Raw genomic sequence first — 57,671 nt, forward strand, 5'->3', positions numbered from 1 at the left:
TTCGACACCCCCGAGCACCTGGCCAACGAGCTCATCGAATATATCATCTACTACAACGAGTTCAGGCCCCACCAGGCAATCGGAAACATCCCGCCAAAGACCTTCGCCGAACAAAAGAAAACCGAACAGCCATCACCGAATTCGTGAACTTGCACAATTGCGACCACGTACGGGCAAGAAACCATTATTCCGTCATTGCGTCCAACAGCGGCCTGGCTCGCTTCCCTTGATCAACGTTTTTTGGAAGACATCATCAACCGGGAGCCATTGGTACTCATCCAACACGGAGACCCCGGATCAATCCCGATCCCGTACCGGCAAACCCTTTTGCACACCTATGCCGCAATGCACGCCGACAACAAGATCAACGACGACGGCCTCGCCGGTGAACGTCTTTGGATGTTCGCTGACGCCGGGCTCGAGGAAACAATAAAGGAAATTTGGCCGGACCACTACGAATACGATTTACGTGGAGACTTGATCCGCCTGATTACACTTGGCAAATTGAGAGGATGCTTGGAGCTTGTGCGGGGCCTCCTCCAATCGCCATGCGACCATCATCATCACGGACAATGGGCGCTGGAATGCCTCATCGAACTTGATGACAAAGAGGCTCTTGCTGAGTTTGCGGGACGTTTCTCTCACTCGTTTCGAGACATGCCACTTGCCTTTCAGGTGAGCTTCGCCACCAACCTCTTTCCGGATTACCTGACCTTAGACCAGCTATGCGACGTGATTGAATTTTCGAACGATCCGCGGCGCGGGACGGTCGAGGGTTTTGGCCACGCTCTCAAACGGTTGTGGCGAAAATGTCCGGAGGCCGACAAGGATGCCTTTGCAGAACGGCTTGCGGCACTAGCTCTGCGGAAGCCGCACTGCGCGGACTACCATCGAGTTTCCGCAAAATACCGATTCATTGCACGAAATATTAGACCGATCTGCCGTGACCTCCTCCAAAAGGCGGAGCAAGATGCCCCGTCGCAGGCACTCGTTCGTTGTTTGATGACCCTAAGGCGTGCCGATCGACAAGAGGGCATGAACCGAAACGAAAAGCCGTCAATTAAGCAACTTATTGACGAAAAACCCGCAGTAAAAAGAGCTCTTCTTTGGCATGACGTCGCGGAAGCCCGCGCAAATGCGAGATATGCAGAGAAAATAAGGTCGTTTCGGCAAATATTTTTTTTACAGGACGAGGTATCGCCATCTTATACGGCTGACGACATTAGCTGGCTATTGGACGACCTTTCGCAACGCTCATGTCCCATTGACCGAATGATCGTGCTCAGCATCTTGGTTGATCTGGTCCGCAGCGGCATTGCACCTGAGCGGATCAATCGACCAATACTTACCGACCTTGTTTCGGACGATGCGGACGTTTCCGACTGGCTGTGCGCGCTTTTTAATCCTCCGCCGGTCGATAAAGAGTCTGCAAAATGGGAAAAACAAGCTGAAAAATACCGCCTCAAGAGACGGCGAAAAGAACTAATCGCCCAGGCAAGCTGGGTACAGTTTCGGAAAGAGATGGTCTCCAACCCTGAGCTGATCCTGCAGCCTTCGACCCGTTTCCGCAACATCCACCAGATTTCAAATTTGCTCCGGCTTGACGCCAACAAGGCAAGTGAGGAGTTTGTCGAACATGTTGATCGCATCGAAGAATGGTTTTCTGCTGAAGTCAAGCAAGCTTTTACTCAAGCACTTTCTGATCATTGGCGTTCAATAGACGTTACATACGAGGGAGCAAAGACTTGGAATCAAGAGTATGGGCGGGCTGGCGTATATCTCGAATTTCGCGAGAACCTGGCGGCTTTCGACGAGCTATCGGTTGAGTTGGCCAATAAGGCAATAAGACTCGGCGTGACTGACCACCATAGTGATTGGGTTCAGCGGCTCATAGAGCGCCGCCCCGACATCGGTCTCCCAATTGTAGCAGAGCATACCGCCGGGGAGTTATCCAGCTCAGATGGCTTCGGCACCAGTTTTCTCTATTATTTCGCCCATCAAGCGCCAAGCGTCCCGTCAGAGATAGTGGATTGTTTGCGTGACGCTGCTACGCCCCTTCCTAGCGACGAAAACTTGCTGGGCCTGCTCATTGCTATTTTTGTAAAGGCAGAACTGCCTGACGCCATGGCTGGCGTATTTTCTGACCTTTTTGAACAAGCGTTTTCTGATGCTTTTTTGTCTACGAACTATACCCGCGCAGCGCAGTGCATTGGCGGGCTTCTGGCAATCAACACGTCGGCTGGCATATCTCGCATGCAGCCTGTTTGGAGCGATGCATCAGCCGACCAAAAAATCGCATTTGCCACTGCTGTTTTCGGAGTCCTCTTTGACAATCGGCACGGCGGTTTGGCGTTAAACTGCCTCAACAAATTGAGTCCATCGGAATTGGCCAGTCTATATCGAATCGGGCGGACATTTGTTCCAAACCGAGAGCCGGAATTTGGAGTGGCACGCAGCGTCGACGAAATCGATCGCGCCCAATGCGGTCACAATGCCGTGCTCGCTGCGCTTATAGAAAAAACTGGTGCAGATGCGTATGCAGAAGTGTGCGGACTGGCGACCAATTCAGAAGAAAGCTGGTGCCTCAGACGCGCTAAATCGATGTTGGAGCGCGACAGTGAGCGTGCTGCATGGAATGAAGCCGAGGTGCTTTCATTCGAGCAAGCCTTTACGGCACCAATAAAAAACGGAATCCAACTGCACGCAGCAGTGATGCATGCGCTTCAAAGTTTCTATGATGGCCTGACCAATAATGACGCCTCTATCTGCGGCTTGCTGCAAACATTTTCTCAATGCGAAGAAAGGGACGAAGCCGCTCTGCGCGACGCCATTTTAAGCAACCTCATAGATAACAATGCGCAGGTCTTTCACTCGGCACGTGAAAACCAGGTTGGGAGAAAAAAGCGGCCAGATATATTTATTGCCGGCGCTACTTGCCCATTTCAGGTGGCGATCGAGGTTAAGCAGGCGGATCAATGGTCGGGAACCGATCTATTTGCCGCGCTCGAGGACCAATTGGTCGGCCAATATCTATATCCTGAGAACCGACGCAATGGTGTTTTGTTGTTGATCAACACTGATCCAAAAAAAAGCTGGGAACTTCCCGGGAGAAAGCGTCGATCAACGTTCGCCGAACTCATGGAAGCACTTCAGGTACGTGCTGATGAACTCAGCAACACTGAAGGACGAGAAAGAGTATCCGTTTTTTCGATCGACGTTCCTATTTAGCCATGCCACAGACTTTTCGTCACGGCACATTACCGGCTACTACCTTAAACTGAATGACGAATAAGCTGCTTCTTGCCGCTCTTCCAACATGATCCACCCGCCGACCGGCCTCAAGGCTGACGGGGTCACCGCCTTTGGCGGCTATGGCCTTGACCCCGGCCTGCAGGCGTATCGGGGGCTGGGGAACGGACAATGGGTCAGTGACGGATGAGATCCGCACTGGCTACCACTGGAGGGCATAGTAGCGGTCCCAGGCATTGGCGATGTCTTCGAAGGTCCATTCCTGGAGGCGGCCGTGTTCGGCGCTTGGGCGAGAGATGCAGGCGGCCAGGCCGGATTCATGCTTGAACCGTTGGAACCAGGTCATCGACTTGGGTTTACCTTTGCTGCTCAGTTCGATGCGGCGGATGTGGTGGCCGTGGGCCCACAGCTCGCGGGGGTTTTGGAGGGTGCTGCGGTCCATGAGATAGCCGCGGAGTTGGCGCAGGTGGCGTTCGCGCGGGTCCTGGATCAGTTGGCTTTGCAGTTTGGCGACGGTTTTTTCGGCAGCACGGCAGCCTGCTTCTTCAAGCAGGCGGTCGAGCGCCTCGTGCGTCAGCACGATGGCGGGTGTTCCTTCCATGGGTTTGGCTTTCGTTGATAGGCATAAAAAAACGCCCCAGGCGGGACGTGTCCGTTGGCGGAGCTTACCTTCCGCCGAATGATATATGTATACTACATGTATGTGCGGAAGTCAAGCTTAAACGCCGAGGAGTTGGCCCAGCTTGTCGGTGACCGGGCGCATCGGGTCCACGAACCCCAGGTCATAGATCATGGTGGTCTCGAGGTTGCCCTTATGGTCGACGTAGTGGCTGACGTCCTCGCGACGGACCCCCTGCCCCACCAGCATCAGTGAGATCGCGATCCGTTTCAGATCATACAGCTGGAAATGTTCCGGCACGCCGTCGAGCTGTTTGAACCGGGCGAGCGGCTTGCGGAAGTTGTCGCGGGGTTGGGTCGGGTCAGCATGTGATGGGAACACCAGGTCCGCGTCCGGCCAGCGGCTGCGCTGCCGGCGGACCAGCTCCGCGACCTTCGGATGGATCGGCACCGAGCGGTACGTGTACTCATAGGCCGCCCGGGACAGTTTGATCCCTTTGGTATGATGTTTGTGCCAGATGAGTTGGTCGAGGTCGAAGTGTGCGAACTCCGCATGGCGCAGCTCATTCGGGCGTGCCATCGTCAGGAACAATATCCCCATGAAGTGACATAGCTCCTCCATTTGGGCGTTCTGTTGCGTCAGGCGGCCGTTGGCGAGCGCCTGCTCGCGTTTGGCGTCACCGGTGAGGCCGGTGAGCGGTGGCTGCGCATCGAACACCGGCGCGAAGATATGGCGGGCAATCGCCTTGATCTGGGCCGGAGTGTACTCGCGGTGGCGGCGGATGATTTTGTGGGGACGCATGGGGCTGCAGGGATTACGCATGTCGACCAGCTGCATCCGGATCGCCCAATTGAACATGGCCTTCACCTGGCGCAGGGCGCCGTTGGCCGTGCTCGGGCTCTGAAACTGCTTCAGATAGGCGGAGACGTCGGTCGGCTTGATATCCGCGACCTTGCGCGTGCCGTACAGCCCCTCAAAGTCCCGATAGGCGCGGCGCATGTTGCGGCCCCGGCGGGTGCGGACCGCTGGGGGCGGGCGCAGCGAGGTGGCCACATAGCTCCAGTACTTGGTCTGGTGGCTGGCGGAGAGCGCGCTGACGTGCTCCTCCCAGAACTGGCGGGCCAGATCGCTCACCAGGAAGGTGTGTTTGGCCTGATAGTCCTCTTTGGCGGCATCCGGGTCCTCGCCTGCCCTGATCTGGCTCTCGCGTTGCTGGACCAGCAGGCGGGCAGAGCCCACGTTCAGGGTGCCGGGCACGCCGAGCACGACGCGGCGGCGTTTGCCGTCGAACCGGTAGGTATGGACGAAGGCTTTAGCCCCTTCGGCAGTGACCCGCAGGCCGAGGCCGCCAACGGCGCCCTGGCGGACCTGGCCGTCGAGGCCTTTGGGGTGATCCCAGAACAACTCCTGAAATTTGCCATCAGGACATTTAGCGGATCGAACAAAGGTATCAGTTAAGTATAATTTCGGCATAAATATGTAACCCCCATGTAACCAAATACTAACTCATAGTTGTGATGTATGCAAGAACAAATAGAAAGCACTGCGGATATTCCGCAGCAAATACAATTAGTTAATGGAAACGCGATTTTGGAAAATAGTGTACAATTGGCCGCTGTTAATCACTGGGTCGCAGGTTCGAGCCCTGCCGTCGGAGCCATATTTATCAAAGACTTATCCGGCCCCCTTGGGCCGGATGTTTTCATGTAACAGCCGTGTAACGGCATCACGTAGTTGACCAAAGTGAATTTCTGAACTGCATTAGATAGGGGCACTAGAAGAAAAATCCACCCAAATACAGCAAAATAATCTTGCCATATGAAACAACATATCCGAATATTCGCTCTATTTTCTTGAGCTTATATTATTCAACATCGCACGGTTAATTCGAATAATTTGCTCATTTTTCTTATCCGAGTATGGTATTCTTGATGCCGCAAGGATTGCCAATGGAAATTTTTCCTCCTCAATCGCCCTATCAATTATGCTGATCAGGGCCTCACCCCTGCTGTTCGAATAAGGCATTCGATCGACGTTCTTCACTATGTTGTATTCGTAGTTCGATAGCCCCTTGATATTTTCAGCAAATTCTTCGCCATGTTTTAGACCCATAAGTTCAGGAAGGTTAGAAATACCAACCATATAAAGAAAATAGATAAACAATAGACCTATGATAACAAAAATAAATTTCATCGAATCAATAAATGAAACCATTGAATCGCGCGCCTTGGAATCAACTCCAGAAGAGCCAGACAGTATTGGCGGTATAAGCCCAAAAAGAGCCGCTACCAGAACAATTACCGCAGCAGCCAATCCTAAATAATCTACCATGAATTGCCCCTCTTAATTAATCGAATTAACTTACAAGCAATTATGCCCCAATCGAACTGATACAGAAATGTAAAAGCTCCACCGTTGGCACCACAAACTCCTCAGAATCCGCACATCGAACTCTCATTCGGCGGAAGGAGTGATCATAGAGAAGAATCAGCGGGCCTGGTCGAAATTCACGACACGCAGACCGCACAGCCAACAAGCAAAAAATAGGGATAGATAGTTGTCTTTGGCCTCTCTCGTCGCTCATACTCCCTCATCAGAAATGACGCCTACAGGCACACTTTGCAGGCACACAATGTAGGCACACTCAGTTTTTATCGGGGTTTTTATATAACAATAACAATTAGTTATAGATTTATATCTCGGACTCTGACTCCGTCGGTCCTGGTTCGAATCCAGGTTCCCCAGCCAACAAGATCAGCCGGCTACGATCGTTCCTTCCACTCGCAGTTTCCGCAATTCGACCGCGCGCACCGCAGGCGCGTTTTTCCCGTGCGTGCGTGTTGCCGGGAAGCCGGTACGCCGATCGCTGACAGATCCGGGCACATGGGCGCGACAGCGTCTGGCACCGCGCAGGCCATGTCGCTGGCATCCGGAATCGCGCGCCGAAATCCGACGCGGCGAGATCGATTGGCGAAAACTCTCGCCGATGCGGCCGCAGCGATCGCCAAGGGAAACGCCGCCGTCCCGGGAACTCTCACCATCGGCCGCCGAAAAAAGGCCGCAGATCGCGTCCCGACTGGTCCGCGAAATGAAAGCAGGCGGGCCGTGGCCCGCCTGCTGCGGTCTGATTTCAGGTGTCGGAGGAAGGAAGAAATCAGATCCTGGGAGGAGTCATGAGAGCCTTGATGGCCGGATCGCCCTTCTTGAGGATCTTCACGCCGGTATCCAGATCGGCGGTCGGAACCTGGCCCATTCCGGGGTTGGTCAGGCTGTCGAACTGGGTCGGATGCGCCGCCGACCAGAGCTGCAGGAAGGACTGCACGCCCATCATGTAGGGGTTCTGGGCGACGGTCGAACCGTACTCGTCGTCTTCGATGCCCTGCAGGATCGGCACGTCGATCGACCATGCCAGGACGTGGACCTTGTTCGGGCCGTCGAAGCGACCGACATTGCGGGTCGCCGCCAGGGCGCCGGTCGCCGGATTGCCGTGGGCGCAGAAGATGACGTTGATCTGGGGATTGGCCTGAAGCATCGCCGTATTGACCGTCTCGGCTTTCTGCAGGTCGCCCTCGTCGTTCACCTGTGCGACGACCTCGGCGCCAGGCGCGACGGAGGCAAGGCCTTCCTTGAACCCCTGCAGGCGGTGATTGATGGAATCCAGGCCCGGGATCAGCGAAACGCCGACACGCGCATCGCCACCGATCTGCTCGCCAACGGCCTTGCCGGCGGCAAAACCGGCATTGTAGTTGTTCGTGCCGACGAACAGCAGGCGATTGGATTTCGGCGAGTCACTGTCGAAGGTCAGGGTCGGCACGCCGGCTTCCATGGCGGCATTGATGGACCCGACCAACGTATCGGCGTCGCCCGCGGTGACGGCGATGCCCTTCACGCCCTTGGCGACCAGCTGATCGACGGCACGCGCTTCGGCCGAGGCATCCCAGTCGGCGGGCCCCTGAAGTTCGGTCGTCGCGCCGACGGTCGCCGCGGCGTCCTGGAAGCCGGCATAGGCCCAGTTGAAGAATTCGGATCCTTTGAGGAACACCACCATTGCGTAGTGTTCTTCCGTTTGCTGCGCCTTTACGGGCGCGGCCAACAGCGAACCGGCGGTCAAGGCGGCGGCGGCTAGGCTCAGGCAAATCTTATTCATTGTCGTCCTCCCGGTGGAGTTTGGAACCAAGTCAGGGACTTTGGGGTTGCAGAGATCGATCAATCTTCTGCTGGCGAACGGACTTCATTTTCCGCTCATTCTGTTTGGCGATGACCCGGCTCACCAGGACGGCGATCAAGAGCATCACGCCGTTGACCACGTCGTACCAGAAGGGGTTCACCGCCGAAGTGACGAATGCGTTGTGGACCACGGCAAGGAAGATCGCGCCGAGGACGGTGCCGAAGATCGTGCCGCTGCCGCCCATCATGTCGGCGCCACCGATCGCCACGGATCCGATGGCCTTGAGTTCCGCCATGTTGCCGTGGCCCCAATGGGCGGCGCCGTATTTGGCGGCGGCCATGATGCCTGCGCACCCCGCCAGGAACCCGCTCAGCGCATAGATCGCGATCTTCACCCGCGCGACGTCGACGCCGGAATACTTGGCCGCCCGCTCCGATCCGCCGATGAAGTAGATCTGCCGGAAGAAGCGGTGATGCCCCAGCAGCATTCCGAGCACCACGGCCGCGACCGCGAAGAAGACGATCGGGAAATCCACGCCGAGGATCCGCCCCTGGCCGAGCCAGAGAAAGCTGTCCGAGAAACCGGAGATGGATCTGCCGTCGGTGATCGCCAGATTGACGCCGCGAAGCGTCAGCAAGGTGCCGAGCGTGACGACCATCGGATGGACCCGGAACGAGACGATCATGGCGCCGTTGAGCGCACCGATCAGCGCGCAGACCGCAACCGTGATCGCCGCCGCCAGCGGCACCGACAGGCCGACCTCGACCATCAGCTTTGCGACCAGGATTTCGCCGAACGCAAAGACCGACGCCACCGAAAGGTCGATCCCTCCCAGAATGATGACGAACGTCATTCCCAGCGCCATGATCGCTTCGAAGATCATGTTCATCGCCAGCACCCGCAGGTTCGCTAACGTCACGACGTTTCCGAAAACGGAATGCGTGAACGCCACGATCAGCACCGTGACGACGATGAGGCCAATATACTGAAGCCAGCTGCCGCTCACTTTGATTTTGGCGAAGTTAATCGACATCAGACCGCCAGCCCCTCCAGTTCGACCGCCGCGTTCATGACGTCCTCTTGCGTCAGAACACCGGCCTTGTTGTCCAGGTCGGCAACCACCGTGCCGGAGCGGAAGACCAGCACGCGGTCGCTCATGCCGAGCACTTCGGGCAGTTCCGAGGAAATGAGAATGATGCTGCAGCCGGCATTCGCCAGTTCGCGCAGCTTCTTGTGAATCTGCGCCTTGGCGCCGACATCGACGCCGCGCGTCGGCTCATCGACGATCAGGACCTTCGGATCGGCGTTGAGCGATTTCGCCAAAAGAATCTTCTGCTGGTTGCCGCCCGACAGGCTGAGGATCGTCGCCGACGGCCGCTTGGGACGGATGTCCATTTCCGTGACGTAGCGCCAGGTCGCCTCTCGCATGGCCTTGCGGTTTTCCATTCCGAACCGCGCCTCGCGATCGAGCACGCAGGAGCTCACGTTGAGCACCATGTCGTAGTCGAGGAACAGGCCGCTTCCCTTGCGATCCTCGGACAGATAGACGATGCCGTGCCCCAGAGCCTCGTGCGGCGAGTTCAGCTCGATCGGCTTTCCGTTCAGCTCGAACCGGCCCGAGGCCCGCTTGCGCGCATTGATCAGCGCCAGCATCGCCTCCGTTCGGCCGGCGCCGATCAGTCCGGCCATGCCGAGGATCTCACCCCGTCGAAGATCGAAATTGACGTCCTTGACCGCACCGAACAGGGCCAGGTCCCTGCAGGAGAAGACGACGTCCCCGACGCTCGCGCTGCGCTCCGGATAGAGCTTGCTCAGCGACCGGCCGACCATCAGCGATATGATCTCGTCCGAACTCGCTTCCGCAGTCAGCCGCGTGCCGACGTTGCGGCCATCGCGCAGGACCGTGACGTGATCCGAAATCTCAAAGAGCTCATTGAGCTTGTGCGAGATGAAGACGATCGCCAGTCCTGAATCCCGGAGATCGCGCACGACCTGGAACAGCTCGTCGATTTCCTTCTCCGACAGGGAGGATGTCGGCTCATCCATGAAGATGAGCTTGGCATTCAGCACGACGGATTTGGCCACCTCGACCAGCTGCTGCATGCCTATGCTGAGGCTGCCGGCGAGCGCGCGCGGATTGATGTCGACCTGCATCCGGTCGAAGACCGCCTGGCACCTGGCATACATCGCGTTCCAGTCGTTGAAACCGAAACGGTTGGTGATCTCGCGCCGGAGGAAGATGTTCTCCGCAACGGTGGCCTGGGGCACGATGCTCAGTTCCTGGTGAACCACGCTGATGCCTGCGCTCATTGCCTCCAGCGGATTGTCGAAGGACACGGTGTCGCCGTCGAAGACCACCTTGCCGGTATCCCGCTGGAGATTTCCCGACAGGATATTGACCAGGGTCGACTTGCCGGCGCCGTTCTCCCCGATCAGGGCGTGGACCTGTCCGGCTTTGACGTCGAAATTGACGTCTTCCAGAACCCTGTTGCCGAAGAATGATTTGTTGATCCCGGTCGCCTGCAGCATGGCCCTACCCCCGCTGCCGGATGGTGCGCAGGGCATCGATGCCGACGGCCACGATCAGGACCACGCCGACCGTGGCCTGCTGCCAGTTCGGATCGCCGTTCAGAAGAATGAAGCCGTTGCCGATGAGCGCGAGCAGCAGAACGCCAAGGAAGGTGCCGAAAATGCTGCCCGATCCGCCGAAGAAGCTGGCGCCGCCGATGACCGCCGCCGCGATGGCCCGCATTTCGGCGGTAATGCCGTAATTGGCGTAGCCGATCTTGTTCGCCGACGTCATCAGCAGCGCGGCGATCCAGACGAAGAACGCCGAGATCATATAGGCGGCGATGGTCAGGCGTTCGACCTGGATACCGGACAGCTTGGCGGCCTCGGCGTTTTGCCCGATGAAGAACAGCCGTCTGAGCGGCACCCAGTTCGACAGCAGGATGCCGAAGACGAGGGTCGCCGTCAGCGTGATGATCAAAAGGACCGGCACGCCATAGCTGGCATCCCCGATCTGAAGGACGAATTCATGGCGGGCGAACCTGGAAAACCAGCGCGGTGCCGTCGGGAAGGAAATGTACTGCCCGGTCGTGAGCACGGTCGCGACGCCGCGCGCCGCCGTCATCATCGCCAGGGTCACCAGGAACGGCAGGATGCCGATCCGGACGATGAAAAAGCCGTTGGTGAAGCCGCAAAGCAGAGCGACCAACAGACCGCCCGTGACCGACGGCAGCACGGGCATGCCGGCCCGCAACAGCAGCGCCATCACCACCGAGCTCAAGGCCATCACCGCGCCGACGGAAAGGTCCAGCCCGCGCACGATCAGAACCGTCGTCATGGCGATCGCCAGAAGCAGGTCGTAGGACATCAAGGACAGCACGGCCTTGAAATTGATCCAGGACAGGAAGGTGTCCGGTCGCATGATGCCGAGACCGATGACGACCACGGCATTGATGGTCAGCAGCCAGAACTGACGACTTGAAAGCACGGATCGGAAGGGAATTTTCATCCCCTTGTCCTTGTCGACAAGTGCTTGCGCACTGCTCATCGCTTCCTCTCCCGTCCCCGCACACGTGCCGGACTTCAGTCGTTTTCGCGGTTTTTAACGAACCGCTTTTACAGAACGATCATCGCTTTCATCGTCTTGTCCGGGTTCTGGTCTATGTATTCATACGCCTGCATGTAGTCGTCGAACGGAAACCGGACCGAAACGAGCGGAGACAGGCGTACTTTTTCTTGCCGGATAAGCTCTATGGCACCCAGATAATCTTCGTGTTTGTACATCAGGGTGCCTTTTAGAACGATTTCCCGGTCGCCCAGAACGGCCATGTCGATCTTCGGCCTGTCGCCGTAGACCGCGACGGCAACGATCGTCCCGCCCTTGGCCACCAGTTGAACGGTGGTGTCGAGCGCCGATTCCACGCCCGCCACTTCGAAGGCCACGTCAAATCGGGACGGACCGAAAACCTGCTCGACAACGTCGGCAATGTCGCTGGTCTTGGGATTGACGACCTTGGCGATACCGCACTCCCGGACCTTTTCCAGCCGGTAGTCGCTCACGTCGCTGATCAGGACGTTGCCGCCCCTGGCCTGGGCCACCTGGGCGATCAGGTTGCCGATCGTGCCGGCGCCGGTAACCAGAACGTTCTTTCCCGACAGCGGGCCGGCCCGCGATACCGAATGGACCGCCACGGCCAGCGGCTCGATCAAGGCGCCGATTTCGGCGCTCATCGTCTGCGGCAGCGGGATGACCATGTCCTGCGGGAAGGTGACGTAGTCCTGCGCCACGCCGGGCACCTGGAAGCCGCGCACCTTCAACGCGTCGCAGATATTGAAATCGCCGCGGCGGCACGGATCGCATTCGCCGCAGAACACCTGCGGCAATGCCGTTGCAAACGTACCGATCGGGAATTTCTCCGCATCCACCTTCGCGCCGACGGCGACGATTTCGGCGGAAAACTCGTGCCCCTGAATGACCGGATAGGACGTGAACGGATGCTTGCCATGATTGACATGGATGTCGGACCCGCAAACCCCGATATGGGAGACGCGCAGCAGGATCTCGTCGTCGCCCGGCGCCGGGACCTCAATGTCGTCCCGGAACTGGATCCTGCCCGGCTGAACCATCGTTGCTTGGCGCATTTTCCTCGATGCCCTTCTTTTTCTTGCGGTCTTGCCGAATGACGGCTCCCGGCCCCGCAAGTGTTGCAGGAGGCGCTAGTAGACGCCCTTTTTGAGCAGCAAGTTTCCGTACTTGACGACAGATCCGGTCACGACGACGCAGAAAGCCAGACGCGCTCGCGCGTAGAAATCGTGGCGATCTTGCAGGAACGTCGTTTCCGGAAGGCCGGAATCGTATTTGTCGATCACCGACCGGTATTTGCTTTCCAGTTCCGGATCCTCGACATCGTCTTGCGGCGGCGCGACCATGACGATGGAATCCTCGACATAGGTGTCGATCGGAAAGAGCGGCAGGACGGCCTCGAGCAGGCGCGGGATCTCCACCCCGTCGAGCCTGATGACGCGCTGGCCGATGCTGTGCGCGGGAAACAGCGCGTCGGAGAAGACGATTTCATCGCCATGTCCCATCTGCGCCAGGACGTGGAGCAGGTCGGGGGGGATCAGCGGAGAGATGCCGCGCAGCATTGCCGTCGCTCCTCAATAGACCGCTTCGACGATGGCGCGCATGTCCTCGGCGCTGGTGACGCGGGGATTGGCCTGGTAGTCCGGCAGCACCATGCACTGCGCCGCCAGCGCGTCGAGGTCCGAGGCCTTGGCGCCGAAATCGCGCAGGCGTTTCCTGAGGCCGATCCGCTCGAGGAACGTTTCGATCGCGTCCTGGGGCGAGGCTGCCGCCGGCGCCAGCGATTGCCTCAGCAGTTCGAAGGCGTCCGGCGCCGCGGCCAGGGTGTATTTGACGAACTCGGGATAGACGATCGCCAGCGCCTGGCCATGGGCGATGTTCGGATAGAAGCCGCCGACGGCCATGCCGATGCCATGCGGCAGCGTCACCCCGGCATTGGCGATGCACATGCCGGCCAGCGTATCGGCCAGGGCCATCTGGGTTCTGGCCTCGAGATTTCCGGGGTCTTCGAGCACGACCGGCAGACACTGACCGACCAGCCCGACCGCCTCCCTCGCCAACGTCCTGACAATCGGGCTGGTGTTGGCGTGGATGTAGCTTTCGAACGCATGGGTGAAGACGTCGAAACCGGTGGGTGCGCTCACCGCGGCCGGCGCCGTGACCATCAGGCTCGGATCGACGATGGCGAGATCCGGGAAGATCCGCTCGTTGAAGATCGCGGATTTGTAGCGCTCGTCCTCGTTCGTGAAGACACTCACCTGCGTCACATGCGAGCCCGTGCCCGACGTGGTCGGGATGGCGACGATCGGCAGGGTCTTGTCGGTGGGCTGGGTGTCGCTGCTCCAGATGTAGCTCCACAAGGAGCTGCCATGGGTCGCGCCGACGGCAATGGCCTTGGCCGTGTCCATCACGGATCCGCCGCCGAACCCCACCACGACATCGACACCCGTTTCCCTGGCGAACCGGCTCCCGGCTTCGACGGAAGAAAGCGTCGGGTTTGGCACGACGCCATCGAAGACGGACACGGTCATGTCCGCGTCCTCAAGGCTCTTCTTCAGGATGGCGAAGGACGGCTGCAGATAGGGCTTCACCGTCATGCTGACCACCAGGGCCCGCTTGCCGAACGGACGCGTGAGCGTTCCGGCATCGCCGAGGGCATTTACTCCGAAGTGGAGCTTGGTGGGAACGTGGTAGGAAAACGTTCCGAGCATGCCGGCCTCCTTGCTAGTTTGTTTTTTTATGAACTTACTCCAAAAGATTCGCTTTGTCACTAGCCGCAATCAGCCCATCTCGCGATCGGGAGACAATGTCGCAGAAACTCTTTTTTCTCCAATTTTTTCAATATTTTGTACCGGATCACAACCGGCGGTCGGTCGCCGCCCGAGCCACGCCTCGCCGACCGGAGCCAACGCGCACCCCAGCGCGATTCTGGTTTGCATATTTCATGAATATTCCGCTCGCCAAGACGCCGCGGGCGTCGCCAAGGACGACGACGATGCTCCGGGAACGGCCAAGCATGCCGTCCGACAACGCGCTTCGGCCAAAGGCGGCGGCGGCCGACCACGCCCGTGCCCTTCATTGCCGCGTGTTGTCGCAAAGCCCCCGCCAAAGCCCGCTTCGGGATGCTCCGGCATGCGCCGTCCCGTCAGCCGGAGAGATCCAGCCATTCGCGTGAGCAGACTCCGACCGCCCCAGAATGCGCGCTTGACGGCAAATGGACGACGCGCCCGGCACCGCTCCGGGCCGCAGCCAGGTCTCTCGGAACAGCGGCAGAATCGCCCGCCCCCTCAGCCGGTTCAGCCGTCCGAAAGCGTTTATTCACAAAGTAAAATTTCTTTGACACCGTACGGAGAACGCTCTATTTCAAGCGGTCGGCAGTGACCCAGGCCAACCTGCCCGTCGAATTGAATTGAAAGCCATCCGGATGCCGCCCGAAGCAAAAAAGCCAAGTCATCGGCTTACGGCTCTGAACATAATTCGCGACAAGGGCGTTATCAGTCGAACCGAGCTCGCACGGCTGATGAAACTGAGCAAGCCCAAGATCACCCTGATTTCCCAGGAGCTGATCGACGCCGGCCTCATCGAGGTGACCGGGCAAGGGGAATCGACGTCGAATGGCGGACGCAAGCCGACCCTGCTGTCGTTGCGCAAGGCCTATCCCAAGGTGGTCATCGGGGTCGATATCGGCACCTATAATCTGAGAATCGCTTGTGGATACCTGAGCGGGGAGCACCAGCTCTACCGGACGGAAAAGACCAATCGCAGCCAGTTCCCGAATTCCATCCTGCGCCAGGCGTCCAATGCCATCCTGGAATTGATGCGCGATCACGGCCTTGCGCGCGACGACGTCGTCTGTGTCGGCGTCTCCATCGGCGGCCTCGTCGACAGCGACTCCGGCCGGGTTGTCTATTCCCCCAATTTCAAATGGGAGAATGTCGAACTCGCAAAGCTCCTCAGCGAGCAGGTGGAGCTGCCCGTTTACGTCGAGAATTGCACCAAGACGATGGCCCTCGGCGATCTGTTCTATGACAAGCTGACGAATTCCGACGTCGCGTTGTTCGTCAATCACGGCTTCGGCGTCGGCTCGGCCGTCGTCCGCAACAGGCAACTCGTGCCCGGCTATTGCGAGCTCGGACACATCACGATGCATAGCGGCAAAGAGGTCATCTGCTATTGCGGCAAGAACAACTGCCTGGAAACCCAGGCATCCGGCTGGGCGATCGAATGGATGGCGATGGATCGCCTGGACAAGGAGCTTTCGGCGCAGGAAGTCGCCGAACTCGCGGCAACCGGAAATGAGGTCGCCCGGGACATCTATCAGCACGTCGGCCACTATCTCGGCGAAGCCATCGCCGCCAGCGCCAATCTGCTGAGCCCCGATTACATCATTGTCGCAGGCGGCATCAGCCAGGCCAGCGATTGGTACCAGGACGCCCTGGAAGAAGCCTTCCAGGCGAACACGATGCGCTTCATCTACGACAAGGCCAGAATTGTCTTCTCCGATTGCAAGAACGAAAGCGCGATCCGGGGCATAATCAAGCTGGCGCTGACAAAGGGCATCTTCATGTCCGAAGCGACCGTCAGCCGGTAAGGAAATCCATCCCCGAAAAGTCCGCCGAATTTCCGGCGCTGCACGAGCGACGCGGCCGCAAGGAACGCCGCGTTACCCCCGCCGGCATGTATTGACCGGCGCCACTCAACGCACCGGCGTCGCCGGCCATCGCGCAAGGACCGACCCTGCACTAAGACCTCCACGGGCGCATTGAGCCCGGCACGCGCACGCCTTTTTCGAAGGGGGCTGTCGCGCCGTGCCCGAACGCACTTCGTCACCGGTTTGCGAGGATAACGGGCGGTATCTTGATCAGGATGCCGGGATCGACCTCGTCCTTGTCGATGATCTCGAACAGCGCCGTGATCATTGTCGGGACGTCCTGGCGCGCCATTGCAATGTTGGGAGAGATCAGGGCTGCGAACGGATCCCAGTCGAAGCATCCGAATGCCAGGTCCCGCAGGCGCTCCAGGCCGTTCTTGCCGAACCAGTTCATGACGCCTTCCAGCGCGATCGTGGAGTTCACGAAGATGCCCGGCGGCATGTCGTGCGTTTCCAGATAGCCCTCGACGGCCGCCGCCGCCTTTGCCGCGGCATAGCCGCATGCCAGCACGTTGCCGGGCTCCGCGGGACTTCCCGCCGCTTCGATGGCGTCGGAAAACCCCCGGATGCGCTCCATCGTGTTGTGGTCGCTCGGCCGGCCGCCGACGAACAGCAGCCGGCGCGGGTCGCCATCGCGCGACCGCACCTCGGCAACCAGCCTGTTCGTCAGTTCCAGCGCTCCCTGGTAGTTGTCGGAAATCACCGAAGGCGCCAGGGATCCGGGCAGGTCGAAATTGTAGGTCGGCACCCCGCGCGCCCGGCAGATCTCGGCAATGCTGTCCGGATCGGTGGCGCCGGTACACACGATCCGCTCGACCCGGTAGCTGAGCAGCGTCTTCACGGCCTCGACCTCGATAGCCGGATCGCGCAACGTCGAGGAGACGACCGGGAACAGGCCCCGCGCCCGCGCCTCGCGCTCGAAGGTCTGCGAGATGGAGCTGAAATAGCGGTTGTCGTGCATGGGCACGATCATGCCGATGATCCGCGAGCGCTCCTTGCGCAGGGCGCTGGCCTGCAGGTTGATGGCATAGCCCATGTCGCGGGCCAGCCGCTGGATCTCCTCCGCCCGCGCCTCGCTGATCCGCCGCGCCTTCCACGATCCGTTCATGACGGCGCCAACCGTGCTCGGCGACGTGCCGGCCCGCTTGGCGATATCGTAGATCGTGACGTGCTTTCGCTGCATTGCGTCGGATGTCCTTACCGTCCGGACAGGTGCCCTACCCGACAAATAGCCGCAACAGGAAAATTGCACAATCGATAGCGCAGCCCCTTGCACAATCGATGGTTCGGAGGTATTGCACCATCGATAGCGCAACATCGACGCGCTATGGCAAAGAAAAATGATCGGGGCCGCCAACGGTCCCAGGGAGGTAGAGATGATTTCCAGGAAAATGCTTGTCGGCACGATTGCGGCTGCGGTGATGACCGCGGGCATGGCGAGCGGTGCCATGGCCGAGACGACGATCGGCGTCGTCGCCAAGATCGGCGGAATTCCGTGGTTCAACGCCATGGAGGCCGGCATCGAGCAGGAAGGCAAGGCGCGCGGCGTCGACGCCTTCATGGTCGGCCCGACCAGCGCCGATCCGGCGCTGCAGGTCCGCGCCATCGAGGATCTGATCGCCCGCAAGGTCGACGTCATCGGCGTCGTGCCGAACGACGCCAAGGTCCTTGAGCCGGTGCTGCAGAAGGCCCGCGACGCCGGCATCATCGTGCTCACCCACGAATCGACGGCGTCGGTCAACAAGAATTACGATTTCGAGCTCGTCTCGGCCAAGGACCTGGGCGAAGCCCACGCCAAACTCCTGGCCAAGACGACGGAGTGCAAGGGCGGCTATGCCGTCTATGTCGGCGGCCTGACCGTTCCGGCGCACAACGCCTGGGCCGATGCCGCCGTTGCCTGGCTCGACGAGAACTGCCCGGACATGAAGCAGGTCGCCGACCGGTTCGGCGTCGCCGAGAGCGTCGACGACAGCCGCAACACCACCCTCGACCTGATCCGCGCCCATGACGACCTCACCGGCATCCTGGCCTTCGGCAGCCAGGGCCCCGTCGGCGCCGCCCGTGCCGTGGAAGAACGCGGCCTGATCGGCAAGGTCGCCGTGGTCGGCCTGTTCTCGGCCGGCCAGGGCCGCAAGCTCGTCCATTCCGGTGCCATCACCGGCGGCTATGTGTGGAGCCCGCTGGAGGCCGGCCGGGTCTTCGTGGCGCTCGGCAAGATGCTCGCCGAAGGCGGCACGGTGTCCGACGGCGACGAACTGCCCCTGCTCGGCAAGATCCGGCTCGAAGGCTCCAACATCTTCGCCAACATGCCGCTCGCACTGAGCAAGGACACGGTCGACGGCCTCGCTGAAATGGGTCTTTGAGGCTGCGCGCTCCTCCCAAGCGAATGCTGCGCGGGTATCGTCGATATCCGCGCAGCATCACCGGCCCTTCCCGCTCCGATCGCCTTGAGATGTGAGCAGGCAGGACCGCCGGGTGGACGGCATGTCAGTTGGTGCATTCCCGATGACACAGATGGCGTTGCGGGCACGCGCCGTTTCCAAGCGGTTCGGCAATGTGCTGGCCCTCGATGATGTCGCGTTCGACCTTGAACGCGGCGAGGTGCACTGCCTGGTCGGCGAGAACGGCTGCGGCAAGAGTACGCTGATCAAGGCGATTTCCGGCGTCTATGTGCCGACGCCGGGCGCGAGCTTCCAGTTCGGCGACGATCCACCGGTCTCCAAGATATCGCCGGCCGAGGCCAAGGCCCGCGGCATTCACGTGATCTGGCAGGACCTGTCGCTGTTCCCCGACCTGTCGGTTGGCTACAACATCATTTTCGACGCCTTCGTCGAAAGGCCGTTTGCGCTGTCCGAGCGCAAGGTGGCGCTGCAGCGGGCCCGACGCACGATGGAAGATCTCGGCGTCAGCCTGGACCTCGACATGCCCCTGCGGCACCTGGGCATCGCCCAGCGCCAGTTGGTGGCCATCTGCCGGGTGCTGCAGACCGAGGCCAGCATCATCTTCATGGACGAACCGACGGCGTCGCTGACGCGGACCGAGACGGAAAACCTGCTCGACATCGTGCGCAAGCTGTCGGCGCGCGGCATCTCGATCGTCTTCGTCAGCCACCGCCTCGGCGAAGTCCTCGAGGTCTGCTCCCGCGTCACCGTGATGCGCGACGGCAGGATCGTCGGAACCTTTCCGGCCGAGGGCATGAACCAGAAACGCCTCGCCGAGCTGATGACCGGCCATGAATTCCTGGACAGCCGGCGCGAATGGACGAGCCCCGGCGCACCCGTCCTGCAACTGGACGGGTTGACGGTCCCTGGCCAGTTCCAGGATGTCTCCTTCACATTGCACCGCGGCGAAATCCTCGGGCTGACCGGGCTTCTGGGATCCGGGCGCACCGAACTCGCCCACGCCATCTTCGGAATGACGCGCCCCGAAAGCGGCCGCATCCTCATCGACGGCGCGCCGGTCTCCCTGCGCTCCAACCGGGATGCAATCGAAAACGGCATCGCCTATGTCTCCGAGGACCGCCTCAATCTCGGCCTGCACCAGACCCAGTCGATCCTCAAGAACACGGCGATCACGACGCTGAGGGAGCTGTCCAGCCCGTCCTTCTATCTGGGTCCGGAGAGCATCCGGACCCTGTGCACCGAGTGGATCGGGCGCCTCAGGACCAAGGTCAGCGACCCCTCGCTTCCGGTCAATTCGCTGTCGGGCGGCAACCAGCAGCGCGTCGTGCTCGCCAAATGGCTGGCGACCCGGCCCAAGGTGCTGATCCTCGATTCCCCGACCGTCGGCGTCGACGTCGGAGCCAAGGCGGAGATCTTCCGCATCGTCAACGAACTCACCGCGGAAGGGATGGCGATCATCCTGATCTCGGACGAGGCCAATGAAATTCACGCCCATTCCGACCGCATCCTGATCATGCGCAACGGCAGGATCACCAAGGATCTGCAGCCCGGCGACATGGCAGAGGAAGACCTGGAGGCGTTGATCAATGCGTAGAATGGTCGGCAGCGTCGAAGGCATCCTGTTCGTCATTCTGCTGGCGCTGTGCGTGGTGCTGAGCCTTGCCACGGACAGCTTCTTCTCGATGCAGAACTTCTTCGATCTTTTGAACAATCAGTCGGTCAACATCATCTTCGCCGTCGGGCTCGTGGTCGTGCTGATCGCCGGCGGCATCGACATCTCGTTCTCGGTCGCCGCCTCGGTCGTGCAGTATGTCGTCGTCGTCATGATGATCCAGATCGGCGGCGGCAACTGGCTGCTCGGCTTTGTCGCCGCCATGGTCTGCGGTCTGGCGCTCGGCCTCTTCAATGCCTTCCTGATCCACAAGCTGCGCATCGTCTCGATCATTGCCTCGATCGGCACCTACAACCTGTTCTTCGGGCTCCTGATGTATCTGACGCGGGGCCGCTCCATCTACGCCATCCCGGACTGGCTCGACGAGCGCGTCGCGCTCCTCACCGTCGGCGCCGACCGCGCTGAGGCAACGCTTTACCTCCCTGCCCTCGTCATGCTGGTCGTCGTCTCGGTCGCCTGGTTCATCCTCGCCCGGACCGGCTTCGGCCGTCTCGTCTACGGCTTCGGCTCCGATCCGGAAGCGGCACGCCGGTCCGGGGTGCGGATCGCCGTGATGCAGGGCTTCGCCTATGGCTGGCTCGGCCTTTGCGCCGGCATCGCCGGGCTCATGCAGGCGCATATGGTGCGCGAGGTCGTCCCCAACGCCCTCTACGGCCGCGAACTCGACGTGCTGGCGGCCGTCGTCCTTGGCGGTGCCGTGCTCGGCGGCGGCCGCGGCACCGTGTTAGGCGCGGCGCTGGGCGTGCTGCTGCTCGCCGTCGTCCAGAACGGGCTCAACCTTCTGGGCGTCACGCCCTATGCCTTCAAGGCCATCGTCGGCGCCATCATCCTCATCGCGGTGACCTTCACCAATTTCGACAAGGTGGCACCGCTGATCGGCCTGTCGAACAGGAAGGCGCGCACGACATGAGGACGTTGTTGCAGCAATTCCGCCGCCTCGGCAGTGCCGGCGAACTGGTCGCCATGGTCGGCGTGCTCGTCGCCAGCATCCTCCTCTTCGGGGCCATCGCGCCGGGCTTCTATGCCGGCCCGGTGTTCAGCTCGATGGCCTTCCAGCTCCCGGAACTCGGCCTCCTGGCGCTGGCCATGTTCGTGCCGATCATTTCCGGCGGCCTCAACCTCTCCGTCACCTATTCCGCCAACATCTCCGGGCTCCTCGCCGCCTTTTTCGTCAAGGCGTTCCTGGTCCATGCCGGCTGGGTCAGCCTGCCGGTAGCGCTCGCCATCGGGCTCTCCAGCGGCCTTGCCATCGGCTTTGCGATCGGCATCATCGTCGCCTATGTGGGCGCCCATCCGATCCTCGTCTCGCTCGGCATGATGATCCTGTTGCGCGGCCTCGGCGAATGGGCTACCCGCGGCGGCGATATCTCCGGCATGCCGGATGTCTTTGCCACCATCGGCTACGGAACGGTTCTGGGCGTCCCGGTCCCGATGATCGTCTTCCTCATCGCCGTGGCGGCCACCGCCTATCTGATGGGACGGACCAAGGAGGGCTTTGCGATCTACATGGTGGGTTCGACCCCAGCGGCCGCCGAATATTCGGGGATCGACGTCAAGAAGACCCTGGTCCTGGTGTACTCGGTCTCGGGCATGCTCACCGGGCTTGCCGGGATATTGATGCTGGCCCGGTTCAATTCGGTGCGCGTCGGCCACGGCGATTCCTATCTGCTGATCACGATCCTCGCCTGCTTCCTGGCCGGCGCCAATCCGTTCGGCGGCTTCGGCAAGGTGCTGCCGCTGGCGGTAGCGCTGATGAGCCTGCAGGTTATCGCCTCGGGCATGAACCTGATGGGCGCGAGCCAGCACCTGGCCACCGCCGCCTGGGGCGCGTTTCTCATCCTCATCATGGCGATCCGCGCGCCATTCCTCAGACAAAACAAATAAGGAGCGGCCACCATGCGATATGTCGTCGGCGTCGATGTCGGAACGGGCAGCGCGCGGGCCGGGCTGTTCGACGAAACCGGCCGGATACATAGGGCGGCAAGCCGGCCGATCCCCATCCATCGCCCGAAAGCCGAATGGGCCGAACAGAGTTCCGACGCCATCTGGCAGGCCGTCTGCGAGGCGGTGCGCGACTGCGTAGCGACGGCCGAGATTGCGCCCGAACAGGTCGCAGGCATCTCCTACAGCGCCACCTGCTCGCTCGTGTTGCTGGACACGAACGGAGCACCGCTGAGGCTCTCCGAAGGCCCCGAAGGCTGGAACATCATCGTCTGGATGGACCACCGCGCCATCGCCGAGGCCGAGGAGATCACCCGGTCCGGCAGCCCGGTGCTCGACAATGTCGGCGGCACCATGTCGCCGGAAATGGAAATCCCCAAGCTGATGTGGCTGAAACGCCATCGCCCGGGCCTGTGGGCGCAACTGGGCTTTGCCGGCGATCTCGCCGACTACCTGACCTACCGGTCGAGCGGCTCGCTGGACCGGTCCGTGTGCACGCTCGGCTGCAAATGGACCTACGACCCGGATGCCGGCGCCTGGAACACGAAATTCCTCGCCGACATGGGCCTTGCCGACCTGTTGGCGAAAGGCCGCCTGCCGGACCAAGCCGTTCCCGTCGGCAGCCCGCTCGGCCCCCTTTCGGCCGAGGCGGCGGAAGATCTCGGCCTGACCACGGACTGCCGGGTCGCCGCCGGCCTGATCGACGCCCATGCCGGTGCGCTCGGCACCATCGGCCTCTTCGTCGACGACCGCATCGAGAGCCGCATGGCCCTGATCGCCGGCACCTCGAACTGCCATATCGGGCTCAGCCGCTCGCGCCGGGAGGTTCCCGGCGTCTGGGGTCCCTATGGCGGTGCGGTGGTCGACGGCATGTGGTGCACGGAAGGCGGACAGAGCGCGACCGGGGCGCTGCTCGACCATCTCGTCGACTTGATGGCACCGGACGATGTGAAAGCGGGGCCGCTCGATGCGCTGTCAGACGCCCTCAAGCAGCGCGCGGACGCCCTGCCCGACTTTGCCGGCGTCGTCGACGTCATCCCCGATTTCATCGGTAACCGCGCGCCTTTTGCCGATGCCGAGTTGCGCGGCAGCATCAGCGGGCTGACCATCGAAGCCCCCGAAGAGACGTTCGCAAAGACCTATTGGGCGGCGGCGGCCGGCATTGCCTATGGCACAAGGCTGATCATCGAGCAGATGAACCGTCACGGCTACGCGATCGACACCATCCACCTCAGCGGCGGCCACCGGAAATCGGCGCTTCTCATCGATCTTTACGCCGATGCCACGGGCTGCGACGTGGTCCTGTCCGAGGCCGAAGAACCCGTGCTCCTCGGCGCGGCGATCGCGGCCCTTTGCCAGTTCGAGGAAAGCGATGCGGTTTCCAGGGTCACCGCGCGGATGGTGCGAGATGTCGAGGTCCGGTATCCCCGGCAACAGCACATGGAACTGCACGAGGCACGATACCGGCGGTTCCTGAAGCACTATTCGGACAAGGGCTACCGGTTGCGCTGATCGAACCGAAACGCCCGCTGCCGCGAAACCGTCTTCCTCAAGAAAGGCTCACGCCAGATCGAGGCTTCGCCCCTCGGCGTTCGACGCATAGGCGGCGTCGACGACCCGCATAACGGCCTCAACGTCGGCAAGGCCCGCGATCGGCGCGGCACCGGCACGCCAGTCGTCGAGGGCGCGGCCGACGAAGTCCGCATAGAGCCCGTCCGTGTCGAGCTCGATCGGATGGGTCACGCTCTCCCCCGTCGCGCGCGAATATTCGGTGAGGCCCGCATCGGTCGTGCGGAAATAGCCGCGGCTCGTCCCGATCGTGATCGAGAACTCGCGTTTTTCCGTCTCCGTCATCGGAAAGGCGTAACCGGTCTCGATCAGGACCGGCGTGCCGTCCGCCATCCGCATGGAGACCTGCGAATAGTCCTCGACATCCGTTCCGTAGGAGAAATTGTTCATCAGGCCGAAAACCGCCCGCGCATCGTTGCCGGTGAGCTGGCGCACCAGGTCGATGAAATGGACGGCGAGATTGATCGTCGAGCCGCCGCCGGAAACGGCCGGGTCGAGCATCCAGGGCGAATTCTGAAGATACCGCTCGGGTGGTCCGGCAATGAAGCGGAAGGCGAGATGCGTGTATCGCGTCGCCTCCCCGTCCTCCGCCTGGCGCAAGGTCGTGAGCAGCGGACTGAGGCGCAGGATCAGCGGAACGGCGACATAAAGGCCGCGCGTTTCGGCCAGCGCCCGCAACCTGGCAACGTCCTCCGCCTTGGTGCCGCAGGGTTTTTCCATGGCGAACGGAATGCCAAGCCCGATCAGCGCTTCCGCGATCGCCGGCATTTCCCGGTGGCGCCCGAACGCGAAGGCGAAATCGATGCCCTCCCGCCGCAGCGCGTCGCGCCAGTCGGCAAAGGCCGGGGCGCCAAAATCGGCCGCAATGCGCTCCCGGCAGGCGGCATCCCGGTCAGAGACCGCAACGATCTCCACGTCCTGCCGGTGCAGCGCCTGTTGGTAGAGCGGAAAATGCCAGTGACTGACTTCAAGCAGGGCGATGCGCATGGCCGTCTTACTCACACAAATGTCCGACACCGGTCGATCGCGGTCCGGACGACTTCGTCCGGGTCCTTCTGCCACCAGTCCCGCTCCGAAAAGATCTCCACCTCGACCGCACCGGCATAGCCGGCGGCCTCCATCCAGCCCCGGATCTCGGCATTGTCGATGACGCCGTCGCCCATCATCCCGCGGTCGAAGACCAGGTCCCTTGTCGGAACGAGCCAGTCGCTGACGTGGAACCCGACCAGGCGCTCCGCCCCGGCGCGGGCGATCTCGGCCTTAAGCCGCACGTCCCACCAGACGTGGTAGGCGTCGACGACGATGCCGATTCCGGACCCCAGCGCGTCGCACAGGTCGTTGGCCTCGGTCATCGTGTTGAGCACCGACCGGTCGGCGGCGAGCATCGGGTGGAGCGGCTCCAGACCGAGCGTGACGCCGGTGCCGCGGGCATGGTCGACCAGGGCGGCAGCAACGGAGACGAACCGCCCCCTGGCGCCGGCGAGATCGCGCGAGCCTTGCGGCATACCGCCCGGGAACACGAGGACGCAGTCGGCACCCAGCTCCGCCGCCACATCGATGGCGGTCCGGGCCCCATCCACGGCTGCCGAAAGCGGCACCGACCCGTCGAGCACGAAAGGCCCGGCGCGGTTGACGCCGGTCACCGCCATGCCGTTGGCATCGAGGATCTTCTTTCCCTCGGCGAGACCGCATTCCTGGAGCTTGTCGAGCCAGATGCCGATGCGGCGAACGCCCCGGCTGGCGTATCCCTCGACGGAATCGCGAAAGCCCCACTGTGTCTTGGTCGTCGCCTGGTTGATGGCGATGCGGTCGGGTGTCAGCATCAGGGTACCGGTTTCCTTTTCCGTGATGGCGCCGGGCGTTCGGCGCTCAGGCGACGAACCCGAAATATGCCGGCAGGGCGAGCGCCAGCCATGGGAAGTAGGTGACGACGAAGAGGACGGCCACTTCCGCCCCGATGAACGGCAGGATGGCCTTTGCCCCGCGCTCCACGGGGAGCTTTGCGATCGCCGAGGCGATGAACAGGCACAGCCCGAGCGGCGGCGTGCCCTGGCCGATGATCAGGTTCAGCACCATGATGACGCCGAAATGGACCGGATCGATGCCGTAGGAAACGGCGATCGGCGCCAGGATCGGCGACAGGATGATGAGGCTCGCGCCGCCGTCCATGAAGGTGCCGATGAGCAGCAGCAGGATGTTGACGAGCAACAGGAAAACGATCGGCGATTCGGAAATCGACTGGAAGAAGGCGCCGATCAGCACCGGCATCTGGAACACCGTCAGGGCATAGCTGAGGATCTTGGCACAACTGATGATCAGCATCACCGCTGCGGTCAGGATCGCCGTGCGCCGCAACATCGCCGGCAGGTCGGCGACCTGCAGCGACCTCTGGATGCCGTAGCCGAAGATCAGCGCATAGAGCACGGCGAGCGCGCCGGCCTCGGTGGGCGTGACGACGCCGCCGAGGATGCCGCCGACGATGATGCCCGGCATCACCAGCGGCCACATGGCGTCCTTGGTGATGGTCAGCTTCTCGCGCATCGGGATCGATTCCGTCCGGCGCGGGAACTTGTGCTTGCGGTCGAGGACGAGAACCGTCGCGATCAGCGACAGGCCGATCAGGATGCCGGGCAGCACGCCGGCGATGAACAGCGCGCCGATCGATGTGCCGACGGAAACGCCGTAGATCACCATCATGATGCTCGGCGGGATGATCGGCCCGACCGTTGAGGAACTGGCGGTGACGGCGACGGCGATCTCCTTGCTGTAGCCTTCCTTTTCCATCGCCGGGATGAGCACGCCGCCGACGGCGGAGGTGTCGGCCTGTGCCGACCCGGTGATGCCGCCGAAGAACATGCTGGCAAGGATGTTGGCGTTGGCAAGGCTGGCCGGCCAGCGGCCGATCAGCATCACGGAGAACTTGACCAGCCGGTCGGTGATGCCGGACCGGTTCATGATCTCGCCGGCCAGGATGAACAGCGGAATGGCGAGCAGCGGAAAGAAGCCGATGCCGGAATAGAGCGACTGCGGAATGGCGATGAACGGATCGCCGAAGGTCTGACCCATGCTGATGACGAGGAGGCCGACCGCGCCGGCAAAGCCGAGCGAGACATAGACCGGCACGCCGATCAGGATGAGGCCGAAGAGGAGCGCGATCAGCGAGGCCCCGGTGATCATGGCGCCGCCTCGTCGGGACCGGGCGCTGTCTCGTCGGAATTGAAGCTGCCGTCCCGGAGCGCGCGGATGGTCCGCTTCAGGAACTCGTAGAGGATCAGAACGCCGCCGAGCGGAATGGTGCCGTAGGTCAGCCACAGCGGAATGCCGATCATCGTCGTCGACAGGCGGCGCGAATCGTAGGCGTAGCGGGACGAGGCCCAGATCAGGACGACAAGGAAGGTCAGCGTGACCAGGGTGCCGGCCGCCTTCAGCACCAGCCGCAGCCACGGCGGCATGCTGTTGACGATCAGTCGAAGGTCGATATGGGCGCCCTCCCGCGTCGTCAGGGCGGCGCCGACGAGAACCAGCAGGACCATCAGGTTGATGACCAGTTCATCGACCCACAGGAGACCGCTCGACAACACATAGCGGAAGAAGACCTGGACGAGGACGAGGACCACGATCACCGCCAGGGTCAGGACGCTGACGACCTCTTCGAACAGTTTGATGATCCGGTCGGGGCTCATGGGCTCTCTTATAGCCAGTCACGTGTGCCGCTTGCAGGTCCTCAGGAACCTTCGGCGTGATCCCCCGGCGGCCGAGGAGCCTACCCCCTGGCCGAACCAACCATTTGGCAATGGAATGGTCCCAAACCAGGGGGCGGCTTGCTGGAGGCTTTTTTCGCGGTCTAGCCTCTTATTAGCCACCGTCGCGGACGGTGACGATCGTGTCGTAGAGAGCCTTGGTCTTTTCGTCAGCCGAGGCGAGGTAGTCGTCGACCAGCGGCTGCACGGCCTTCCGGAACGCGGCCTTATCGACCTCGTTGACCTTCACGCCCTTGTCTTTCAGGAGCTGGATGTCGCTGGCGACGGCCTTTTCCCACTTCGCATTGAAGTCTTTCTGCGAGGCCTCGCCGGCCTTCATCACCGCGTCCTGCAGTTCGGGCGACAGGCTGTCGAACACCTTGGTGCTGATCATCTGCGGGTCGGGAATGATGAACTGCTGGGTCAGCGAGTAGTAGTCGGCGACCTCGTAGAACTTGTTGACGGCAATCACCGGCGGCGAGTTCTCCAGGCCGTCGATGACGCCCTGCTGGACCGCCGTGTAGACCTCGCCCCAGGCCATCGGCACGCCGGTGGCGCCCATGGCGGTGATCGCCTTGGCCAGCATCGGGCTCTGCATCACGCGGATCTTGATGCCGCTGAGGTCTTCCGGCGAATTCACCGCGCGCTTGGAGTTGATGATGCTCCGCTCGCCCATGTTCCACCAGGCGATGATCTTGAACCCGTTCGCCTCGGCGTCCTCGTTGAGGATCTTGGCGACACGCGGATCGGTGACGACGCGGATGGCGTCGGCGCCGTCGTTGAACAGGAACGGCAGCGCGAAGATCGACCACAGATCGCTGAAGTTGCCGAGATCGGTCGCCGCCGCCTCGGTCATCTCGATGGAGCCGTTGCGCAGGCCCTCAAGGCTCTGGATCTTGTTGCCGAGCTGCGAGCTCGGGAAGAGCTGAAACGCGATCTTTCCGTCGGAATACTCTTCCAGGTACTTGCCGAGCTGGACGGCGCCGTCGCCCTGCTGGCCGCCGGCCGGAAAGACAGCGGAGAATTTCAGCGTGACCGCGTCGGCCGCTTGTGCCGGGCTCGACGCCGAAACGGCACCGACGAGGGCCGCGCTCGCGATCAGCGCCCCAAGGGTCGCGGTGAATCGTCTCCTCCGAATCTGGATCATTTCAGGCATCTCCCGTTTTTTGCGTTCGTTCGTCGAATGTCGAGCGTTCCGTTTTTCGGAACGGCGTTTCTATTTAAATGCCGGTCCGCTTTTGAGTCAAGCGCGGCGACGCGAATCCCGCGACCGGGACAACACACCGCAGCGGGCGCAAATGCCGGCGCGCGGAACGCTCCGGTTCGTCCGGAACCGCGATTTCCGAAAACACGCACGATGGGCGCCGACAAGGACCTCACCGGCCGAGGCGTGCGACGACCTCTTGCAAGGTCGGCATCGAGGACCCGGCGCCGCGGCGGGAAACGGCGATGCTCGCGGCGGCATTGGCGAATCCCAGGGCGTCGCTAAGGGGCTCTCCGGCAGACAGCCGCGCGGCAAGGGCGCCGCAAAAGCAGTCGCCCGCACCGGTCGTATCGACCACTTCGGTTGCCAGCCCGCCGATGGAGATCTTGTCGCCCGAACCGACGGCAACGAGACCCCTGGCGCCGAGCGTGACGACGACCCATTGATCGGGGCGCGACAGGAGCCCGTGCGCCAGGGCAATGACCGCCTCGGGCGACGGATCGCCATTCACCGGCGCCCCGGCATAGGTCGCCAGTTCGGTTTCGTTGACGACCAGGATGTCCGCCAGATCGAGCAGCGGACGGCCCTCCGGCAGCGCCGGCGCCGGGTTCAGGATCCGTGTTCCGGCATCGCCACCCGGCACATCGAAGAATGCCCGGATAGCAGCGAGCGGCATTTCGAACTGGGCGAGGCGGACGGCCGCCCCGGCCGGAACCGGCATCGGCCCGCCGTCATCGTCGAAGACGAAATCGTGGTTGGCGCCGGACAGGATGACGATAGAGTTTTCCCCAGTGGCGGAAACGTAGATCGAGGCCTGGCCCGTCCGCTTGCCGGCGAGCACCTTCAGGCCGCGCGTGTCGATGCCGTTGTCCTCAAGGTTCCGCGACAGGACAGCGCCGTAGTCGTCGTCGCCGACCGCGCCGAAAAACGCCGTCGGCGCACCGCACCGCGCGCTGGCGATGGCCTGGTTGGCGCCCTTGCCGCCGGGATAGAGGTTCTGGGCGCTCGCCGCGATCGTCTCCCCGGCCTTCGGCAGCGCCTCGACGGAAAGGACGACGTCCATGTTGACGCTGCCAAGGACGATGACGCTCATGACCGGGTCCCATTCACCCGTTCGGCGATCAGGCCGCGAAACCGCCCCGCGCCGGCCTCGATGTGATCGAGGATCGCCTCGATCGCCCAATGCCGCTCGAAGATGTCGTAGGTGACGACACGGCTTGCCAGAGATCGGACCGTGCCGAGCCGCTGATGGTGCAATTTTGCAAGGACCGGATAGCCCATCGGCTCGGCCGTCGCCGACAGCACCAGGAAGGTCGCCAGGTCCTCCGACAGCGGATCGCCGGGCGTGCCGTGCCGGTAGAGCCAGGCGTAAAGGTCCGGATGGAAGTTTGTGAAGACGCCCGCGAACCCCTTCGAGCCGGCCTGCATGGCATCGAACGCGATGGCCGCATTGGCGTTGACGATCGAAAAGCCGCTGCCGGCCGCAAGGCCGATCCGGCGTGTCACGGTCGCAAGGTCGCAGGAGACGTCCTTCAGCACCCGGAACCGTCCGGTATCGAGGCAGAGCCTCAACTCGTCGTCGGTCAAGAGACGCCGGAACGGCGCCGGGCATTCGTAGAGGCCGAGCGGCAGATCGGCGGGAAGCTGCGGCAAAAGCGCCTCAAGGCTGCCGCGAAAGGCCTCAAAGCCACTGCCTTCGGTATCGAGCCGGTTGGTGACGAGGACCAGCCCGTCGATGCCGCAGTCCGCCATGGCTGAGAGTTCGCGGACCTGATCCTCCAGCGCGGTCGCCACGTGACCGGAGGCGATCACCGGCACACGTCCCCTCGCCCGTTCCACCACGAAGCGGGCGATCGCCACCCGCTCCTCAAGGCCCAGGACCTGCATCTCGCTCGACTGGCAGACGGCGAACAGCGTGTCGGCACCGTTCGCGATGTACCACTCGACCAGCCGCTCAAGGCTCTCAAAATCGACCTTTCCGCCGTCCTCGAACGGCGTCAGCATGACGGGAACGATGCCGTCGATGGCCCTGGTCATATGCAAAACGTCCCTTTCCCGACCGTCGCGAGCGGCGACCCGTCGCCGCCGCCGATTTCTTGGCCGCGCATCTTGTTCCGAATTTCGAAATGATGTTCTATATGGAACATTGTTCGTAATAACTGAGCGGCGCGATGAACGTCAAGAGATGGGAAGACGATGCGGTCGTCTGGAACGGCCCGGCATATTTCGGCCAGCGCATCGGCTACGCGCCGTCGGTCACAAGGGGACATGTCTCGGGACGGATCATCACCTGCGTCGACGTCGTCGACTGGGACGGCGACGGCGGCCGCGACCTGATCCTGTCGAGCTGGGACGCCTGCTATGACGGCCAGGTCTATCTGCGCGAAGAGATCGGAACCAACCCCGACGGCACCCCGGTCCTCGGGCCGGAGCGCCTGGTGGAAGGCGTCCGCGGCTATGTGACCGCGGTCCGGGACGGCGACGTCTTCCACCTCGTCTCCACCTCGCGCATGCGCCGGACCGTCGACATCTACCCGAATATCGGAACCCGCCGGGCGCCGCGCTTCGGCGCGCCCGTCCGCCTGGAGCTCGATGCGGACTGGGTCAGGGGCAACGAGTTCTATCACGTCGCGCGCTTCGTCGATCTCGACGGCGACGGCGAGCCCGAACTCGTCGTCGGCACCGATTTCTGGGACGACTACTGGCCGAACGGGTTGGAATGGAACGACCACGGCTATCGCGGCTACGACGCCGCGGAGCGCTGGCTCGGCGGGCCCCTGCGCGCCTATCTCTACCGCTTCCGCAACACCGGCACCCTGGCCGACCCGAAGCTGGAAAAGGGAACGCATATCACCGCCGGCGACGGCCCGCTGGAGGTTTACGGCCAACTGGCGCCCGCCTTCGGGCGCCTCACGGATTCCGCCCGCCTCGACCTCGTCTGCGGCGAATTCTGGAACATCCTGCACCTCGGCGCTGGCTGCACCGACCGGTCGGTCGCCACGCCCGCCCTGGTCGAAACCCCCGACGGCACCCCGCTTTCCCTCGATCACTGCATCAACATCCCCTGCATCACCGATTGGAACGGCGACGGCCGTCCGGATATTCTCGTCGGCGCCGAGGACGGCTACGTCTCCTTCATCAGGAACGCGGGAACCGATGCCGACGGCACGCCCGTCTTCGTCAACGAGGGCCGCATCGAGACGACCGAGCCGGTGGTCCATGCCAGCGTCCTGCCCGCGCCCGCCGCCCACGACTTCAATGGCAACGGCCTTGCCGACCTCGTCGTCGGCAACTCCACCGGCGAATTGCTGTTCTACCCGAACCTCGGCCCGAAGCACGCGCCCCGGCTCGGCCGCGAGGTCAAGCTGACCTCCGGCGGCGCCGAAATCCGCGTCCGCGCCGGCCTCACCGGCTCGATCCAGGGGCCGTCGGAAAAGATGTTCGGCTACACCTGCCCGACGATCGCCGACTGGGACGGCGACGGCCTGCCCGACATCCTGATGAGCGACATTCACGGCCGCCACGTGTTCCTGCGCAACGAGGGCGGCACCTGGCCGCCCGCCTTTGGCGAGGAACAGCTCCTCACCTATGGTGGAGCCCCCCTGAAGACCGTCTGGCGCGTGCGCCCCGCCGCCGTCGACTGGCTGGGAAGCGGCCGGTTGCATTACGTCACGCTCGACGACGAGGGGCGCCTCTGCGACTTCGAGCGCGAGAGCGACACGGTCCTCGTCAACAAGCGGCTGCTTTCCTTCAAAAACGGCGATGTCGTCCGCTTCACCAACGATGTCGGCGGCGGGCGCGGGCGCGTAAAACTCTGCCTGTGCGACTGGTTCGGCACAGGCACCTATCACCTGATCGTCGGAACCCATGCCCGCGCCTCCGTCCCGCCGGGCCCGAAAAGCCCGCCGCGCGGCACCACCGGCCAGGCCGGCATCTTCCTGCTCGAAAACACCGGCGGCAACGCCCAGCCGGTCTTCGCCGAACCGCAAGCGTTCAGCTTCGACGGCGAAACCATCGCCATGGGCATGCACGCCTGCTCGCCAGAGGCCGTCGACTGGACGGGGACCGGCGAATTGGGCCTCGTCGTCGGCGTCGAAGACGGAAGCCTCGTCTGGCTGGAACGAAATCGCCTGTCCTGGGGCAAGCCCGAATGACTGCTGATACATCCGCTCCGCGCGCCCGCCAGACGGCAGCATCTCCCGACGCCGATGCTGACCCCGCGTCGGCCGCGCGCCCCATCACGGGCATCGACGGCAGCACGAAGATCATCGGAATGCTCGGCGATCCGATCGCACAGGTGCGCACGCCCCAGGCGATCAACCCGTTGTTTCAGGCGCTCGGCGCGAACATCGTCTGCGCGCCCTTCCGCGTCGCCCGCGACGACTTGCGCACCGTCTGGACCGGTTTGCGGGCCGCCGGCAACGTCATCGGCCTCACCCTGACCCTGCCGCACAAGGAAGACGCCATCGCACTCTGCGACAGCCTCGATGCGGAGGCCGAACGGGTCGGCGCCGTCAATGTCGTCCGCCGCGAAGCCGACGGCAGCTTCCGCGGCTACCAGTTCGACGGACGCGGCTTCGTCGACGGCCTCCTCAGCCAGCACCATGATCCGAAAGGCCGCAACTGCCTCCTGATCGGCGCCGGCGGCGCGGCAAAGGCCATCGCCTTCGCCCTGCTTGAGGCCGGCGTCGTCACCGTCACGATCTGCAACCGCACCCGGCAGAAGGCCGAGGCGCTGGCAGAACACGTCAATCGCGTCCTCGGCACCGAGCGGGTCCTTGCCGGCGATCCGATGCCCTGCGACGACGACCTGATCGTCAACGCGACCTCGCTCGGCATGCGCGCCGACGATCCGCTGCCGATCGCCGTCGACCGGATCAACGCCACCATGCTGGTCGCCGACGTCATCGCCGAGCCGGCCAAGACGCGCCTGTTGTGCGAAGCCGAAAGGCGCGGCGCGGCGATCCACTCCGGCGAACACATGATCGCCAACCAGATCCACCTGATCGCCCGGCATTTCGTCGACGCGGACCGTTGATACCGGACAGATACCGGAGCGCGCCGCACCGTCAGAGCGCGGCGTCGGCGAACTCCATCAGCACGTCGATGCCCCGGAGCTGGTCGGCGGCGGCGCGCAGTTTCGGCAGGTGCCGCACCAGCACCTCCTCGGACAGGCGCGACGTCGGCCCGGCGATCGAGACCGTGGCGACGATGGTGTCGTCGGATTTGGCACTCGGGATTCCGACCGCGATGGCCACAATGCCCGGATCCGCCTCCTCCAGCGCCAGGCCGTAGCCGCGCTCCTTGGTCTTGGCCAGTTCGGCCTGCAGGTTCTCGATTGTCTGGATGACGTTCGGGCCATGCTGTTGCGGGGTTCCGAACCCGTCCCTCAGAACGTAGCGCAGCGCCTGCTCCGTCGACAGCGAGGCCAGCCAGACCTTGCCCGTCGCCGTCGCGTGCAGGGCCACCTCGTGGCCCATCACCGGATCGATGACGAGGCTGCTCTTGGCCCCTTGCGCCTTGGCGACCCAGACCAGCGTATCGTCATTGACCATGGACAGCCGGACGAGGTCGCCGATCTCCCCGGCCAGCCGGTCGAGCACATGCTGGCACTCGTCGAGGATCCCGGTATTGGACAGGAACCGGAACCCGAGAACCGGCATCTTCAGCGTCAGCCGGTAGTCGCGGGACGGCAACTGGACCACATAACCGGTACTGCACAGGGAATTGAGCAACCGGTGCGCCGCGCTTTTCGGTATCTGCGCCCGGCTCGCCGTCTCACCGAGGGAAAGCCCGAGGCGGTGGTCGGCAAGGATTTCGAGGATGGTGAAACAGCGCTCGAGGCTCGAAGAGGACATTGGAAATTCCATTTGAAACGACGTTCTGAAAATACACGCTCCTTCGCGGATGCCAAGCGGGTTTGACGGTGCCCAGCGGCGGTCGCTGCCGGGCGCCCGGCGGACCCGTCGCCTGACGAAAAAAGCGTTCTCGCCAGCGGCGATACAGCGCAATACGCCGGAAGAACGGCGGCTCGAGCTTGAAGGCGATCCGAAATCTCTGTAGTCAGAACAGCGTTCCATTTTTCGGAACAAGCGGTGGAGGGCAGAAAATCTCCGCCTCTTGCCAACGACGCGGCTTGGCCCGGAGCGACCCAGAGCAAGGAGACGGATTCAATGCGCTTTTCAGGCAGGATTGCTTTGGTGACCGGCGCCGCCCACGGCCTCGGCCGACGCATGGCCCTCGATCTTGCAAAGGAGGGCGCGGCCGTTGCCGTCAACGACGTCAATGCCGATGCCGCCCGGCGAACGGCGGACGAAATCGTCGCCGCCGGAGGCAAGGCCGCGCCGGTGATCGCCGACGTCAGCGACAGCGCGGCTGTGGCGCGCATGGTCGAAGAGGTCGGGGCCGCATTGTCGGGGTCCCTCGACATCCTCATCAACAATGCCGGGATCGGCGATTTCGTGTCCTGGCCCGAGATCACCGATGCGAAATGGCGCCGGCTCATCGACATCCACCTGACCGGCACCTTCAACTGCTGCCGCGCCGTGCTGCCGGGCATGATCGAACGCCGCTACGGCAAGGTCCTCAACATCAGCTCCGTTGCCGGCAAGCGCGGCGATTTCCTCGGCAACGCCCACTACACGGCGGCCAAGGCCGGCATCATCGGACTGACGAAATCGCTGGCGGCGGACGTCGCGGCCAAGGGCGTCAACGTCAACGCCCTCGCGCCGGGCCTGGTGCGCACCGAGCTGACCGACGAGATGTCGCCGGAGTTGAAGGCGAACACCATCAGCCGCATCGCCATCGGCCGGCTCGGGGAGCCTGAGGAAATCTCCAATGCCGCCCTCTTCCTGGTCTCGGACGCCGCCAGCTACATCGTCGGCGAAACGCTGAGCGTGAACGGCGGCTCCTACATGGACTGACGGCTTCGCCGCTGCCAGGAAACGACCGGTCTTGACCGGATATCGACCGCCGGCAGTACGCGCCGCTCAGGACGGCGCGCCGACGTCTCCCAGGAGCATCTGGTAGTTGTCTTCGCTGTCGAGCGTCACCCGTGCGCCCTGCGGCACCTGGATCGTCGTCGTCGGCTCCTCGATGATCGCGGGCCCGTCCAGATAGTCGCCGGGTCTCAGTTCCGCGCCGAAATAGACCGGACACTCGACCATGCCCGAGCGCTCGTGCAGGTAGACCCGGCGGGCGAGCTTCGGCGTCGCCGGCCTCGATGTCGCCGCCGGCGTGCCGGCCGGCGTAATGCGGCCCGGGCGAACGCCCGTGGCGCGCACCTTCCAGGTGGTGAACTCCACCACGTCGCCGTCCATGCGCACCGAATAGACCCGCTCGTGCATGTCGTGGAAGGCGGCAACGAGGGCCTCGACATCGGCCTCGGTGATGTGGCCGTCCGTCGGCGTAAACGGCACCTCGATTTCCCAGCTCTGATAGCGGTAGCGCGCCAGGAAGACATAATCGAACCGCTGGCGCTCCAGCGGCACGCCGGCGCGGTCGAGAAACGCCTTGCCGGCGGCGTAAAGGTCGTCGAGCACGCCGTTCACCCGGGAAACGTCGAACGCATCGGAAGCATGGAGCTGGCTCGCCACTTCCTCGCGGCGCATGTCCGAGATCAGCCCGCCGAAGGCCGAGAGGCCCGCCGCAAAGCGCGGAATGAGGATCTCCTCGATACCCATCTCGCGCGCGATCTCGGCAATGTGCAGCGCCGTCGCGCCGCCGCCGACGACGATCGAGCTGTCGCGCGGATCGATGCCCTCCTTGACCGTCATGTCGGTGATCAGGCCGACCATGGTGTTGTTGGAGGTGGTGAAGATGGCATGGGAAAGGGCTTCGATGGTTAGGCCCAGCGTTTCGGCAAGAGGCGTCAGCACGCCCTCTGCCGCGTCCCGGTCGAGCGGCATCGAGCCGCCGAGAAAATGGTCCGGATCGAGATAGCCGAGCACCAGATTGGCATCGGTGATCGTCGGCTGCGTGCCGCCGCGACCGTAGCAGGCCGGACCCGGCACCGCGGCCGCGCTGTGTGGTCCGACGCGCAGCATGCCGCCGGCATCGACCCAGGCGATGGAGCCGCCGCCGGCACCGACGGAGCGCACGTCGATCTTGGCCATGCCCAGCATGTCCGGGCCGATCCAGGCCTCCGGCGAGACGACCGGGGCGCCTTCCCTCAGCGCCGAGACGTCGAAGGTGGTCCCGCCCATGTCGGCGACGATCAGGTTGCGGCCGGGAAGGAGCTGCTGGGCCGCCATCGGCGCCAGCGTCGGCCCCGACATGACGCTGTAGATCGGCCGCCGGATCAGTTCCTCCGGCGGCATCATGCCGCCCATGCAGTTGGCAAGCAGCAGGTCGTTGCCGTAGCCGGCGGCCTCCAGGGCGCCTGTCAGCGCCCGCACATAGCTGCTGACGATCGGCTGCAGCGAGGCATCGATGACGGTGGCGATGGTGCGCCGGTATTCGCGGCCGATCGGATTGAGTTCGTGGCTGAGCGTCACCGGCACTTCCGGCCACATATCGGCAATGATCTGCCGCGTCCTCAGCTCATGGGCCGGGTTGGAAATCGACCACAGATAGGCAACGCCGATGGCCTCGACATCGCCGGCCCTGAGCGCCGCCACGGCCGCCTCCACCGCGGCCTCGTCGAGCGGCTCCAGCTCGTTGCCGGCCGCGTCCATGCGGCCCGTGATGCCGAAGGTGCGCCCGCGCGCAACGTAGGGATCGGGGTAGTCGAGGCGCCAGTCGAAGACGGGCTTGGGTAGCGCCTCGCGGATGGTCAGCACGTCGAGATGGCCGGCATTGCAGAGATAGCCGGTGCGCGCCACCTTGCGCTCCACGAGGGCGTTGGTCGAGACGGTCGAGCCATGGACGATGCGGTCGACCTTTTGGAGGAAGTCGGCCAGCGTCATGCCGAAGCCTTCGGCCGATGTCTCGATCGCGTTCATGAAGCCGTTCTGGAACACGCCGGGCGTCGTCGGGACCTTGAAGATGTGGCGGCCGCCGTCCGGCGCCTCGACCAGGCAGTCGGTGAAGGTGCCGCCGATATCGATACACAATTCGTAAGTCATGCCTGTCCTCAGAGCGCCGCGCGGAGATCCGCGGTCGTGTTTTCATCAAGGTCCCAGTCGAGCGTTGCGCCGTTCCAGGAAACGGCGACGCGGTGAACGTCGCGGGCGCGCTCCGGGCTGACCCAGCCGCGCCGCACCGAGCGCAGGACGCGCTCCGGGTCGCGGGCGGCCGGATCGCCGTAGCCGCCGCCGCCGCAGGCGCGAAAGCGCACCGCCTCGTCGGCGGCGATCGTCGCATCGCCGAAGGCCGGCAGGGTGGTGACCGTGCCGTCGGCTTCGCGCCGCCAGTTGCCGGAGGTCGCCGCCGCCCCGCCGCCGGCAACGCCCTTTGCCGGGGTGACGTCGCCGTCCGAGCCCCAGTAGACGGTCATGGCGCCGCCGAGCGGGCGGAACGTGCCTTCGATGCCCGGCGCGCCGTCCCAGGTGCCCGGCCCGCCGGAATCCCGGGCGCAGCCGCGCTCCTCGATGACGATCGGGTACATGCCCTCGACGACTTCGACGGAATCGACCTGCATCTGGCCGCCGTCGCAGGCCGCCCCCGAGGACAGCCAGCCGTCATAGCCGTGCGAGGCACCGCCGCCGCCATAGCCGATGAAGACCTGGTTGACGAAGGGAAGGCCGCCGCGGGTCTGATCGTTGCCGGAGATCACGGCTTCGCCCAGCGCCTGGGAATAGGCGAACTCGCCCATGCCGTTGTTGGTCCCGATCTGGGCAAAGCACGATGCGACGGCCGCGATCAGCCGGCTGGTGAGATTGGTCGTCGCCACCGAGGTGCCGACCGGATAGCGCGGAATGCCAAGGGCACAGTTCTCGCGCAGCCGGATCCGGATGCGGTCGGCGCTGCCCTGGTTGTGCGGCAGGTCGGGGTTGAGGTTGTAAAAGACGCCGATCCGGCAGGACGCGGTGGCCGTCGCCTCGGTGAGGTTGAGACCTCCGGGAACGCAGTCGACATTGTCCGTCGTATCGACGGTGATCGTACCGGCATCGGGGTCGATCTCGACCTCCACATTGACCGGAATGCCGTCTTCGGCGACGCCCGGCACCGGATCGTGGCGGTTCTCGAACCGCCAGCGCCCCTTTGGCAGCTTGGCGATCTCGGCGGCCATCATCCGGTCGCCATAGTCCATCCATTCGCGGATGAAGGTCTTGATGACGTCCCTGCCGTAGCGCTCGGTCAGCTCCTTGAGCCGCCGCTCGCCGATGCGGCAGGCGCCGACCTGGGCGAGGTAATCGCCGTACCACAGGTCCGCGACGCGGATCTTGGTGCGACACATGCGGATGATGTCGGCACGGTCCTTGAAACCCTCCTGGATTCGCACGCAGGGAAGGTGCACGCCCTCCTCGTAGATGGTGGCTGCCTCGGTCAGGTACGTGGTCGGGATCGGCGCGCCGATATCGGCATGATGCGCCCGCGACAGGGTCCAGAACATCGGCTCGTCGTCGACGAAGACCGGGACGCACAGCGTCATGTCGGCGTGGTGCGAGTTGCCGGTGTAGGGGCAGTTGTTCATGAACGCATCGCCGGGCCGGATGTCGTCGAAGAACTCCGTCAACGGCTTGGTCGCCTGTTCCAGCGCGGCGATGTGGATCGGAATGCAGTCCTCCACGGACAGCAGCCGGTGGTCGAAGGTCAGGAGCCCGCAGGAAAAATCCTTGGAGTTCTTGATCACCGACGAGCGGCTGGCCTTCATCAGCGTGGCGTTCATTTCCCTGACGATCGCCGACAGTCGCGCCGACAGAACGGGCAACAGATGCGGCTCGAGCTGACTGCCTGCCGCCGCCTCCCCAGCCACTCCGGTCGCATTCGCCATATCCCGATCCCTTCCGTGAGATTTCCTATTGCGTGATCACAGATCACAGCATAGGGTTAAATACGGAAAGCGGACTCCGCAAGCGGAAAATCCCCCCTTCGCTGCCGAAAGACATCACCAGCAGGTTTGAGCACTTCAATGCCCGACACTTCCTATCCCGAGACGATCGGCCTTTTCGTCAACGGCCAGTGGATCGGCGCCAACGCGCGCGAGTCCTCTCCTCTTGTCGATCCCGGATCCGGCGCCGAACTCGGCCGCGTGCCCCACGCCACCGCCGCCGATCTCGACGCCGCCGTCGCAGCCTCGGTCGCCGGGTTCCGGGCCTGGAAGGCAAAGACCGCGCTGGAGCGCGCCACCATCATGATGCGCGCCGCCGACCTGATGGCCGAGCGGGTCGACAGCATCGCCCGGACGCTGACCCTGGAAAACGGCAAGCCGTTTACAGAGGCAAAGGGAGAGACGCTGTTTTCCGTCGACGCCACGAGGTGGTACGCGGAGGAAGGAAAGCGTGCCTACGGTCGCATCGTGCCCGGCCGCGTCGTCGGCCAGCGCCAGATGGTCTTGAAGGAGCCGGTCGGCCCGGTCGCCGCCTTCGCCGCCTGGAATTTCCCGGCCTCCAACGCCATCCGCAAGATCGCCGGGGCGCTCGGGGCCGGCTGCTCGATCATCCTGAAGGCGGCAGAAGAGACGCCGGGAACGGCCGTCGCCTTTGCCCGCTGCTTTCAGGAGGCCGGCGTGCCGGATGGCGCGCTGAACCTCGTCTTCGGCGTTCCCGACGACATCTCGGCACACCTGCTTGCCGCTCCGGAAATCAAGAAAATCTCGCTGACCGGCTCGACCCGGGTCGGCAAGCTGCTGCAGGCCCGCGCGGCCGAAACGCTGAAGCGGTCCACCATGGAGCTGGGCGGTCACGCCCCGGTCATCGTCTTTGCCGACGCCGACGTCGACCACGCGGTGGCGACCCTGACGGCGGCGAAATTCCGCAACGCCGGCCAGGTCTGCACCTCGCCGACGCGGTTCTTCATTCACGAAAGCATCTATGAGGCTTTTGCGGCAAAGATGGGCGCGGCGGCCGGCGCGCTGAATGTCGGGCACGGCCTCGACGCGCAAACGAAGATGGGCCCGATGATCGCGCCGCGCCGCCTGAAGGCGATGGCGGACCTCGTCGAGGACGCGACCCAGAAGGGCGCACGGCTCCTGACCGGCGGCCACGGGCTGGACCGCCCCGGCAACTATTTCGCCCCGACCGTCCTTGCCGACATCCCCGAGGACGCCCGGATCATGTCGGAAGAGCCGTTCGGACCGATCGCCTCGCTGACCCCGTTCGCCGAATTCGACGAGGTGATGACGCGGGCCAATGCCCTGCCCTACGGCCTTGCCTCCTTCGTCTTCACCCGCGACGGCGGCCTTGCCCAGCGCGCCGAACTCGCCCTTGAAGCCGGCCTCGTCGGCGTCAACCACACGGGCATTTCGACGCCCGAAACTCCGTTCGGCGGCGTCAACGAATCCGGCTTTGGCTCGGAAAGCGGCATGGAGGGCCTGGAGGCCTACCAGCGCGTCAAATTCGTCTCCGAGGTCTTCCCGTGATCGCCGCGTCCACTCCTGCCTGTAAGAAACGTAACTTTCTTTCTGGGTCAAAATCGCCAAGATGGAAAAATGTTATCAAAAATAACAAAACCGGATGGCGGGTCGCGGCCACCCGCGCGACGGAACAGGAAAGTGGTGCCAGATGGGGCTGAACGAGCGGCAGATGACGACTGAGGACGGATCCGTCGAGGCGGCCGCGCCGCGCCCGGCGCGCATTCTGGAGGTCAACCGCCTCGTCCACACCTTCGGCGATTTCACCGCCCTTAACGACGTCAGCCTCAGCGCCAACAGCCGCGAATTCGTCACCCTGCTCGGGCCGTCCGGCTCCGGCAAGTCGACGCTCCTGCGCATCCTTGCCGGGCTGGAACTGCCGACAAGGGTCGATGCCCTGATCCTCGACGGCCACGACGTCGCCGACGTGCCGGCCAACCGCCGGAACGTCGCCACCGTCTTCCAGCATTACGGCCTGTTCCCGCACCTGAACGTGCTTGAGAACGTCGAATACGGCCTCCGGGTGCGCAAGGTCGCAAAGGCCGAACGGCGCCAGCGCGCCCTGCGCATGCTGGAACAGGTGCAGCTCGCGGACTTCGCCCATCGCAACATCGCAAAGCTCAGCGGCGGCCAGAAGCAGCGCGTTGCGCTCGCCCGCAGCCTGGTGCTGGAACCGGTGATCCTGCTCCTCGACGAGCCGCTCGGCGCGCTCGACGAGAAGCTGCGCATCGACATGCAGGTCGAGCTCCTGCAGCTCCAGCGCAGCCTCGGCATGACCTTCATCTACGTGACCCATTCCCAGGAGGAGGCGCTGACCATGAGCGACCGCATCCTCCTGATGAACCAGGGCCGCATCGTCCAGGAAGGAACGCCGGAAGACATGTTCGACCGCCCGGCGAGCCGCTTCGCGGCCAGCTTCATGGGCATGGAGAACATGTTCGAGGCCGTGGTCGCCGAAGTCGGGCCGGAGACCATCACGGTGACAGCCGACGGCGTGACCTTTTCCGGCATCTGGGCCGCCAAAGGCGCGCCGGCCGCCGGCGACCGGGTCTGCTGCGCCTTCCGCTCAGAAAAGGTCCGCATTGCCGGCGACGGCGCGCCCGAGCCCGGCCTCAACCGGATCGAGGGGAGCCTGGAAAGCCGCATCTACAAGGGCAAATATCTCGACATCACCTACCGGACCGCGATCGGACCTTTACGCATGCGCGAGTGGGACGCCCATGCCGTGACCGACGAGGCCGTCCGGATCGAATGGCGCGCAAGCCAGACGATCCTCTTTCCCGCCAACGAACAATAATCCGCCTCCAATCACCAACAGAGGAACCATCCGCATGACCACTTCCAAGATCTCCTCCCGGCTCTCACGCCGCTCCGTCCTGAAGGGGGGTGTCGCCCTTGGCGCCGCCGCCCTCGCCGCCCCCTATTACGCCCGCAACGCCTTTGCCGCCTCCGGCAAGGTCCGGGTGCTGGGCGTCACCACCTGCGCCCTGCCGAACTGGGACGGGTTCGCCAAGGACACCGGCCTTGAGATGGACTTCGTGGCGATCAATTCCGACCCCGGCCTCTACGTCCAGGAAGTCGTCGCCAACGAGGCCGGCGACGACTACGACATCTTCATCTTCGACGGCGGCATCGAGGACCGGCTCGGTGCCTCCGGCCATTTTCAGGTGCTCGATCCCTCGGCCATGGAGCTGTGGGGCGACGTCTCGGCCGACGTCAAGTCGAGCCCGCTCCTGCAGGGTGTCGACGGCGCCCAGTACGGCGCGCCGATCGTCTTCAACGCCGACAGCTTCGGCTACTGGGTCGGCGACGTCGCCGCCGCCGACGAGGAGCTGTCCTGGGGCATGGTGTTCGAGAACGAGAAGATGCTCGGCAAGATCTCGCTGGAGGACACCTGGCTGACCACCCTGCCGAACGCCGCGCTCTACCTCCTCGGCAAGGGCGCCAAGATCGGCGATCCCTCCAACATGACGCCGGAAGAGGCGAAAATGGTCGCCGACTTCCTGATCGAGCGCAAGAAGGCCGGCCAGTTCCGCGCCTTCTGGCATTCCTACGAGGAATCCGTCGACATGCTCGGCAACAAGGAAGTCCTGATCGAGGAATGCTGGGAGCCGGTCGTCAAGCAGTTGCAGCGCGACGGCAAGGACGTCGTCTACGCCAACTGCAAGGAAGGCTATTCCAAGTGGATGATCGGCGCCTACCTGCCGAGCCAGGCCGAGGGCGAGCGCCTTGAGAAGGCCTACAAGGCCATCGACTGGTTCCTCGGCGGCGACTACGGCGCCCAGATCGCGGTCAACCAGGGCTATGCCACGGCCAACCCGGCGGCATCCCTGAAATTCGCCACCGACGCCGGCTGGGACGCCGATAAGATCGGCGCCATCGAGGCCAACATGGCCAAGGTGGAGCGCAAGATGGCGCTGCCACACTACTGGCAGAACTCCTCGCCCGAACATGTCGAGGCGATCGAAGCCGAGTGGTCCCGCTTCAAGCAGGCCTGATCCCCTCATCCGAAGTCCGGTCCGGACGCCTCCCCGCAGCCGGGGGCGTCCGGCCGACCATGCGTCCCGGAGGCGGGGCGCCGTCGTCGTTACGAGGTCCGCCGGTGTTTCGACCCCCGACACAAGTCGACCCCAAGGGGCATGGCTCCTTCGTTTTGATCTGGAGCTTCGCCGCGCTCCTGCCCGTCGTCGGGCTGGTTCTGTGGTCAGTCCTCAGCATGCAAAACTTCCGGCTGGTCTGGGAGCCGTCGCTGCAGGCCTATTACGACGTCCTCGCCTCCGGGCGCTGGGAGGTGACGGTGCGCACCCTCCGGATCGCCGCTATCGTCACCCTGATCGAGATCGTGCTCGCGGTCCCCTTCGCGCTTTGGATCGCCAAGGGCACGCGCTCGATCGCCGTGCGCACCACCTGTCTCGGACTGTTGACGATCCCGTTCTTTTTGAGCCTTGCCTCGCGCACGATCGTCTGGCGCGGCATCCTTGGCCTCAACGGGCCTCTCAATGCGGTCCTCATGCATCTCGGCATCGTCGATCAACCGCTCGACTGGCTGTTGTTTTCCGAATTCTCGGTCGTGCTCGGCCTCATCGGCCCCTATTTCCCGCCGATGGTGTTCCCGCTGTTCCTCGCCTTCGCGCTCATCGACGACGAGGTGCTGGAAGCCTCCAAGGACCTCGGCGCGCCGCCCTCCTTCACCTTCCTCCACGTCATCCTGCCGCTCGCCATGCCGGGCCTTGGCGCCGGCATCGTCTTCACCTTCGTGCCGATGATCGGCGATCCCGTGGTGCCGGCCCTCCTCGGCGGCGGCAACGTCATCGTGCTGTCGGCCTCGGTGCAGAGCCTCCTCAGGATCCTCAACTACACCGTCGCCGCGGCCCTCTCGGTACTGATGCTGGCGATCCTCGTTGCCATCATCGGCGCGGCAGGCGCCCTCTCGGCGCGCATGGCCAGGGGGCGCCTCGCATGACCCGGCGCCCCGGCATCAACCTCATCCCGCACTGGTCGGAACGCCATAGCTGGAAGCGCCTCGGCCTCGTCGCCGGCGTCATCGCCCTTGCCATCATCTACCTGCCGATCCTGTGGCTCGTCGTGATGTCGTTCAGCGCAGAACCGCTCAGCGGCTTCCCCGGCCCGTTCACGCTGGAATATTACCGCGAGCTGATGGCCCAGCCGGACTGGATCGGCCCGCTCCTCAACAGCCTGGCGATCGCCGCCGGCGTCTCCGTCGTCGCCATGGTCACGGCGACCGTCGTCGGCCGCGCCATCCCGCGCATCGGCCGCGGACGCTTCGGCATCGTCGGCATCATGCTGTTGCCGATGATGATCCCCGGCGTCGTCATCGGCACCGCGCTGTTCCTCTATTTCCGCGTCGCCCTCGACATGAAGATGGGCCTGTGGTCGCTGTTCCTCGGCCATTTCGTCTGGGCCTATCCGTTCGCGTTCCTCTCCGTCCTCATCGTCGCGCTGCGCTTCGATAAGGTGCTGCTCGACGCCGCCGCCGATCTCGGCTCCGGGCCGATCGAGCGGTTCTGGCGGATCGAGCTGCCGCTGATCAAGGACGGCGTCATCGCCGGCGGCCTGTTCTCGTTCCTCCTCTCCTTCAACGAGATCGCCCGCTCGATCTACCTGAAGGGCCGCACCGAGACCCTGCCGATCTATCTCTGGCAGCAGGCCGCCTCGCACTCCTCCCACATCTCGCTCATCTTTCCCCTCAACGTGTTGATCCTTTTGGCCTCGATCCTGATCGTCAGCCTGGCCTTCTGGGTCCTGTTCGGCCGCGCCAAGGGGTGAGCGAAACGACAAGGAGCTTTCCATGTCCGCCATCGACGACCTCCTCGACCGCGACCGCAAAGCCGTTGCCGGCATCGAGAAGCTGCGCTTCTTCCCCATAGCGCTGGAATCCGGCAAGGGCTGCTGGCTGACCGAGGTCGGCGGCCGCAGGCTTCTCGACCTCTCGGCCACCTGGACCGCCTGCGGCCTCGGCCATGGCCACCCCAAGATCATCGAGGCAATGACCAGGGCCGCGCAAACGCCACCCGGTGCCGGCGGCCTCTCCGCCGTTCACCCGGACTCTGTCGGCTTTGCCGAGGAGTTGCTGGACTTCACCCCCGGAGACGGCGACCGCCGGGTCTATTTCGGCCATGCCGGCACGGACGCCAACGACGTCGTGTTCAGGGCCGCGCGCATGGCGACCGGCAAGAAGCGGATCGTCACCTTCAAGCTCGGCTACCATGGCGGCCTCGGCGTCTCCATGCGGGTCTCCGGCGTTCATATCGACGGCGGCACCGAGCCCGATCCGGACCTTTATCTAGCCACCTATCCGAACCCCTTCCGGCCCCATGCCGACGGACCCGATCCAGTCCAGGCATCGCTTGAGGCGAGCATCGCGGAAATCGATGCCGAGCTTACCAAGGGCGACGTCGCCATCCTGATGGCCGAGCCGATCCTCTCCGACGGCGGCATGATCGTGCCGCCGAAGGGGTTTCTCAAGGCGCTGTCGGAGACCTGCAAGAAGCACGACGTCCTGCTCTCCATTGACGAGGTCAAGATGGGGCTCGGACGCCCGGGCGTGCGCCACGCCTTCCAGCTCGACGGCATCGTCCCGGACATCGTCACCTTCGGCAAGCTGATCGGCGCCGGCCTGCCGCTGTCGGCCGCCGTCGCTCCCGCCTGGGTGATCGACGGCCCGCCCGCCGCCGCGCTGCTCACCACCGCCGGCAACCCGATCTGCACCGCCGTCGGCCGCCAGGTCATGCGCACGCTGGTGGAGGAGGACATTCCCACCCGCGCCGAACGGGCCGGAACCCGGTTCATGGCGGGGCTGCGCGAGGTCATGGAGACGAGCCCGGTGATCGGCGACGTCCGTGGCGCCGGCCTTGCCATCGGCCTGGAACTGGTCACCGACAAGGAGACCAACGCCCCGGATGCGGCGCTCGCCGCCAAGGTCGTCTACCGCGCCTTCGAACTCGGCGCCGTCGTCCACTATGTCGGCGGCAACACGCTGGAGATCACGCCGCCGCTGATCATTCCCGACGAGGAGGTCGACATCGCCGTCGATATCCTCGGCCGGGCGATTGCGGACGCCGCGGCGGGGAGGGTCTCTGACGAAGCGGTGGCGCCCTTCGCCGGCTGGTAAGGCCAAAAGCCTTTCCAACGAAAAAGCCCGGCACATCCGCGCCGGGCTTTTTTGCATGCAAAGGACAGGCGGAGACGCGCGAGGCGTCCCACCCTTTTTGCCGTCAACCGATCAGCCCGTCTGCCTTGTAGCTGTCGGCAACCGCATCGACGGACGCTTTCACGCCCGCCACCAGCGCCTCGACGTTTTCCTCGGTCATCGACAGCGGCGGCGACATCGCAATCACGTCGCGGTGCGGCAGGGTGCGCACGAGGATAAAATTCTCGTAGCCCTTGGCCTGCACCTTGCCGGCGGTCTTCAGGGTGAGGTCGAAGGCTTCCTTCGTCGCCCGATCCCTGACGAATTCCAGGCCGATCATCATGCCCTCGCCGCGGATGTCGCCGACGATCGGGCTGTCGCCGATGGTCTCCTTGAGCCGCTTCTTCAGCAGCGCGCCCATCTTCGCGGCGTTGCCGACCAGGTTCTCCCGCTCCAGGATCTCGATATTGGCGAGCGCCGCGGCCGCGCAGGCCGGATGGGCGGAATAGGTGAAGCCGTGCCCGAAGCTCGCCATCTGCGGCGCGGTCTCTTCCAGGACGGTCCAGATCTTGTCGTTGATGACGCTTGCCGACAGCGGCAGGTAACCGCTCGAAAGCCCCTTGGCCATGGTCATGATGTCCGGGCGGATGCCGTAAAACTCCGAGCCGAAACGGGCGCCGAGCCGGCCGAAGCCGCAGATCACCTCATCGGCAATCATCAGCACGTCGTATTTGTCGAGGACCGCCTGGACCTCCTGGAAATAGTTCTTCGGCGGCGGCAGCACGCCGCCCGTGCCCATCACCGGCTCGGCGATGAAGGCGCCGACGGTGTCCGGCCCCTCTTCCAGGATCAGCTTTTCCAATTCGCCGGCAAGCAGCCTGGCGTAGTCCGGCTCGCTCATGCCCTCCGGCTTGTCGCGGTACATGTCGACGGAGCGCGTGTAGCGGATTTGCGGCAGCGGCAAGTCGAACTTCTGGTGATAGACCGGCATGGCGGTCAGGCTGCCGGCGCCGATGGTCACGCCGTGATAGGCGCGGTCGCGGGATATGATCTTCTTCTTGTCCGGCTTGCCGCGCAGATTGTTGTAGTACCAGACGAGCTTGATGTTGGTGTCGTTGGCGTCCGAGCCGCCGGAGCCGAAGATCACCTTGCTCATCCCTTCCGGCGCCCAGCGCAGCACCTTGTCGGCGAGCCGGATCGAGGGCTCGTTCGACATCGACGTGAAGGAATGGAAGAACGGCAGCCGGCTCATCTGCGCGTTGACCGCCTCGACGATCTCCTTTCGCCCGTAGCCCACATTCACGCACCACAGACCGGCCGCGCCGTCGAGGAAACGGTTGCCCCTGGTATCGGTGACATGGACGCCGGAAGCCTCCGCCATGATCCGCGGGCCGTTGGCGAGATGGTCGGCAATGGAGGTGGCGGGATGGAGCAGGCAGGCCTTGTCCATCTCCTCAAGCGCCAGATTGTGCGTGGGATTGTGATTCATCGGGAACTCCGGGGTGGGAACAGTTGCCCTACTGTAATCAGTGATCACAAATCACACAAGCAGGATCACGCCCTGTCCCCTGCGGAATTCCGCAAAAAATCAGGAGCCGTCGGTGGTGCGGATAAGAAAATCCATGCCGTCGCGGATGTCGCGCTCAAGTTCCAATCGCGCGGTCTTGCCGTCGCTGCGGGCGATCGCTTCAACGACCTGGTCGTGCCGGTCGATCTCGGCCTGGTGGCGCACATCGGTCTGGAACAGGTGCATGAACGGCCCGATCTGCAGCCACAGCCGCTCCACCAGGTCCATCAGCGGCACCGAGCCCGCCGCCTCGACGATCTCGAACTTGAACTTCTTGTTGGCGCTGACATAGGCGTGGGCATCGCCCGAGAGCGAGGCCTCGGTCAGCGCCTGGGCGAGCTTCCTCAGCTTCGCCACCACCCGTTCGTTGGCCCGGCTTGCCGCCATTTCCGCCGCCCTGCCCTCAAGCAGCGCGCGCAGCTCGAACCGCTCCAGATATTCGTCGCGGGTCATTTCCGGCAGTTCGATGCCGCCGGCGGCGTTCTGGGTGACGATCCGTTCCGAGACCAGCCGGGTGAAGGCCGCCCGGACCGGCATGGCGCTGACGCCCAGTTCCTCGGCGATGCCGCGCACGGTCAGCCGCTCGCCGGGTGCAAACCGCCCGGCCATGATCGCGGCGCGCAATTCGCCATAGACGCGATCGTGCAGTGTTTCCCGGCTAATCTTGTGGAACCGCGTCCTGGACATCCTACCAACATATATAAGTGTGATTTTTGATCACATAATGAGGAATAGCCTTTTTTACCACGCTCTTCCAGTCGTTGCGGCCATATTTTCCAACGAAAGCGGTTTCAACACCGCGATTCTTCGCCTCGCCCTGCGGCGGATCGAACGGGCGGGCGTCCGGACCGGCTTAGCGGCCTCCGGACGCGCCCGGAGTGTCCTCCACACCCGTGACCTCTGCCGGCGCCGGCGACAGGGTCGCGATCCGCTCCGATATCCGTGTCGCCTCCCGGTCGTCATGGGTAACGACCAGCGCCGTGACGCCGCGCGCCTCCACGATGCCGCGCACCAGCGAGTGCATCTGCCGGGCAAGGTCGCCGTCGAGCGAGCTGAACGGCTCGTCGAGGATGAGGAAATCGGGCTCGGTCACGAGCGCGCGGGCGAGCGCCACCCGCTGGCGCATGCCGCCGGAGAGCTGGCGCGGATATTTTTCCGTATCGGCCGCGGAAAGCCCGACGGAGGACAGCATCTCGCCAGCCCGCTTCCGGCGCTCTGCCGCCGGCACCCCGTCGGCCTTCAGCGCGAAGCCGACATTGGCGAGCGCCGTCCGCCAGGGAAGCAGGAGCGGGTCCTGGAACATGATCGCCGCCCGCTGGAAACCGCGTTCGATGCGGCCGGCATCCGGCTGGAGCAGCCCGGCGACGATGGCGAGCAGCGTGCTCTTGCCACAGCCTGACGGTCCCATCAGCGTGGTTATGCCGCGTTCCGGCACGGCAAGGTCGATGCCGGCGAGCACCGGCACATCGCCGTAGGAAAAGCGGACGCCGTCAAGGATCAGCGCATCGCTCATGGCGCGGGCGTCCCGGTCTCGCGCCACAGCTCGGCCCGGCGCTGGAACGGCTGCAGCAGGATCCGGTCAACGACGATGAGGACGACGACGAGGACGACCACCCAGGCCATGGTCTCGGCCGTATCGACCCGCGCCCGCGCCGCGGCGAGCCCGTCGCCGATGCCGCCGACGCCGGAGAGAAGCTCGGCCATCACCGACACCTTCCAGGACATGGCGAGCGTCGCGGTAAAGGCCGGAAAGAGATGGCTCAGCATGTGCGGCGCATAGACGTCGAGGGCCATGGCAGCAGGCGGCGCGCGGTAGGCCCGCGCCATCTTCGCCAAGTCGCCGTCGAGGCTGCGCGCCCCTTCCGCCGCCGCGGCAAAGACGATGGGCGCCGTGACGACGGCAACGGTGAAGACGACGGCCGAATGGCCGGGAAACCACAGGAGCGCCAGCACGATCCAGGCGATCGCCGGAACCCCGAGAAGGATGATTGCGACGGGCCTGAGCGTGAAGCGGATGTCGTCGACGAGCCCGGCCAGCGTTCCGGCAAGAACGCCGACAGCAACACCGACCACCCAGCCGCCGGCCGCATGGAAGGCAGTGGCGGCAAGCGCCGGCCCGACCTCCCCCGCCAGCGTCATACGCCAGAGCGCCGCTATCGTCTCGCCGAGGCCGGGCAGCACCAGCGACCCGTAGGCAAGGTGCCCGGCCTGCCAGAGCACGAGCAGGAGGGCGATGCCGAGGGCGGCAAAGAGCACCGGTCTCGCGCCGCGCCTGTCTCCCCTCTTGCCCATTCCCACGTCAGCCCCAATAGAAGGAATCGTCCGGCTTCCTGCCGCCGACGATGCCCGGATTGAGGCTCATGAGGTTGTCTAAATAAAGCTCGATGTCCTCGCGTGCGTCTTTTGCCGAGGCAACGTTTAGCCGGATAAAGGGTAGCGATTTGGCGATCAGCGGCGCCGGCAGGGTCAGCGTCTGTGCCGTCAGCGTCCCGGCCTCCTGCTGGTTCTCCAGCACCCATTTGCCGGCATCGACGGTCGCGGCGTGGACGGCGGCGACCACCTCCGGATGGGCCTCAAGGAATTCCTCGCTGACGGCGAGCCCGACCTGCGGGATCTTCGGCCCGCGCCCCGTGTGCCTGCCATAGGCCTCGGTGATGTCTATCGCCCGGCGGATCGGCACGTTGGCCTTCGCCGCCCGCATCAGGGCCGCCGTCGCCGCCGGCTCGTGCAGGAGCGCGACGTCGCCGCGCCCGGCAAGGAACAGCGGCACCGCCTCGCCGGGCGAGCCCACATAGTCGAGGCTCACATCCTTGTCCGGATCGAGCCCGGCCCAGCTGAGCACCAGCCGGAACAGCAGGTCCGGCGCCTCGTTCTTGTTGGACAGCAGCACGTGCTTGCCGGCGAGGTCCTCGATCGTGGTGATGTTCTCGTCCCGGGCCATCACGTAAAGAAGCCCCCAGGTCACCACATTGACCATCACCGTCCCGGCCCCGCGATTGTGGAAATTGGCCGCGGCATAGGTCGAGGTTGCGAACATCTTGAAGGCGCCGGTAGCAATGCCCGCCCGCATCTGGTCCGTGCTCTTCCAGACGTCGAACGTGGTGCCGGGCGCCGCCGCCTCGATGGCGCCGGACGCAACTGCCCGCGCGAACACGGCCGACGGCGATGCCGGAATGCCCCAGAGCGTCAGCGGCTCGGCCAGCGCCGGCGCCCTAGCAAGGGCGAGACCGGGATTGAGGGCGGCAACGCCGGCGGCGCCGAGGCCGCGAAGGAGGCTGCGCCGGTCGATACCGGCCGAGAAGGAAAAGGACATGGGCTGAAGCTCCTTTTTTCCGGCATGCGGGCGTCCTCGCGGCAAGGCCGGCGAAAGACGGTTCGGCGTGTGCCGACGGGCATCTCAAGGACTTGGGCTTGCACTGGTCTGACAACGATTTGCAGCCGATGCAAGGGGGCGCGACATGGCGACGCCCGGCGCCCATCGAACCGACCCGGAAAAGGCATTCCTGCAGCGCCGGTTTTCGTCGAAAAACCGCCCGTTTGGGGCCTGTCAGCGATGGTTGCAGGCGCCTTCCGGAAACCCCGCCTGCGACATAAGGGATTGATCTAACACAAAGCGATTTCGGGCATGCTGTGTGATGGTTTCGGGCGCGATGAGCGGTGTTCCTCCAGCCGCGGAATCGCCCTCTCGGAACGAAGGCTCGCGGGCTCTTCGGCCTCGGTGACATGCCGGCGCATGGTCACCGCCCCGGAAGATACGGCGCGCTTCGGATCGAGGTCACCCTGCTGGATCGAGGTCACCATGGCACAGGTCGCATTTGGCGTATGGGACGGCGTCGTTCATGACGCCAGCAAGCGCGCCGGCGACGCGCAATCGTCCATCTCCGCGCTGAAGAATTTCAACGAATTCGACGACGGAAACCCGATCCGCGCCTTCTTCGGCGATCGCGGTTTCTTCGTCTTCGACGAAACCGTCAGCCTCGTCGACGGCCTGTTCCACTACATGAACAAGGCGGCCGAAGAGTCCTGCGGCGCCTGCACCCCGTGCCGCATGGGCACGGTGCTGGTGCGTGACGCGCTCGATGCCATGCGCCGTGGCATCGATTCCCCGCTCGACTTCGACGAGATCGAGATCCTCGGCGAGCAGATGACGGAGACCTCGCTCTGCGGCCTCGGCAAGACCTGTTCGGTCGCCCTGCTCGACGTCATCCGCAACTTCCGCGACCGCATCGAAAAGGAGGTCGCCGTCAAGCGCCCGATCCGCGCCCAGCACGGCATGGCCTACATGACGGCCCCTTGCATCGAGGCCTGCCCGTCCAAGATCAACGTGCCGCGCTACATCGACTACATCCGCGACGGCAAGCCGGAGAACTCCCTCGGCGTCCTCTTGCAGAAGTACCCGATGGCCGCCACCTGCGGCCGCGTCTGCGTGCGCTATTGCGAGGAGGCCTGCCGGCGCAAATTCGTCGACGAGGCCGTCGGCATCAAGACCCTGAAGCGCTACGTCGCCGACCAGCAGAAGGGCCCGAACGCGCTGAAATTCACCCGCGACATGATCAGGAAACCCCTCGCCGACGGCATGCGTGTCGCCGTCGTCGGCGCCGGCCCGGCCGGCATTTCCTGCGCCTATCACCTGCTCCTCCAGGGCTACCATGTCGACCTGTTCGAAAAGCACGAACAGGCCGGCGGCATGGCCCAGATCGGCATCCCCAGCTATCGCCTGCCGAAGGACACGCTGGCGATGGAGACCGATATCATCGCGGCCCTCGGCGGCCGCTTCCTGTTCGGCCAGCAGCTCGGCCGCGACTTCACCGTCGAGGACCTCTTCGCCCGCGGCTACAAGGCCGTCTTCCTCGGCCTCGGCTGCCAGGCCGGCACCGCGCTCGGTGTCGAGGGAGAGGAGCATGCCCGCGGCGGCTACCACCGCGGCATCGATTTCCTCCTCAAGGTCCACGACCACGTCGCCGGGGTCCGCAACCTCGACCTGTCCGGCGAAGTGGTCGTCGTCGGCGCCGGCAACGTCGCCATGGACTGCGTGCGCTCGGCCGTGCGCCTCGGCGCCGACAACGTCCACGTCGTCTACCGCCGGACCCGCCAGGACATGCCCGCCGACGACGAGGAGATCGTTGCCGCCGACCACGAGGGCATCCATCTCCACACGCTGACCAACCCGACCCGCATCCTGACCGAAGACGGCAACGTGGTCGGTGTCGAACTGGTCAAGATGGAGCAGACCGAGCCGGACGAGAGCGGCCGGCGCAAGGTGCGGCCGATCCCTGGCACCGAATACACCATCCCCTGCGATACCATCGTCGCCGCCATCGGCCAGCAGGTCGAGGACGAGGCCATGGTCGAGAGCGACGGCATCGCCTTCAACCGCTGGAAATGCGTGGAGACCGACGATGCGCTCCTGACCTCGCGGCCCGGCGTCTTTGCCGGCGGCGACTGCGTCACCGGCCCCTCGACCCTGATCTATGCGATGTCCGCCGGCCTGCAGGCCGCGCGCAACATCAACGACTGGATCCAACTCGGCACCATTCGCTTCTTCAAGCGCACCCGCATGCGCCAGCTCCTGGAGGACAACAGGATCCTCGCCAACGACGTGGTCGAGACGCCGGTGCGCGCCGCCTACCGGGTGCACAATCCGGCCCTCGACCCGGAGCTACGCAAGCACATGTTCGGCGAGGTCGAGCAGACCATCTCCAACCGCGAGGCCTATGCCGAGGCGCAGCGCTGCATGCGCTGCTACCGGGTCTATTCCGTCATCACCCAGCATTCCATTCCGGAAGGGGCGGTCTGAGCCATGTGGACCATCGACAACGAGGTCATCGGACGCGATCCGGCCGAGGCGACGGTCTCGCTGACCATCAACGGCAAGGCCTGCACCGCCTTTCCGAACGAGACCATCCTGCACTGCGCCCGCCGCCACGACATCTACATCCCGACGCTGTGCGAGCTCGACGACATCGACCACACGCCCGGCACCTGCCGGGTCTGCATCGTGGAGATCGTCCAGGCCGGCCGGGAGATCGAGCAGTTCGTCACCTCCTGCAACACGCCGGTCGGCGAAGGCATGGTGGTCCAGACCCGCACCCCCAAGGTGCGCGCCATGCAAAAGCTCCAGGTCGAGCTCCTGATGGCCGACCACCTGCAGGACTGCGCCACCTGCACCCGCCACGGCGACTGCGAATTGCAGGACCTCGCCCAGTTCGTCGGCCTGAAGGAAAACCGCTTCTTCGACCGCCAGCGTACCGAGGCGCGCGAGGTCGACGAATCCTCCCCGGCGCTGATCCGCGACATGCGCCGCTGCGTGCGCTGCCAGCGCTGCGTCGCCGTCTGCCGCTACCACCAGGAGGTCGACGCCCTCGTCATGTCGGGCACCGGCGTCAACCGGCTGGTCAGCCTGCGGCACGGCTTCGAGCAGGCGAGTTCCACCTGCGTTTCCTGCGGCCAGTGCGTGCTGGTCTGCCCGACCGGGGCGCTCGGCGAGCGCGACGAGACCGACCGCGCGCTCGACTATATCTGCGATCCGGAATTCACCACCGTGGTGCAGTTCGCACCGGCCGTGCGCGTCGCCTTCGGCGAGGAGTTCGGCATGCCCCCCGGCACCAACGTGCAGGGACACGTGATCGCCGCCTGCCGCAAGATCGGCGTCGACGTGGTGCTCGACACCAACTTCGCCGCCGACGTGGTCATCATGGAGGAAGGCATCGAGCTCCTGGAGCGGCTGAAGGCCGGCCGAAAGCCGACCTTCACCTCCTGCTGCCCGGCCTGGATCAACTTTGCCGAGATCCACTATCCGGACATCCTGCCGCTGCTGTCCTCCACCAAGTCGCCGCAGCAGGTGCTCTCGACCCTGGCCAAGACCTACCTGCCCGAAAAGCTCGGCGTTCCGCAGGAGAAGATCCGGGTGATCTCCATCATGCCCTGCACCGCCAAGAAGGACGAGGCGGTGCGCCCGCAGCTCGCCATTGGCGACATGCCGGAGACCGACGTGGTGCTGACCACCCGCGAATTCGCCCGGCTCCTGCGCCGCGAGGGCATCGATCTGAAGGACCTGGAGCCGTCCGAGTTCGACAACCCCTATATGAGCGAGTTCACCGGCGCCGGCGCCATCTTCGGCACCACCGGCGGCGTCATGGAAGCGGCCGTCCGCACCATCTACGCCGTCGTCAACGGCGAGGAGCTGGAGGATGTCGAGCTGACCCAGCTTCGCGGCTTCGAAGGCGTCAGGACGGCGACCGTAAACCTCGGCGGGCCCTTCGGCGACGTCAAGGTCGCCATGTGCCATGGCCTCGGCGACACGCGCGCGCTCGTTGAAAAGGTCCGCAGCGGCGATGCCGATTTCGATTTCATCGAGATCATGGCCTGCCCCGGCGGCTGCGTCGACGGCGGCGGCTCGCTGCGCTCCAAGAAGGCCTACCTGCCGCTGGCGCTGGCCAGGCGCGAGACGATCTACAATGTCGACCGGACCCGCAAGGTGCGCCAGTCCCACAACAACGAGCAGGTCAAGACGCTCTACCGCGACTTCCTCGATGCGCCGAATTCGGAAAAGGCGCACAAGCTGCTGCACACCCACTATTCGGAGCGCAGCCGCGACATGCACCAGACGGTGAAGGAGGTCTGGGACGACATCACCATGAGCACGATGCTCTACTGAGCGGCGAGCGATCCGCCGCCGGAGGCAAGCCCCTCGCCCGACTGCCGTACGACCTCGGCGATCTGCCGGAACTGGTCGGCAAGCGGGCTGGTCTTGCGCCAGATCATGCCGACGGTGCGCGACGGGCGCGGCGCGTCGAAATGGCCGATGGCGACCGGCGCGGAGCGGGTCTCCACGGCGACGGCCATTTCCGGAATGAGCGTGACCCCGATCCCGGCGCCGACCATCTGCACCAGCGTCGACAGCGAGCTGGCGTCCAGCCCCTCGCGCGGCCGCGCCGTCTGCATGTTGCAGAAGGCGAGCGCCTGGTCGCGGAAGCAGTGCCCCTCTTCCAAAAGCAGGAGATGCATGTCGCGCAGGGTCTGAGGCCCGGGCATCGGCGCATCGGCTTCTGCCTCCGGCCGCACCAGCACGAAATCCTCGGAAAACAGCGCCACCTCCGTCAGCGACGGCTCGGAGACGGGCAGCGCGACGATCGCCGTGTCGATGCGCCCCTCGGCCAGCTCCGCCACCAGGCGTGACGTCGTCGTCTCGCGCACATGGATCTGCAGACCCTCGTGCAGACGGGTCAGGTTGCCGATCAGCGTCGGCAGCAGATAGGGCGCGATGGTCGGGATGACGCCGATCCTGAGCCCGCCGACGAGGCGCTCGCGCGAGGCCCTGGCAAGGTCGGCCAGTTCGTCGACGGACCGGAGGATTCCGTTCACCCGCTCGGCCACTTCCTCGCCGAAGGCCGTCAGCCGCACCTGGCGCGCGTTGCGCTCGAACAGCACCGCCCCGAGCCCGTCCTCCAGCTCCTTGATCTGCATGGACAGCGCCGGCTGCGAAATGGCACATGCCTCGGCTGCCCGTTTGAAGTGTCCGTGGCGCGCCAGCGCGTCAAAATAGCGAAGCTGCTTCAATGTCATATGGATCATAAGGTCAGCTTATCGCAAATATCAGAAAATACAAATTTATCTGATGGGCTGTATTCAATAGAATGATTTTAGAAAAGGTTGGAGCGCCGGGGTCGTCGACTCCCCCGGCAACCGCCCGGCGGCGGGATGCTCCGGAAAAAACAGTCCATCCGGCACGGCAGCGTGCCACCCGGCCGGTCCCTTTTTGCCGGCCGCGGGCAGGAACAGGACGGCGGCGGAATTTCCCGCCCCGAAGAACGGTCCCGGCCCGACGAACGACCCATTCGCTCAGATGCATCCAGATAGACGGGAGAGAAACATGGACGTCAAAACAGACAAATCGAGCCAGACCGGCGGCTGTCCGGTCGCCCACGGCGTCACCAACGCCAGCATGCGGTCCAACCGCGACTGGTGGCCGAACCAGCTTAACCTGAAGATGCTGCACCAGAATTCCGAATTGTCCGACCCCATGGGCAAGGGCTTCGACTACGCCGAGGAATTCAAGAAGCTGGACCTGAAGGCCGTCAAGGAAGACCTCTATGCCCTGATGACCGACAGCCAGGACTGGTGGCCGGCCGACTACGGACACTATGGCGGCCTGTTCATCCGCATGGCCTGGCACTCCGCCGGCACCTACCGC

At 64.0% G+C, this 57,671-nt stretch carries 47 protein-coding genes (1 of these 47 running past the window's edge); 20 read left to right on the forward strand and 27 right to left on the reverse strand.

Going from position 1 to position 57,671, the window contains the following annotated elements; genetic code table 11:
- A partial coding sequence (locus tag CH339_RS25380; RefSeq protein WP_146610090.1) for an integrase core domain-containing protein occupies positions 1 to 147 on the forward strand: 147 nt, incomplete at its 5' end.
- Positions 148 to 240: 93 nt separating this feature from the next.
- Positions 241 to 3,228: a hypothetical protein gene (locus CH339_RS09790; protein ID WP_111434174.1), complete on the forward strand. Its 2,988-nt coding sequence runs from the start codon at positions 241 to 243 to the stop codon at positions 3,226 to 3,228.
- A gap of 223 nt (positions 3,229 to 3,451) precedes the next feature.
- Here the strand turns inward: CH339_RS09790 and CH339_RS09795 are convergent, their stop codons facing one another.
- The 10 genes from CH339_RS09795 to CH339_RS09835 form a co-directional block, all read right to left on the reverse strand.
- Entirely contained in the window at positions 3,452 to 3,850 is a 399-nt protein-coding gene (locus CH339_RS09795) for a hypothetical protein (RefSeq protein WP_111434175.1), read from the reverse strand.
- A 117-nt stretch (positions 3,851 to 3,967) separates the two neighbouring features.
- Entirely contained in the window at positions 3,968 to 5,341 is a 1,374-nt protein-coding gene (locus CH339_RS09800; RefSeq protein WP_111434176.1) for a tyrosine-type recombinase/integrase, read from the reverse strand.
- A gap of 372 nt (positions 5,342 to 5,713) precedes the next feature.
- Positions 5,714 to 6,199, reverse strand: coding sequence for a hypothetical protein (locus tag CH339_RS24290; protein ID WP_146610144.1), 486 nt, complete (start codon positions 6,197 to 6,199; stop codon positions 5,714 to 5,716).
- An 823-nt stretch (positions 6,200 to 7,022) separates the two neighbouring features.
- Entirely contained in the window at positions 7,023 to 8,078 is a 1,056-nt protein-coding gene (locus CH339_RS09805) for a substrate-binding domain-containing protein (protein WP_146610145.1), read from the reverse strand.
- Positions 8,047 to 9,069, reverse strand: coding sequence for an ABC transporter permease (locus CH339_RS09810; RefSeq protein WP_111434178.1), 1,023 nt, complete (start codon positions 9,067 to 9,069; stop codon positions 8,047 to 8,049). Before CH339_RS09810 ends, CH339_RS09805 begins: the two co-directional genes overlap by 32 nt.
- Entirely contained in the window at positions 9,069 to 10,565 is a 1,497-nt protein-coding gene (locus tag CH339_RS09815; RefSeq protein WP_170138468.1) for a sugar ABC transporter ATP-binding protein, read from the reverse strand. The genes CH339_RS09810 and CH339_RS09815 overlap by 1 nt, the downstream gene beginning before the upstream one ends.
- Before the next feature lie 4 nt (positions 10,566 to 10,569).
- Entirely contained in the window at positions 10,570 to 11,592 is a 1,023-nt protein-coding gene (locus CH339_RS09820) for an ABC transporter permease (RefSeq protein ID WP_111434180.1), read from the reverse strand.
- A 68-nt stretch (positions 11,593 to 11,660) separates the two neighbouring features.
- Positions 11,661 to 12,686: a zinc-dependent alcohol dehydrogenase gene (locus CH339_RS09825; protein WP_111434181.1), complete on the reverse strand. Its 1,026-nt coding sequence runs from the start codon at positions 12,684 to 12,686 to the stop codon at positions 11,661 to 11,663.
- A gap of 75 nt (positions 12,687 to 12,761) precedes the next feature.
- Entirely contained in the window at positions 12,762 to 13,190 is a 429-nt protein-coding gene (gene fucU, locus CH339_RS09830) for an L-fucose mutarotase (protein ID WP_111434182.1), read from the reverse strand.
- Positions 13,191 to 13,202: 12 nt separating this feature from the next.
- Complete coding sequence (locus CH339_RS09835) at positions 13,203 to 14,339, reverse strand: iron-containing alcohol dehydrogenase (protein WP_111434183.1); 1,137 nt, start codon at positions 14,337 to 14,339, stop codon at positions 13,203 to 13,205.
- An 809-nt stretch (positions 14,340 to 15,148) separates the two neighbouring features.
- Between CH339_RS09835 and CH339_RS09840 the strand changes: the two genes are divergently transcribed.
- Positions 15,149 to 16,219 carry an ROK family protein gene (locus CH339_RS09840; protein WP_170138469.1) on the forward strand — a complete coding sequence of 357 codons (1,071 nt, stop codon included), beginning with the start codon at positions 15,149 to 15,151 and terminating at the stop codon, positions 16,217 to 16,219.
- A gap of 235 nt (positions 16,220 to 16,454) precedes the next feature.
- Here the strand turns inward: CH339_RS09840 and CH339_RS09845 are convergent, their stop codons facing one another.
- Positions 16,455 to 17,462: a substrate-binding domain-containing protein gene (locus tag CH339_RS09845; protein ID WP_111434185.1), complete on the reverse strand. Its 1,008-nt coding sequence runs from the start codon at positions 17,460 to 17,462 to the stop codon at positions 16,455 to 16,457.
- A gap of 193 nt (positions 17,463 to 17,655) precedes the next feature.
- Here CH339_RS09845 and CH339_RS09850 point away from each other — a divergent pair, with 193 nt between their 5' ends.
- From CH339_RS09850 to CH339_RS09870, 5 genes are all read left to right on the forward strand, one after another.
- Positions 17,656 to 18,642: a substrate-binding domain-containing protein gene (locus tag CH339_RS09850; protein ID WP_111434186.1), complete on the forward strand. Its 987-nt coding sequence runs from the start codon at positions 17,656 to 17,658 to the stop codon at positions 18,640 to 18,642.
- A gap of 142 nt (positions 18,643 to 18,784) precedes the next feature.
- Positions 18,785 to 20,275 (forward strand): sugar ABC transporter ATP-binding protein, encoded by a 1,491-nt coding sequence (locus CH339_RS09855; RefSeq protein WP_111434187.1) that lies wholly within the window; start codon positions 18,785 to 18,787, stop codon positions 20,273 to 20,275.
- A complete protein-coding gene (locus CH339_RS09860) occupies positions 20,268 to 21,263 on the forward strand; it encodes an ABC transporter permease (protein ID WP_111434188.1) in 996 nt (331 codons plus the stop codon). The genes CH339_RS09855 and CH339_RS09860 overlap by 8 nt, the downstream gene beginning before the upstream one ends.
- Positions 21,260 to 22,237, forward strand: coding sequence for an ABC transporter permease (locus CH339_RS09865; RefSeq protein ID WP_111434189.1), 978 nt, complete (start codon positions 21,260 to 21,262; stop codon positions 22,235 to 22,237). Before CH339_RS09860 ends, CH339_RS09865 begins: the two co-directional genes overlap by 4 nt.
- 12 nt (positions 22,238 to 22,249) lie before the next feature.
- Positions 22,250 to 23,806, forward strand: coding sequence for an FGGY-family carbohydrate kinase (locus CH339_RS09870; protein ID WP_111434190.1), 1,557 nt, complete (start codon positions 22,250 to 22,252; stop codon positions 23,804 to 23,806).
- 48 nt (positions 23,807 to 23,854) lie between these two features.
- Here the strand turns inward: CH339_RS09870 and CH339_RS09875 are convergent, their stop codons facing one another.
- The 7 genes from CH339_RS09875 to CH339_RS09905 form a co-directional block, all read right to left on the reverse strand.
- Complete coding sequence (locus tag CH339_RS09875; RefSeq protein ID WP_146610146.1) at positions 23,855 to 24,865, reverse strand: Gfo/Idh/MocA family protein; 1,011 nt, start codon at positions 24,863 to 24,865, stop codon at positions 23,855 to 23,857.
- A complete protein-coding gene (locus CH339_RS09880) occupies positions 24,862 to 25,686 on the reverse strand; it encodes a sugar phosphate isomerase/epimerase family protein (RefSeq protein ID WP_111434192.1) in 825 nt (274 codons plus the stop codon). The genes CH339_RS09875 and CH339_RS09880 overlap by 4 nt, the downstream gene beginning before the upstream one ends.
- A gap of 46 nt (positions 25,687 to 25,732) precedes the next feature.
- Positions 25,733 to 27,040, reverse strand: coding sequence for a TRAP transporter large permease (locus CH339_RS09885; RefSeq protein ID WP_111434193.1), 1,308 nt, complete (start codon positions 27,038 to 27,040; stop codon positions 25,733 to 25,735).
- Positions 27,037 to 27,546, reverse strand: a complete 510-nt coding sequence (locus tag CH339_RS09890; RefSeq protein ID WP_111434194.1) for a TRAP transporter small permease — start codon at positions 27,544 to 27,546, stop codon at positions 27,037 to 27,039. The genes CH339_RS09885 and CH339_RS09890 overlap by 4 nt, the downstream gene beginning before the upstream one ends.
- Positions 27,547 to 27,718: 172 nt before the next feature.
- On the reverse strand, positions 27,719 to 28,750 hold the full coding sequence (locus CH339_RS09895; RefSeq protein WP_170138470.1) for a TRAP transporter substrate-binding protein: 1,032 nt from the start codon (positions 28,748 to 28,750) through the stop codon (positions 27,719 to 27,721).
- Between the two features lie 229 nt (positions 28,751 to 28,979).
- Positions 28,980 to 29,900 (reverse strand): ribokinase, encoded by a 921-nt coding sequence (locus CH339_RS09900; protein ID WP_111434196.1) that lies wholly within the window; start codon positions 29,898 to 29,900, stop codon positions 28,980 to 28,982.
- Positions 29,897 to 30,844, reverse strand: coding sequence for a dihydrodipicolinate synthase family protein (locus tag CH339_RS09905; RefSeq protein ID WP_111434197.1), 948 nt, complete (start codon positions 30,842 to 30,844; stop codon positions 29,897 to 29,899). Before CH339_RS09905 ends, CH339_RS09900 begins: the two co-directional genes overlap by 4 nt.
- A 134-nt stretch (positions 30,845 to 30,978) precedes the next feature.
- Here CH339_RS09905 and CH339_RS09910 point away from each other — a divergent pair, with 134 nt between their 5' ends.
- Entirely contained in the window at positions 30,979 to 32,961 is a 1,983-nt protein-coding gene (locus tag CH339_RS09910; RefSeq protein ID WP_111434198.1) for an FG-GAP repeat domain-containing protein, read from the forward strand.
- Positions 32,958 to 33,845, forward strand: a complete 888-nt coding sequence (locus tag CH339_RS09915) for a shikimate dehydrogenase family protein (protein WP_111434199.1) — start codon at positions 32,958 to 32,960, stop codon at positions 33,843 to 33,845. Before CH339_RS09910 ends, CH339_RS09915 begins: the two co-directional genes overlap by 4 nt.
- A 31-nt stretch (positions 33,846 to 33,876) precedes the next feature.
- Here CH339_RS09915 and CH339_RS09920 read toward each other — a convergent pair whose 3' ends face one another.
- Positions 33,877 to 34,665, reverse strand: coding sequence for an IclR family transcriptional regulator (locus tag CH339_RS09920; RefSeq protein ID WP_170138471.1), 789 nt, complete (start codon positions 34,663 to 34,665; stop codon positions 33,877 to 33,879).
- Between the two features lie 342 nt (positions 34,666 to 35,007).
- Here CH339_RS09920 and CH339_RS09925 point away from each other — a divergent pair, with 342 nt between their 5' ends.
- Positions 35,008 to 35,730, forward strand: a complete 723-nt coding sequence (locus CH339_RS09925) for an SDR family NAD(P)-dependent oxidoreductase (protein WP_170138472.1) — start codon at positions 35,008 to 35,010, stop codon at positions 35,728 to 35,730.
- Between the two features lie 66 nt (positions 35,731 to 35,796).
- Here the strand turns inward: CH339_RS09925 and CH339_RS09930 are convergent, their stop codons facing one another.
- Both CH339_RS09930 and CH339_RS09935 read right to left on the reverse strand, forming a co-directional pair.
- Positions 35,797 to 37,872 carry a hydantoinase/oxoprolinase family protein gene (locus CH339_RS09930; RefSeq protein ID WP_111434202.1) on the reverse strand — a complete coding sequence of 692 codons (2,076 nt, stop codon included), beginning with the start codon at positions 37,870 to 37,872 and terminating at the stop codon, positions 35,797 to 35,799.
- 8 nt (positions 37,873 to 37,880) lie between these two features.
- Positions 37,881 to 39,683 carry a hydantoinase B/oxoprolinase family protein gene (locus CH339_RS09935; RefSeq protein ID WP_111434203.1) on the reverse strand — a complete coding sequence of 601 codons (1,803 nt, stop codon included), beginning with the start codon at positions 39,681 to 39,683 and terminating at the stop codon, positions 37,881 to 37,883.
- A 138-nt stretch (positions 39,684 to 39,821) separates the two neighbouring features.
- Between CH339_RS09935 and CH339_RS09940 the strand changes: the two genes are divergently transcribed.
- From CH339_RS09940 to CH339_RS09965, 6 genes are all read left to right on the forward strand, one after another.
- Positions 39,822 to 41,270 (forward strand): NAD-dependent succinate-semialdehyde dehydrogenase, encoded by a 1,449-nt coding sequence (locus CH339_RS09940; RefSeq protein WP_111434204.1) that lies wholly within the window; start codon positions 39,822 to 39,824, stop codon positions 41,268 to 41,270.
- 163 nt (positions 41,271 to 41,433) lie between these two features.
- Entirely contained in the window at positions 41,434 to 42,558 is a 1,125-nt protein-coding gene (locus CH339_RS09945; RefSeq protein WP_170138473.1) for an ABC transporter ATP-binding protein, read from the forward strand.
- 34 nt (positions 42,559 to 42,592) lie between these two features.
- The gene (locus CH339_RS09950) at positions 42,593 to 43,759 is read left to right on the forward strand and encodes an ABC transporter substrate-binding protein (RefSeq protein WP_111434228.1); all 1,167 of its coding nucleotides are present in this window, start codon (positions 42,593 to 42,595) and stop codon (positions 43,757 to 43,759) included.
- A 104-nt stretch (positions 43,760 to 43,863) separates the two neighbouring features.
- Positions 43,864 to 44,724, forward strand: coding sequence for an ABC transporter permease (locus tag CH339_RS09955; RefSeq protein ID WP_170138474.1), 861 nt, complete (start codon positions 43,864 to 43,866; stop codon positions 44,722 to 44,724).
- Positions 44,721 to 45,548, forward strand: a complete 828-nt coding sequence (locus CH339_RS09960; RefSeq protein ID WP_111434207.1) for an ABC transporter permease — start codon at positions 44,721 to 44,723, stop codon at positions 45,546 to 45,548. The genes CH339_RS09955 and CH339_RS09960 overlap by 4 nt, the downstream gene beginning before the upstream one ends.
- A gap of 22 nt (positions 45,549 to 45,570) precedes the next feature.
- Positions 45,571 to 46,893, forward strand: a complete 1,323-nt coding sequence (locus CH339_RS09965) for an aspartate aminotransferase family protein (RefSeq protein WP_111434208.1) — start codon at positions 45,571 to 45,573, stop codon at positions 46,891 to 46,893.
- 103 nt (positions 46,894 to 46,996) lie between these two features.
- Here the strand turns inward: CH339_RS09965 and CH339_RS09970 are convergent, their stop codons facing one another.
- From CH339_RS09970 to CH339_RS09990, 5 genes are all read right to left on the reverse strand, one after another.
- Positions 46,997 to 48,400 carry an aminotransferase gene (locus tag CH339_RS09970; RefSeq protein ID WP_111434209.1) on the reverse strand — a complete coding sequence of 468 codons (1,404 nt, stop codon included), beginning with the start codon at positions 48,398 to 48,400 and terminating at the stop codon, positions 46,997 to 46,999.
- A 99-nt stretch (positions 48,401 to 48,499) separates the two neighbouring features.
- Complete coding sequence (locus CH339_RS09975) at positions 48,500 to 49,165, reverse strand: GntR family transcriptional regulator (protein WP_111434210.1); 666 nt, start codon at positions 49,163 to 49,165, stop codon at positions 48,500 to 48,502.
- 166 nt (positions 49,166 to 49,331) lie between these two features.
- Positions 49,332 to 49,991 (reverse strand): ABC transporter ATP-binding protein, encoded by a 660-nt coding sequence (locus tag CH339_RS09980; RefSeq protein WP_244669149.1) that lies wholly within the window; start codon positions 49,989 to 49,991, stop codon positions 49,332 to 49,334.
- Positions 49,988 to 50,770 (reverse strand): ABC transporter permease, encoded by a 783-nt coding sequence (locus tag CH339_RS09985; RefSeq protein WP_111434211.1) that lies wholly within the window; start codon positions 50,768 to 50,770, stop codon positions 49,988 to 49,990. The genes CH339_RS09980 and CH339_RS09985 overlap by 4 nt, the downstream gene beginning before the upstream one ends.
- Positions 50,771 to 50,777: 7 nt before the next feature.
- Positions 50,778 to 51,791, reverse strand: a complete 1,014-nt coding sequence (locus tag CH339_RS09990; protein ID WP_111434212.1) for an ABC transporter substrate-binding protein — start codon at positions 51,789 to 51,791, stop codon at positions 50,778 to 50,780.
- Positions 51,792 to 52,277: 486 nt separating this feature from the next.
- Between CH339_RS09990 and CH339_RS09995 the strand changes: the two genes are divergently transcribed.
- Together CH339_RS09995 and CH339_RS10000 are read left to right on the forward strand one after the other, a co-directional pair.
- Positions 52,278 to 54,275 carry an FAD-dependent oxidoreductase gene (locus CH339_RS09995; protein ID WP_111434229.1) on the forward strand — a complete coding sequence of 666 codons (1,998 nt, stop codon included), beginning with the start codon at positions 52,278 to 52,280 and terminating at the stop codon, positions 54,273 to 54,275.
- A 3-nt stretch (positions 54,276 to 54,278) separates the two neighbouring features.
- Positions 54,279 to 56,135: a [FeFe] hydrogenase, group A gene (locus tag CH339_RS10000; RefSeq protein WP_111434213.1), complete on the forward strand. Its 1,857-nt coding sequence runs from the start codon at positions 54,279 to 54,281 to the stop codon at positions 56,133 to 56,135.
- Here CH339_RS10000 and CH339_RS10005 read toward each other — a convergent pair.
- Entirely contained in the window at positions 56,129 to 57,052 is a 924-nt protein-coding gene (locus CH339_RS10005; protein WP_111434214.1) for a hydrogen peroxide-inducible genes activator, read from the reverse strand. The two genes, CH339_RS10000 and CH339_RS10005, sit on opposite strands and share 7 nt — an antisense overlap.
- Positions 57,053 to 57,350: 298 nt before the next feature.
- Between CH339_RS10005 and katG the strand changes: the two genes are divergently transcribed.
- On the forward strand, positions 57,351 to 57,671 hold the 5' portion of the coding sequence (gene katG, locus CH339_RS10010; protein WP_111434215.1) for a catalase/peroxidase HPI. 1,902 nt of this gene lie beyond the right edge of the window; only the first 321 of its 2,223 coding nucleotides appear in the window; the start codon lies at positions 57,351 to 57,353; its stop codon lies off the right edge, out of view.

Source organism: Rhodobium orientis, from assembly GCF_003258835.1.
In the GTDB taxonomy this organism is placed as follows: domain Bacteria; phylum Pseudomonadota; class Alphaproteobacteria; order Rhizobiales; family Rhodobiaceae; genus Rhodobium; species Rhodobium orientis.

What these genes read in the sequence shown, in the direction of transcription:
- CH339_RS09795 (WP_111434175.1), bottom strand. Translation starts at nt 3,850, where the DNA reads ATGGAAGGAACACCCGCCATCGTGCTGACGCACGAGGCGCTCGACCGC.
- CH339_RS09800 (WP_111434176.1), bottom strand. Translation starts at nt 5,341, where the DNA reads ATGCCGAAATTATACTTAACTGATACCTTTGTTCGATCCGCTAAATGT.
- CH339_RS24290 (WP_146610144.1), bottom strand. Translation starts at nt 6,199, where the DNA reads ATGGTAGATTATTTAGGATTGGCTGCTGCGGTAATTGTTCTGGTAGCG.
- CH339_RS09810 (WP_111434178.1), bottom strand. Translation starts at nt 9,069, where the DNA reads ATGTCGATTAACTTCGCCAAAATCAAAGTGAGCGGCAGCTGGCTTCAG.
- CH339_RS09815 (WP_170138468.1), bottom strand. Translation starts at nt 10,565, where the DNA reads ATGCTGCAGGCGACCGGGATCAACAAATCATTCTTCGGCAACAGGGTT.
- CH339_RS09820 (WP_111434180.1), bottom strand. Translation starts at nt 11,592, where the DNA reads ATGAGCAGTGCGCAAGCACTTGTCGACAAGGACAAGGGGATGAAAATT.
- CH339_RS09825 (WP_111434181.1), bottom strand. Translation starts at nt 12,686, where the DNA reads ATGCGCCAAGCAACGATGGTTCAGCCGGGCAGGATCCAGTTCCGGGAC.
- fucU (WP_111434182.1), bottom strand. Translation starts at nt 13,190, where the DNA reads ATGCTGCGCGGCATCTCTCCGCTGATCCCCCCCGACCTGCTCCACGTC.
- CH339_RS09835 (WP_111434183.1), bottom strand. Translation starts at nt 14,339, where the DNA reads ATGCTCGGAACGTTTTCCTACCACGTTCCCACCAAGCTCCACTTCGGA.
- CH339_RS09840 (WP_170138469.1), top strand. Translation starts at nt 15,149, where the DNA reads ATGAAACTGAGCAAGCCCAAGATCACCCTGATTTCCCAGGAGCTGATC.
- CH339_RS09845 (WP_111434185.1), bottom strand. Translation starts at nt 17,462, where the DNA reads ATGCAGCGAAAGCACGTCACGATCTACGATATCGCCAAGCGGGCCGGC.
- CH339_RS09850 (WP_111434186.1), top strand. Translation starts at nt 17,656, where the DNA reads ATGATTTCCAGGAAAATGCTTGTCGGCACGATTGCGGCTGCGGTGATG.
- CH339_RS09855 (WP_111434187.1), top strand. Translation starts at nt 18,785, where the DNA reads ATGACACAGATGGCGTTGCGGGCACGCGCCGTTTCCAAGCGGTTCGGC.
- CH339_RS09860 (WP_111434188.1), top strand. Translation starts at nt 20,268, where the DNA reads ATGCGTAGAATGGTCGGCAGCGTCGAAGGCATCCTGTTCGTCATTCTG.
- CH339_RS09865 (WP_111434189.1), top strand. Translation starts at nt 21,260, where the DNA reads ATGAGGACGTTGTTGCAGCAATTCCGCCGCCTCGGCAGTGCCGGCGAA.
- CH339_RS09870 (WP_111434190.1), top strand. Translation starts at nt 22,250, where the DNA reads ATGCGATATGTCGTCGGCGTCGATGTCGGAACGGGCAGCGCGCGGGCC.
- CH339_RS09880 (WP_111434192.1), bottom strand. Translation starts at nt 25,686, where the DNA reads ATGCTGACACCCGACCGCATCGCCATCAACCAGGCGACGACCAAGACA.
- CH339_RS09885 (WP_111434193.1), bottom strand. Translation starts at nt 27,040, where the DNA reads ATGATCACCGGGGCCTCGCTGATCGCGCTCCTCTTCGGCCTCATCCTG.
- CH339_RS09890 (WP_111434194.1), bottom strand. Translation starts at nt 27,546, where the DNA reads ATGAGCCCCGACCGGATCATCAAACTGTTCGAAGAGGTCGTCAGCGTC.
- CH339_RS09895 (WP_170138470.1), bottom strand. Translation starts at nt 28,750, where the DNA reads ATGATCCAGATTCGGAGGAGACGATTCACCGCGACCCTTGGGGCGCTG.
- CH339_RS09900 (WP_111434196.1), bottom strand. Translation starts at nt 29,900, where the DNA reads ATGAGCGTCATCGTCCTTGGCAGCGTCAACATGGACGTCGTCCTTTCC.
- CH339_RS09905 (WP_111434197.1), bottom strand. Translation starts at nt 30,844, where the DNA reads ATGACCAGGGCCATCGACGGCATCGTTCCCGTCATGCTGACGCCGTTC.
- CH339_RS09910 (WP_111434198.1), top strand. Translation starts at nt 30,979, where the DNA reads ATGAACGTCAAGAGATGGGAAGACGATGCGGTCGTCTGGAACGGCCCG.
- CH339_RS09915 (WP_111434199.1), top strand. Translation starts at nt 32,958, where the DNA reads ATGACTGCTGATACATCCGCTCCGCGCGCCCGCCAGACGGCAGCATCT.
- CH339_RS09920 (WP_170138471.1), bottom strand. Translation starts at nt 34,665, where the DNA reads ATGTCCTCTTCGAGCCTCGAGCGCTGTTTCACCATCCTCGAAATCCTT.
- CH339_RS09930 (WP_111434202.1), bottom strand. Translation starts at nt 37,872, where the DNA reads ATGACTTACGAATTGTGTATCGATATCGGCGGCACCTTCACCGACTGC.
- CH339_RS09935 (WP_111434203.1), bottom strand. Translation starts at nt 39,683, where the DNA reads ATGGCGAATGCGACCGGAGTGGCTGGGGAGGCGGCGGCAGGCAGTCAG.
- CH339_RS09940 (WP_111434204.1), top strand. Translation starts at nt 39,822, where the DNA reads ATGCCCGACACTTCCTATCCCGAGACGATCGGCCTTTTCGTCAACGGC.
- CH339_RS09945 (WP_170138473.1), top strand. Translation starts at nt 41,434, where the DNA reads ATGACGACTGAGGACGGATCCGTCGAGGCGGCCGCGCCGCGCCCGGCG.
- CH339_RS09950 (WP_111434228.1), top strand. Translation starts at nt 42,593, where the DNA reads ATGACCACTTCCAAGATCTCCTCCCGGCTCTCACGCCGCTCCGTCCTG.
- CH339_RS09960 (WP_111434207.1), top strand. Translation starts at nt 44,721, where the DNA reads ATGACCCGGCGCCCCGGCATCAACCTCATCCCGCACTGGTCGGAACGC.
- CH339_RS09965 (WP_111434208.1), top strand. Translation starts at nt 45,571, where the DNA reads ATGTCCGCCATCGACGACCTCCTCGACCGCGACCGCAAAGCCGTTGCC.
- CH339_RS09970 (WP_111434209.1), bottom strand. Translation starts at nt 48,400, where the DNA reads ATGAATCACAATCCCACGCACAATCTGGCGCTTGAGGAGATGGACAAG.
- CH339_RS09975 (WP_111434210.1), bottom strand. Translation starts at nt 49,165, where the DNA reads ATGTCCAGGACGCGGTTCCACAAGATTAGCCGGGAAACACTGCACGAT.
- CH339_RS09980 (WP_244669149.1), bottom strand. Translation starts at nt 49,991, where the DNA reads ATGAGCGATGCGCTGATCCTTGACGGCGTCCGCTTTTCCTACGGCGAT.
- CH339_RS09985 (WP_111434211.1), bottom strand. Translation starts at nt 50,770, where the DNA reads ATGGGCAAGAGGGGAGACAGGCGCGGCGCGAGACCGGTGCTCTTTGCC.
- CH339_RS09990 (WP_111434212.1), bottom strand. Translation starts at nt 51,791, where the DNA reads ATGTCCTTTTCCTTCTCGGCCGGTATCGACCGGCGCAGCCTCCTTCGC.
- CH339_RS09995 (WP_111434229.1), top strand. Translation starts at nt 52,278, where the DNA reads ATGGCACAGGTCGCATTTGGCGTATGGGACGGCGTCGTTCATGACGCC.
- CH339_RS10000 (WP_111434213.1), top strand. Translation starts at nt 54,279, where the DNA reads ATGTGGACCATCGACAACGAGGTCATCGGACGCGATCCGGCCGAGGCG.
- CH339_RS10005 (WP_111434214.1), bottom strand. Translation starts at nt 57,052, where the DNA reads ATGATCCATATGACATTGAAGCAGCTTCGCTATTTTGACGCGCTGGCG.